This is a genomic window from Streptomyces sp. NPDC088794, from assembly GCF_044750545.1.
In the GTDB taxonomy this organism is placed as follows: Bacteria; Actinomycetota; Actinomycetes; order Streptomycetales; family Streptomycetaceae; genus Streptomyces.
Window position 1 is genome coordinate 57,672 of sequence record NZ_JBIVKB010000005.1, and the last position, 57,226, is coordinate 114,897.

Annotated in this window: 46 protein-coding genes (1 of these 46 running past the window's edge); 16 read left to right on the plus strand and 30 right to left on the minus strand. The window is 71.5% G+C overall.

From position 1 onward, the window contains the following. The 3 genes from ACIP6U_RS15725 to ACIP6U_RS15735 form a co-directional block, all read right to left on the minus strand. Positions 1 to 1,724 carry the beginning of a beta-ketoacyl synthase N-terminal-like domain-containing protein gene (locus ACIP6U_RS15725; RefSeq protein ID WP_401717149.1) on the minus strand. The gene continues 2,845 nt to the left of window position 1, outside the view, so 1,724 of the gene's 4,569 nt are visible here — the first part of the coding sequence; the start codon lies at positions 1,722 to 1,724; its stop codon lies off the left edge, out of view. A 1-nt stretch (position 1,725) separates the two neighbouring features. After that, a complete protein-coding gene (locus ACIP6U_RS15730) occupies positions 1,726 to 8,931 on the minus strand; it encodes an SDR family NAD(P)-dependent oxidoreductase (RefSeq protein ID WP_401717151.1) in 7,206 nt (2,401 codons plus the stop codon). A 472-nt stretch (positions 8,932 to 9,403) separates the two neighbouring features. After that, positions 9,404 to 10,756 (minus strand): hypothetical protein, encoded by a 1,353-nt coding sequence (locus ACIP6U_RS15735; RefSeq protein WP_401718507.1) that lies wholly within the window; start codon positions 10,754 to 10,756, stop codon positions 9,404 to 9,406. 137 nt (positions 10,757 to 10,893) lie between these two features. Here ACIP6U_RS15735 and ACIP6U_RS15740 point away from each other — a divergent pair, with 137 nt between their 5' ends. Then, positions 10,894 to 12,138 carry a molybdopterin-dependent oxidoreductase gene (locus ACIP6U_RS15740; protein WP_401717154.1) on the plus strand — a complete coding sequence of 415 codons (1,245 nt, stop codon included), beginning with the start codon at positions 10,894 to 10,896 and terminating at the stop codon, positions 12,136 to 12,138. Then, a complete protein-coding gene (locus ACIP6U_RS15745) occupies positions 12,105 to 12,665 on the plus strand; it encodes a hypothetical protein (protein WP_401717156.1) in 561 nt (186 codons plus the stop codon). The genes ACIP6U_RS15740 and ACIP6U_RS15745 overlap by 34 nt, the downstream gene beginning before the upstream one ends. On the opposite strand, the gene ACIP6U_RS15750 is transcribed toward ACIP6U_RS15745, so the two are convergent. Genes ACIP6U_RS15750 through ACIP6U_RS15760 form a run of 3 tightly spaced genes read right to left on the minus strand, consistent with a single transcriptional unit; the run spans position 12,599 to position 14,609 of the window. Then, complete coding sequence (locus ACIP6U_RS15750) at positions 12,599 to 13,303, minus strand: class I SAM-dependent methyltransferase (RefSeq protein ID WP_401717159.1); 705 nt, start codon at positions 13,301 to 13,303, stop codon at positions 12,599 to 12,601. The genes ACIP6U_RS15745 and ACIP6U_RS15750 overlap by 67 nt on opposite strands. Positions 13,304 to 13,308: 5 nt before the next feature. Continuing rightward, a complete protein-coding gene (locus ACIP6U_RS15755) occupies positions 13,309 to 13,926 on the minus strand; it encodes a DUF2064 domain-containing protein (protein ID WP_401717162.1) in 618 nt (205 codons plus the stop codon). After that, positions 13,923 to 14,609 (minus strand): glycosyltransferase family 2 protein, encoded by a 687-nt coding sequence (locus ACIP6U_RS15760; protein ID WP_401718510.1) that lies wholly within the window; start codon positions 14,607 to 14,609, stop codon positions 13,923 to 13,925. Before ACIP6U_RS15760 ends, ACIP6U_RS15755 begins: the two co-directional genes overlap by 4 nt. 147 nt (positions 14,610 to 14,756) lie before the next feature. Here ACIP6U_RS15760 and ACIP6U_RS15765 point away from each other — a divergent pair, with 147 nt between their 5' ends. Both ACIP6U_RS15765 and ACIP6U_RS15770 read left to right on the plus strand, forming a co-directional pair. Then, positions 14,757 to 15,593 (plus strand): response regulator transcription factor, encoded by an 837-nt coding sequence (locus ACIP6U_RS15765; RefSeq protein ID WP_401717165.1) that lies wholly within the window; start codon positions 14,757 to 14,759, stop codon positions 15,591 to 15,593. 3 nt (positions 15,594 to 15,596) lie between these two features. Continuing rightward, positions 15,597 to 16,715, plus strand: coding sequence for a sensor histidine kinase (locus ACIP6U_RS15770; RefSeq protein WP_401717168.1), 1,119 nt, complete (start codon positions 15,597 to 15,599; stop codon positions 16,713 to 16,715). A gap of 30 nt (positions 16,716 to 16,745) precedes the next feature. Here ACIP6U_RS15770 and ACIP6U_RS15775 read toward each other — a convergent pair whose 3' ends face one another. The 3 genes from ACIP6U_RS15775 to ACIP6U_RS15785 are packed head-to-tail and all read right to left on the minus strand — an operon-like array spanning position 16,746 to position 19,937. Beyond that, entirely contained in the window at positions 16,746 to 17,738 is a 993-nt protein-coding gene (locus ACIP6U_RS15775; RefSeq protein WP_401717169.1) for an NAD-dependent epimerase/dehydratase family protein, read from the minus strand. Between the two features lie 52 nt (positions 17,739 to 17,790). Next, positions 17,791 to 19,251: a sensor histidine kinase gene (locus tag ACIP6U_RS15780; RefSeq protein ID WP_401717172.1), complete on the minus strand. Its 1,461-nt coding sequence runs from the start codon at positions 19,249 to 19,251 to the stop codon at positions 17,791 to 17,793. Further along, on the minus strand, positions 19,248 to 19,937 hold the full coding sequence (locus tag ACIP6U_RS15785) for a response regulator transcription factor (RefSeq protein WP_401717175.1): 690 nt from the start codon (positions 19,935 to 19,937) through the stop codon (positions 19,248 to 19,250). Before ACIP6U_RS15785 ends, ACIP6U_RS15780 begins: the two co-directional genes overlap by 4 nt. Before the next feature lie 154 nt (positions 19,938 to 20,091). On the opposite strand from ACIP6U_RS15785, the gene ACIP6U_RS15790 reads away from it, so the two are divergent. The 3 genes from ACIP6U_RS15790 to ACIP6U_RS15800 are packed head-to-tail and all read left to right on the plus strand — an operon-like array spanning position 20,092 to position 22,902. After that, positions 20,092 to 21,429 (plus strand): ferric reductase-like transmembrane domain-containing protein, encoded by a 1,338-nt coding sequence (locus ACIP6U_RS15790; protein ID WP_401717178.1) that lies wholly within the window; start codon positions 20,092 to 20,094, stop codon positions 21,427 to 21,429. A gap of 20 nt (positions 21,430 to 21,449) precedes the next feature. Beyond that, positions 21,450 to 22,148 (plus strand): FMN-binding protein, encoded by a 699-nt coding sequence (locus ACIP6U_RS15795; protein WP_401717181.1) that lies wholly within the window; start codon positions 21,450 to 21,452, stop codon positions 22,146 to 22,148. Position 22,149: 1 nt separating this feature from the next. After that, the gene (locus ACIP6U_RS15800) at positions 22,150 to 22,902 is read left to right on the plus strand and encodes an FAD:protein FMN transferase (RefSeq protein WP_401717183.1); all 753 of its coding nucleotides are present in this window, start codon (positions 22,150 to 22,152) and stop codon (positions 22,900 to 22,902) included. A gap of 72 nt (positions 22,903 to 22,974) precedes the next feature. On the opposite strand, the gene ACIP6U_RS15805 is transcribed toward ACIP6U_RS15800, so the two are convergent. Further along, positions 22,975 to 25,056 carry an ArnT family glycosyltransferase gene (locus ACIP6U_RS15805; protein WP_401717186.1) on the minus strand — a complete coding sequence of 694 codons (2,082 nt, stop codon included), beginning with the start codon at positions 25,054 to 25,056 and terminating at the stop codon, positions 22,975 to 22,977. Next, positions 25,053 to 25,922 carry a glycosyltransferase gene (locus tag ACIP6U_RS15810; protein WP_401717189.1) on the minus strand — a complete coding sequence of 290 codons (870 nt, stop codon included), beginning with the start codon at positions 25,920 to 25,922 and terminating at the stop codon, positions 25,053 to 25,055. Before ACIP6U_RS15810 ends, ACIP6U_RS15805 begins: the two co-directional genes overlap by 4 nt. Positions 25,923 to 26,201: 279 nt before the next feature. Between ACIP6U_RS15810 and ACIP6U_RS15815 the strand changes: the two genes are divergently transcribed. From ACIP6U_RS15815 to ACIP6U_RS15825, 3 genes are read left to right on the plus strand one after another with little or no spacing between them, the layout of a single operon-like run. After that, on the plus strand, positions 26,202 to 27,332 hold the full coding sequence (locus tag ACIP6U_RS15815; protein WP_401717192.1) for an ABC transporter ATP-binding protein: 1,131 nt from the start codon (positions 26,202 to 26,204) through the stop codon (positions 27,330 to 27,332). Beyond that, positions 27,329 to 28,045 carry an ABC transporter permease gene (locus tag ACIP6U_RS15820; protein ID WP_401717194.1) on the plus strand — a complete coding sequence of 239 codons (717 nt, stop codon included), beginning with the start codon at positions 27,329 to 27,331 and terminating at the stop codon, positions 28,043 to 28,045. Before ACIP6U_RS15815 ends, ACIP6U_RS15820 begins: the two co-directional genes overlap by 4 nt. Beyond that, positions 28,042 to 28,710: an ABC transporter permease gene (locus ACIP6U_RS15825; protein ID WP_401717197.1), complete on the plus strand. Its 669-nt coding sequence runs from the start codon at positions 28,042 to 28,044 to the stop codon at positions 28,708 to 28,710. The genes ACIP6U_RS15820 and ACIP6U_RS15825 overlap by 4 nt, the downstream gene beginning before the upstream one ends. 62 nt (positions 28,711 to 28,772) lie before the next feature. Here ACIP6U_RS15825 and ACIP6U_RS15830 read toward each other — a convergent pair whose 3' ends face one another. The 4 genes from ACIP6U_RS15830 to ACIP6U_RS15845 are packed head-to-tail and all read right to left on the minus strand — an operon-like array spanning position 28,773 to position 33,068. Further along, positions 28,773 to 29,375, minus strand: a complete 603-nt coding sequence (locus ACIP6U_RS15830; RefSeq protein WP_401717199.1) for a GTP-binding protein — start codon at positions 29,373 to 29,375, stop codon at positions 28,773 to 28,775. Continuing rightward, entirely contained in the window at positions 29,362 to 29,805 is a 444-nt protein-coding gene (locus ACIP6U_RS15835; RefSeq protein ID WP_401717200.1) for a DUF742 domain-containing protein, read from the minus strand. The genes ACIP6U_RS15830 and ACIP6U_RS15835 overlap by 14 nt, the downstream gene beginning before the upstream one ends. 39 nt (positions 29,806 to 29,844) lie before the next feature. Continuing rightward, complete coding sequence (locus tag ACIP6U_RS15840) at positions 29,845 to 30,321, minus strand: roadblock/LC7 domain-containing protein (RefSeq protein ID WP_123996961.1); 477 nt, start codon at positions 30,319 to 30,321, stop codon at positions 29,845 to 29,847. Then, positions 30,318 to 33,068, minus strand: a complete 2,751-nt coding sequence (locus ACIP6U_RS15845; protein ID WP_401717203.1) for an ATP-binding protein — start codon at positions 33,066 to 33,068, stop codon at positions 30,318 to 30,320. The genes ACIP6U_RS15840 and ACIP6U_RS15845 overlap by 4 nt, the downstream gene beginning before the upstream one ends. A gap of 382 nt (positions 33,069 to 33,450) precedes the next feature. Between ACIP6U_RS15845 and ACIP6U_RS15850 the strand changes: the two genes are divergently transcribed. Next, complete coding sequence (locus ACIP6U_RS15850) at positions 33,451 to 34,407, plus strand: ABC transporter substrate-binding protein (protein WP_401717206.1); 957 nt, start codon at positions 33,451 to 33,453, stop codon at positions 34,405 to 34,407. A 135-nt stretch (positions 34,408 to 34,542) separates the two neighbouring features. Here ACIP6U_RS15850 and ACIP6U_RS15855 read toward each other — a convergent pair whose 3' ends face one another. The 6 genes from ACIP6U_RS15855 to ACIP6U_RS15880 form a co-directional block, all read right to left on the minus strand. Beyond that, on the minus strand, positions 34,543 to 35,943 hold the full coding sequence (locus ACIP6U_RS15855; RefSeq protein WP_401717209.1) for a glycoside hydrolase family 43 protein: 1,401 nt from the start codon (positions 35,941 to 35,943) through the stop codon (positions 34,543 to 34,545). Positions 35,944 to 36,123: 180 nt separating this feature from the next. Beyond that, entirely contained in the window at positions 36,124 to 37,074 is a 951-nt protein-coding gene (locus ACIP6U_RS15860; protein WP_401717211.1) for an ROK family protein, read from the minus strand. Continuing rightward, positions 37,071 to 38,750, minus strand: coding sequence for a dipeptide ABC transporter ATP-binding protein (locus ACIP6U_RS15865; protein WP_401717212.1), 1,680 nt, complete (start codon positions 38,748 to 38,750; stop codon positions 37,071 to 37,073). Before ACIP6U_RS15865 ends, ACIP6U_RS15860 begins: the two co-directional genes overlap by 4 nt. Continuing rightward, complete coding sequence (locus tag ACIP6U_RS15870) at positions 38,747 to 39,628, minus strand: ABC transporter permease (RefSeq protein ID WP_401717215.1); 882 nt, start codon at positions 39,626 to 39,628, stop codon at positions 38,747 to 38,749. Before ACIP6U_RS15870 ends, ACIP6U_RS15865 begins: the two co-directional genes overlap by 4 nt. Beyond that, the gene (locus tag ACIP6U_RS15875) at positions 39,625 to 40,584 is read right to left on the minus strand and encodes an ABC transporter permease (RefSeq protein ID WP_401717218.1); all 960 of its coding nucleotides are present in this window, start codon (positions 40,582 to 40,584) and stop codon (positions 39,625 to 39,627) included. Before ACIP6U_RS15875 ends, ACIP6U_RS15870 begins: the two co-directional genes overlap by 4 nt. A gap of 3 nt (positions 40,585 to 40,587) precedes the next feature. Next, positions 40,588 to 42,345 (minus strand): peptide ABC transporter substrate-binding protein, encoded by a 1,758-nt coding sequence (locus tag ACIP6U_RS15880; RefSeq protein WP_401717220.1) that lies wholly within the window; start codon positions 42,343 to 42,345, stop codon positions 40,588 to 40,590. 182 nt (positions 42,346 to 42,527) lie between these two features. Between ACIP6U_RS15880 and ACIP6U_RS15885 the strand changes: the two genes are divergently transcribed. After that, a complete protein-coding gene (locus ACIP6U_RS15885) occupies positions 42,528 to 43,727 on the plus strand; it encodes an ROK family protein (RefSeq protein WP_401717222.1) in 1,200 nt (399 codons plus the stop codon). Between the two features lie 74 nt (positions 43,728 to 43,801). Continuing rightward, a complete protein-coding gene (locus tag ACIP6U_RS15890; RefSeq protein WP_401717225.1) occupies positions 43,802 to 45,310 on the plus strand; it encodes a M81 family metallopeptidase in 1,509 nt (502 codons plus the stop codon). Here the strand turns inward: ACIP6U_RS15890 and ACIP6U_RS15895 are convergent. The 8 genes from ACIP6U_RS15895 to ACIP6U_RS15930 all read right to left on the minus strand — a co-directional run bounded on the left by ACIP6U_RS15895 (position 45,291) and on the right by ACIP6U_RS15930 (position 52,555). Next, positions 45,291 to 45,902 (minus strand): GTP-binding protein, encoded by a 612-nt coding sequence (locus ACIP6U_RS15895; protein ID WP_401717227.1) that lies wholly within the window; start codon positions 45,900 to 45,902, stop codon positions 45,291 to 45,293. The two genes, ACIP6U_RS15890 and ACIP6U_RS15895, sit on opposite strands and share 20 nt — an antisense overlap. Beyond that, on the minus strand, positions 45,889 to 46,245 hold the full coding sequence (locus tag ACIP6U_RS15900) for a DUF742 domain-containing protein (protein ID WP_401717230.1): 357 nt from the start codon (positions 46,243 to 46,245) through the stop codon (positions 45,889 to 45,891). Before ACIP6U_RS15900 ends, ACIP6U_RS15895 begins: the two co-directional genes overlap by 14 nt. Before the next feature lies 1 nt (position 46,246). Next, positions 46,247 to 46,678, minus strand: coding sequence for a roadblock/LC7 domain-containing protein (locus tag ACIP6U_RS15905; RefSeq protein WP_401717231.1), 432 nt, complete (start codon positions 46,676 to 46,678; stop codon positions 46,247 to 46,249). A 14-nt stretch (positions 46,679 to 46,692) separates the two neighbouring features. Then, positions 46,693 to 49,089, minus strand: coding sequence for a nitrate- and nitrite sensing domain-containing protein (locus ACIP6U_RS15910; protein WP_401717234.1), 2,397 nt, complete (start codon positions 49,087 to 49,089; stop codon positions 46,693 to 46,695). Between the two features lie 131 nt (positions 49,090 to 49,220). Then, a complete protein-coding gene (locus ACIP6U_RS15915; RefSeq protein ID WP_401717237.1) occupies positions 49,221 to 50,222 on the minus strand; it encodes a substrate-binding domain-containing protein in 1,002 nt (333 codons plus the stop codon). A 226-nt stretch (positions 50,223 to 50,448) separates the two neighbouring features. After that, on the minus strand, positions 50,449 to 51,267 hold the full coding sequence (locus ACIP6U_RS15920) for an SAM-dependent methyltransferase (RefSeq protein WP_401717240.1): 819 nt from the start codon (positions 51,265 to 51,267) through the stop codon (positions 50,449 to 50,451). Between the two features lie 203 nt (positions 51,268 to 51,470). Continuing rightward, positions 51,471 to 51,887 (minus strand): DUF6114 domain-containing protein, encoded by a 417-nt coding sequence (locus ACIP6U_RS15925; RefSeq protein WP_401717243.1) that lies wholly within the window; start codon positions 51,885 to 51,887, stop codon positions 51,471 to 51,473. Between the two features lie 14 nt (positions 51,888 to 51,901). After that, on the minus strand, positions 51,902 to 52,555 hold the full coding sequence (locus ACIP6U_RS15930) for a DUF6230 family protein (protein WP_401717246.1): 654 nt from the start codon (positions 52,553 to 52,555) through the stop codon (positions 51,902 to 51,904). 651 nt (positions 52,556 to 53,206) lie between these two features. Here ACIP6U_RS15930 and ACIP6U_RS15935 point away from each other — a divergent pair. Further along, positions 53,207 to 53,863 (plus strand): Tat pathway signal sequence domain protein, encoded by a 657-nt coding sequence (locus tag ACIP6U_RS15935; RefSeq protein ID WP_401717248.1) that lies wholly within the window; start codon positions 53,207 to 53,209, stop codon positions 53,861 to 53,863. Positions 53,864 to 53,896: 33 nt separating this feature from the next. On the opposite strand, the gene ACIP6U_RS15940 is transcribed toward ACIP6U_RS15935, so the two are convergent. Continuing rightward, positions 53,897 to 54,829, minus strand: a complete 933-nt coding sequence (locus tag ACIP6U_RS15940) for a lytic polysaccharide monooxygenase (RefSeq protein WP_401717251.1) — start codon at positions 54,827 to 54,829, stop codon at positions 53,897 to 53,899. Positions 54,830 to 55,250: 421 nt separating this feature from the next. Here ACIP6U_RS15940 and ACIP6U_RS15945 point away from each other — a divergent pair, with 421 nt between their 5' ends. Both ACIP6U_RS15945 and ACIP6U_RS15950 read left to right on the plus strand, forming a co-directional pair. Continuing rightward, the gene (locus ACIP6U_RS15945) at positions 55,251 to 55,898 is read left to right on the plus strand and encodes a ScbR family autoregulator-binding transcription factor (RefSeq protein ID WP_401717253.1); all 648 of its coding nucleotides are present in this window, start codon (positions 55,251 to 55,253) and stop codon (positions 55,896 to 55,898) included. 22 nt (positions 55,899 to 55,920) lie between these two features. Continuing rightward, on the plus strand, positions 55,921 to 57,099 hold the full coding sequence (locus ACIP6U_RS15950; RefSeq protein ID WP_401717255.1) for a damage-control phosphatase ARMT1 family protein: 1,179 nt from the start codon (positions 55,921 to 55,923) through the stop codon (positions 57,097 to 57,099). Positions 57,100 to 57,226 lie beyond the last annotated feature (127 nt).

Consider the following 57,226-nt stretch of genomic DNA (forward strand, 5'->3'; position numbering starts at 1 on the left):
TGCCAGGCCCGCCCCTTCGCGACCGCCCGCCGGGCCAGCGCGAGCCGCTTCGCGGTCGGGTCGACGATGCCGAGCCGCGCGCCGCCCACCGCGGCTGAGGGGCGCGTGGTGTCGAGGGCCGCGGCCAGTACGGCGCTGTCGTCGGTGTCGAGCAGAGCGGCGAGGTCCTCGGGGGTGTCGGCGGCGAGTGCGAGGACGCGCTCGGGTTCGGCGACGGTCACGTGACCCGCCTGACCGGCCTGTCCCGCTTGACCCGCCTGTCCCGGCCGCCCCGGATCAAGGGCGGTCACCGACCCCGCCGCCTCCCGAAGCCGTACCGCACCCGGCGCCTCCTCCAGCACCACGTGCGCGTTGATCCCCCCGAACCCGAACGCGTTCACCGCCGCCCGTCGCACCGGCCGCTCGGCCGACGTCTCCCAGGGAGTCGCCTTCTCCAGTGGGCGGAAGCGTGTGGCCGCGAGTGCGGGGTGCGGGTCGTCGCAGTGGAGGGTCGGGAGGAGCATGCCGTGGTGGACGGCGAGGGCCGCCTTGACCAGGCCCGCGACACCGGCGGCGGGCATGGTGTGGCCGATCATCGACTTCACGGAGCCGATCACCGCATCACCGTCACCCTGGCCGAACACCTCTGCCAGGGTGGCCAGTTCGGCTCCGTCACCGGCGGGTGTCGCCGTGCCGTGGGCCTCCAGGAGGCCGATCGAACCGGGCTCGGCGGGATCGAGAGCGGCCGCCCGCCACGCCTGGCGCACCGCGTGGGTCTGGCCGGCCGAGTCGGGGTTGAAGAGGCTCGCCGCGCGGCCGTCACTCGCGACACCCGTGCCCCGGATCACGGCGTAGATCCGGTCGCCGTCGCGTTCGGCGTCGGCGAGGCGCTTGAGGACGACCACGCCCGTGCCCTCGCCGATCAGGATGCCGTCGGCACCCCGGTGGAAGGGCCGGATGCGCTGGCTCGGGGAGAGCGCGCGGAGCTGGGAGAAGACGCTCCAGAGCGTGATGTCGTGGCAGTGGTGGACGCCTCCGGCCAGCATCACGTCACAGCGCCCGGAGTCCAGTTCGGTCACCGCCTGGTCGACGGCGACCAGCGAGGAGGCGCAGGCCGCGTCCACCGTGTACGCGGGGCCGCGCAGGTCGAGCCGGTTGGCGACCCGGGAGGCGGCCAGGTTGGGCACCAGGCCGATGGCCGACTCGGGGCTGTCCGGGCCGAGCCGCTCGGTGAACGCCGTCCGCACCCGGTCGAGCTGACCGGGTGTCAGGTCGGGCAGCAGCTCGCCCAGCGTGCGGACGAGTTGTCCCGCCGTCCGCACCCGCTGGTCGAGCCGGACCAGGCCGGGGGTCAGATAGCCGCCCCGGCCCAGGATGATCCCGACGCGGTCGCGGTCGGGCAGCCGGTCCTCGCCACCCGCGTCGGCGACGGCCTGCGCCGCCACCTTCAGGGCGATCAGCTGGTCCGGCTCGGTCCCGGCCACCGAGTTCGGCATGATCCCGAACCGGGTGACCTCGACCTCCGCCAGCGTGTCCACGAACCCGCCGCGCCGGCAGTACACCTGGTCGGCGACGGCCGGACCGCCGGCGGAGCCCGGCCGGTAGTACGCCTCCGCGTCCCACCGGCCGTCCGGCACGTCCGTGATGGCGTCGGTGCCGTCCAGCAGATTGCGCCAGTAGGCGTCCAGGTCCGGGGCGCCCGGCAGCAGCACCGACATCCCCACGATGGCCACGGGGCCGGTCATGTCACCAGCCCGACGCGGTGTAGACGACGGACCGGACCGACTCCTCGCCCCAGGCGAGTTCGCGCAGCAGTGCCGCGGTGCCCTCCTCCGGGTCGATCAGGCCGATCCCACGCCGGGCGTACTCACGGCCCAACTCCGGTGTCACCATGCCGTGATGACCGCCCGTGGGCGCCCACGGCCCCCAGTGCACGGTCAGCGCGCGCCGCCCGGTGCGGGCCGCCCAGGCGGCGCCGAGGCTCTCCAGCGCGTCGTTGGCGGCGGCGTAGTCGACCTGCCCGCGGTTGCCGAGCACGGCCGAGATGCTGCCGAACAGCACGGCGAAAGCAGGCCCGTTGGGGAGTTCGGCCAGCGCCGACAGCAGCGTCTCGGCGCCCTCCGTCTTGGTGCCGTAGACCCGCTGGAAGGACTCGGCGGTCTTCTCCGCGATCAGCCGGTCCTCGATCACCCCGGCCGCGTAGACGACCCCGTCGAGGCGGCCGTGCTCGGCGTGGATCTCCTTCACCGCCTGGAGGGCGCCGTCGGGTTCCCGGAAGTCGACGGAGTGGTAGCGCGCCGGGCTGCCGAGCGCGGCCAGTTCCGCCAGGGTGGCGGTGATCTCCCGCTGGGCCAGCAGGAGTTCGGCGGCGCGGTTGATGTCGGCGGGCGAGCGGCCGCCCTGGGCGGCGAGGGCGGCGCGCAGTTCGGCGGGGGTGCGGGCGGCGGCGGTCGCCGGGTCCTCGGGGCCGGCCGGGGCGGGCGTACGGCCGAGCAGTTCGATACGGCACCGGGAGGCCGCGGCGAGCGCGGCGGCGAACTTCGCGGTGATGCCCCGCGCGCCGCCGACCAGCAGCACCACCGAGTCACGGTCGAGTCCGAGCGCGGCGGCCTCGGCGGCGCCGTCACCGGCCGGTCCGGCCCCGTTGGTGGCGAGTGCCCCGAGCGGTACCTCGGTCAGCTCCAGGCCGTGCCGCCCGGACGCGCCGCGCACCACCACGGGAACGTCGTCGTCGGCTGTCAACTCGCCGATGACCCCGTCGGCCACGGCAGTTGGCGTGAGGTCGTCGACGTCGACGACCCTCGCGCGGATCTCCGGGTACTCACGGGCGACCGTACGGAACAGCCCGTGCAGACCCGCCGAGCGGAGGTGCGACCCGGCGGGACGCACCGCCAGCAGGTGGCGCGGCGCGCGCCGCAGGACCGCCTGGAGGACGGTGAACGCGTCGGGCAGCACCGGGGGCCGGGCGCCGGCGAGCGGGTCGAGGAACAGTACGCCGTCCACGGCCCCGTCGGCCTCGGTCAGCAGGTGGTCGGCGGTGAGCGGGGTCACCTCGGCGCCGTGCGCGGCGAGCCGGGCGGCGACCTCACGGGCCACGGCCGCGGTGTCGTCGTCACCGAGGAGGACGAAGCGCTTTCCGGACAGGGCGGTTTCCCCTTGCGGGGTGGGGGAGTTGGTGTCGACGGAGCTGCCCTGGCCGTCGGCGACGCTTCCGTGGCCGGGGAGGAGAACGGGCCGGAGCACGAAGCGCCGGGGAGCCACGCCACCGACCTCCGGGGTGTCGGGCGCGGCCGGAGCGGCGGGGGCGCCAGGTGTGTCCTGGGTCGCCCCCGGCTGTTCGGGCGCCGGCGCCGTGGGCCCGGTCAGGCGGGCCGCCAGCCAGTCCGTCACCGCGCCCGCCGTACGGGCCTTCGCCAGGTCCTCCAGTTCGGAGTCGTCCAGCGCGGTCACGTCCATCCCGGCGCCGATGCCCAGCCGCTTCGCCAACTCGCCCGCTATCTCGGCCCGTTTGATCGAGTCGATGCTGAGGTCGGCCTCCAGGTCGAGGTCGGGCTCGATCATGTCGACGGGGTAGCCGGTCCGTTCGCTGATGATCTCCAGGACGACAGCAAGGACTTCGGCCTCGCCGAGAGCCTCGGCGGCGGGCGCGGATTCCTGGGCGGCCACAGGGAGTTGGGGCGGAGGCACGTCCTGCGGTACGGCGGCGACGGCTGCCGGTACCGGTGCGGTGGCCGTCCCCGGGACCCACTGCACGGGTGGGGCCGCGGGCGCGGGCACCCACTGTCCGGGGGCCGTCGCGCCGAAGTACGTCAGCAGGACGTCCCGTTGCGCGGCCACCATCTCCCGGCTGGTGCGCAGGAATTCGGCGATCAGCTCGTCCCGGTTGACCGGGGCGGGGCCCGGCTGGTTCGTCGTCACGGTCGTCTCCACAACGCGTCGAGCCGGTGCGAGCGCACCGGGAAGGGTGTCTCCTGCGGCCGTTCGGACCAACTGGCCGTCGACCGTCCAGCCGGGGCGCCGGGGCGCGGTCGCCTTGGTCGCGTCGACGGCGTCCCGCCCCTGGAACAGCCATCCGGTGCGCACCGGCACGCCGGCGACGGCCAGTTGGGCCAGCGCGTCGAGCCAGCCGCGCAGCCCGCTGCCGGTGCGCGGCTCGCACGCGACGACCCGGTGCGGACGGTCCCCGAGGATCTGGCCGACCAGCCGGGTCAGCACCGTCCCGGGCCCCGCCTCCACGAAGATCCGCGCCCCGGCCTCGTACATCGCCTCGATCTGCGCGACGAAGCGGACCGGTGAGCCGATTTGGGCGGCGAGTTCGGCGCGGATCGCGTCGGCGTCACCGGCGTAAGGGGCGGCGGTGCGGTTGGACCAGACCGGGAACTCCGGTGGCTGCACAGGCCGTTCGGCAAGCGCCTCGGCGAACCCCTCGCCCGCGTCCGCGACCAGGGGGCTGTGGAAGGCGCAGGCGACGGGGATGCGTTTGGCGCCGAGACCGGTCTCGCGCAGCAGTCGTACGGCGGTGGTGACCGCGTCCGTCGGGCCCGAAACCACCGTCTGGCGGGGCGAGTTGTGGTTGGCGAGGACGACCGACTCGGGGGCACCGGTCGCCCGCAGAGCCGCCGCGACCTCCTCGGCGCCGGCGGCGACCGCGGCCATCGTGCCCGGGTCGTCCCCGCCGGTGGCCGCGAGGATCGCCGCCGCGCGCTCGGCGCTCAGTTCCAGCAGCGCCTCCGGTTCGATCACGCCGGCCGCGCACAGGGCGGCCAGCTCGCCGTAGCTGTGCCCGGCCGCCATGTCGGGCCGCACGCCCGCCGCCCCGAGCAGGGCGTACGCGGCGAGCGAGGTGATGCCGAGGGCCGGTTGGGCGACCCGCGTGTCGGTCAGATCGGCCTGCGCGCGGTCGCGCGCGGTGTCGTCGAACGCGGTGGGCGGATAGAGCGCGGTGGCGTGGTCGCGCCCGAGCTGGAGGTAGTACTGGAGCTCGGGAAAGGCGATGAAGACGTCCGCGAGCATCCCGGGCCGCTGGCTGCCCTGCCCGGGGAAGAGGAAGGCGACCTTGCCGGCACCTGCGGTGGGCGGAACAGGGACGGGCGGGGGCGGACCAGAGGGCGAGGAGGTGCTCGCGGGGTGCGTGCCGTCGACCGCGCGGTGCGGGGCGCCCGCGAGGCGGGGCGTGTGCGTGGTGGACGGAAGTGCGTCCGTCGTGCCCGGCCCCACGGGCGTGGCCGCGGGCCGCGCCTCCGACGCGCGGACCGCGTCGGCCGACCGACTCCCTCCCTCGCCCGTGGGCCCCGGCCTTCCGGTGTCCGTCGCCTGCGTCCCGCCGTCCGCCAGATGGATCCCGGCCCCCGGATCGTGCTCCCCGGCCAGCGCCCGCCGCAGCCGCGTCACCAGACCCTCGACGTCCGTCGCGACCACCGCCACCTGGACAGGCTCATGGCGTGCGTCCGACCTGCGGGACGCGGCGAGCGCGAGATCCCGTAGCCGCCAGGGCAGGCGGCCGTCGGTGCCGGAGGACTCCGCCGTCTTCAGGAGGGTCTCCATGCCCCGCCGGGCCGCCGCCTGGTCCGTGCCCCGGAAGGTGAACAGCTCGGCCGGCCAGGCGTCGAGACCGTGGGCGGGCGGTACGGCGTCGGCGTGGGCCTCGATCACGGCGTGGAAGTTGGTGCCGCCGAAGCCGAACGCGCTCAGGCCCGCGATGCGTTCGCCGGCCGGCACCGCCCAGGGGCGGGCCTCGGTGTGGAAGACGAAGGGGCTCTCGCCCTCCCGCCAGGCCGCGTTGGGCCGCCGTACGTGCAGGGTGGGCGGCTTGACCCCGGTGTACAGGGACAGCACGGTCTTGATCAGCCCCGCCAGACCGGCGGCGCACTTGGTGTGCCCGATCTGCGACTTGACCGAGCCGAGCGCACAACTGCCGGGCACGGCACCGGACTCGGTGAACACCTCGCTGAGGATGGTGAGTTCGGTACGGTCGCCGACCACCGTGCCGGTGCCGTGCGCCTCGACGAGACCGACCTCGGAGGGCGATACCCCCGCGTTGCGGTACGCCCGCCGCAGTGCGGCCCGCTGCCCCTCAGGGCGCGGCGCGGTCAGGCCCAGTGAGCGGCCGTCGCTGGAGCTGCCGACTCCCTTGACCACGCCGTAGATCCGGTCACCGTCGCGCTCGGCGTCGGACAGCCGCTTCAGGACGACGCACGCGACGCCCTCGCCGAGCGCGATGCCGTCGGCCGAACTGTCGAAGGCCCGGGAGCGTCCGGTGGGCGAGAGGGCGTGCACGGACGAGAAGAGCACGTAGTCGTTGATGCCGTTGTGCAGGTCGGCGCCGCCGCACAGCACGACGTCGCTGGAGCCGCCCACGAGTTCCTTGCAGGCGACGTCCAACGCGGCCAGCGAGGACGCGCAGGCCGCGTCCACGGTGTAGTTGGCGCCGCCGAGGTCGAGCCGGTTGGCGATCCGGCCGGAGACGACGTTGGCGAGCATGCCGGGGAAGGAGTCCTCGGTGAGGTCCGGCAGCTGCTCGGCCAGGCCGTCGGGGACCTTGCCGTAGTACGAGGGCAGGACGGCCCGCAGGGTGGTGGCGTTGGAGAGGTCGCTGCCGGCCTCCGCGCCGAACACCACCGAGGTACGGGCACGGTCGAACTCCCGTCCCCGCTCGCCGTATCCGGCGTCCTCAAGCGCCCGCCGGGCCGCTTCGAGGGCCAGCAGCTGCACCGGCTCGATGTTGCCGAGAGAGGTCGGCGGGATGCCGTAGCGCAGTGGGTCGAAGGGGATCTGGGGCAGGAAGCCGCCCCACTTGGACGGGGTGACGCCCGTGCCGTCCTCGGACCAGTGCACGGCGGGGTCCCAACGGGCGGCCGGCACCTCGCCGACGGCGTCATGGCCGCCCAGGACGTTGGCCCAGAAGGAGGCGAGGTCCGGTGCCCCCGGGAACATGCAGGCCATGCCGACGACAGCGATGTCGAGCGGCTCGGGTACGGCCTCCTCACCCAAGTCCCCGTCCTCGTCGAGGAGTTCACGGGACCGCCCGGCGTAGAACTCGGCGGCGCCCGCCGTCACCGAGCGGTGCAGCGCGCCGACGGTCGTGGTCGCCGAGCGCAGCACGGCCACCTCGCCGGCCATGAACATCCCCTCGGCGAGCTGGCGTTCCTCGTCGACGGCGGCCAGCTCCCCACCGGCATCCCGCTCCACGCCCTTGCTGGCGATGCGCAGACGACCGACGTTGAGCCGCTCCAGCTCCTCCCACATCCGCCGGTCGGGAACGCCCCGCGCACGCAGTTCGTCCCCCAACTCCCGGAAACCGTCACTGAACGGGCTCCGGACGCAGCGGGTGGCATGGCCGGGCGCGGTCTCCAGGAGGGCGGTGCCGGTGGCCCGTACGACCTGTTCCTGGAACAGGGGCTGGATCGCCCCGCACTCCACCGCCTCCTCCGTGAACAGATAGGCGGTGCCCATGAGGACGCCGACGGCCGCGCCGCGGGCCGTCAGCGGGGCGGCGAGCGCGGCCACCATCGCGGCCGACCGCTCGTCGTGCACACCACCCGCGAAGAACACCTCCAGGCCCTCGGCCTTGGGAAAGTCCTCCAGTACGGCGAGTTGGGCCTCCCAGAGCGGAAAGCTGTTGCGGGGCCCGACATGGCCGCCGCACTCCGAGCCCTCGAAGACGAACCGGCGGACGCCCGCCTCCAGGAACTGCCGCAGCAGCCCCGGCGAGGGCACGTGCAGGAAGGTGCGGATCCCGACGCCCTCCAGCGCCTCGGCCTGCGAGGGCCGGCCGCCGGCGATGATCGCGTGTGTGGGCCGGAGTCGGCGTACCGCTTCGAGCTGGGCGTTCCTGGTCTCCTCGGGTGCGAAGCCGAGCACTCCGACGCCCCAGGGCCGTCCCGCCACGGCGTCCCGGGTCTGGGTGAGCACCGCGTGCGTCTGCTCGCCGGTCGCCAACGCCAGCGCGATGAACGGCAGTCCGCCCCCGTCGGCGACCGCCGCGGCGAACCCCGCCTGGTCGCTGACCCGGGTCATCGGCCCCTGGGCGATGGGTAGTTCGGTGCCGAGAGCCTGGCTCATGGGGGAGTCGGGACGCAGCGCCCGAGCCGGCGCGTCGTCCCGCACGGCGTCCCGCACGGCGGCGGTCAGTCCGCGGACCACCCCGCCGACGTCACCCCACCGCTCGGCGAACCGGGCCGCGAGAAAGCCGTCCTGACCCACAGGCAGGAGTTGGGTGCGCGGATCCTGGGCGCCGAGGGAGCGGGCCACCTCGGCCGGGTCCTCGGTCCGCACCTTGGGAGTGTCAGGGCCTCGGCGGTGCAGCACCCGATGCCCTGCCACGACCGTCGTCTCGGAGCCGTCCATCGAGCGCAGCGCCGCCGCTGCCGCCTCGGGCAGCCCGGACTCGGCCAGCAGCGCGAGCTGGCTGTCGAGCACGACCCCGGCCGCCCCGCCGGCCACCGCCGCGGCGGCCGTACGCGGACCGATGCCCCCGCAGGCCCAGACCGGGACGTCCACGCCGGGTGCGGCCAGCAGTTGCTGGAGAAGCACGAACGTGCTCAACTCGCCGACCCGCCCGCCGCTTTCACTGCCGCGGGCGATCAGCCCGTGCGCGCCGCAGCGGACCGCGTCGAGGGCCTGGTCGAGGTCGGTGACCTCGACCAGGACACGATGAGCCCCGGCGAGATCCGCGACCCGCAGTGGCGCGTCGGCGGCCAGGACCACGGTGGTCGGGCCGTCCGCGAGCTCACCGGACCGGATCCGGCAGCCGGCCCCGAGGCGCACCCCGTAGGTACCGGGCGCCCAGCGGCGCAAGCGCGCCAGGGCCTCTCTCGTTCTTCGGTCACCGGGTCCGAGATCCAGTACGCCTAGACCGCCGGCGTGGCTGACGGCCGCGGCGAGTCGGGCGTCCGGGTCACGCAGCGGGGTGATTCCAATGATCAAGTCTTCGGCGCGCAGGGCAGACGTCATGATTCTCCGAATGAACGGCGAAACTGCACGGTGGGGGGATACGGCCTACGAGCGGCGAACCGGTGCGAAAGGGCACACCGTTATGCGTGGAAAGTCGTGTGGATAACTAGTGAAAAGCTAGCCCCATGGTTACCCGCGGGTCAACATCGCCTACGCGGTCGATCGGCCCTCCGCCATGATCCAGCCAGTTACACCAGCTCATCCCAAACTTCCGAAAATCCGGCCATTCCGCGACCAAGTCCCTCCGGGGCGCGCTCGCATTCACTTGTGTCACATGCCTCCGAAACGTGACGGACAGGGAGGCGGAGCCCACGTAAATACTTCGTGACGCGGTCCGCGTGGGAACTGTGCGCGGAATTGTGCGTCACCGAATTCCGTCCATCCGCAGTCAAAAGCCGCTGTTGTAGTTTCAGTCGACAGTCACCGGAATGGGAGCGCTTTCTTCGCGGCCGCGTTCTTCCCGCCGCGTTGTTCACCAACCCGTCAGCAACAGGTGATTGACGAGCAGCGCGAGCACGGCCTGGGCGGTGAGCCAGGCGCGTGGGGCGGACAGGAACGCGCAGGCCGGCAGAAGCCACATCGCGAACGGCAGCCAGATGCGTTCCGTCTCCGCCTTGCTCATGCCGGACAGGTCCGCGACGAGGAGGGCGAGCAGAGTGGCGGCGACGAGGAGCGCGAGGCGGCCGGTGGACGTCCGGTCGGATCGCCGCAGGGCCGCACCTGCCCGGCGCAGGCCGGCCGCCGTCGCCGGGCCCACGATGATCGCCGTGCAGGCCAGGTTCGCCCACACCCAGTAGCCGTACGGGCGGACGCCGCCCGCGCCTTGGTAGTAACGGGTGACCAACAGGCGGTACGAATCCCACCAGTTGAAGCCCAGCGCGGTGAACACGGCCGGTACGACGGCGAGTCCGGCCAGGGCGAAGGGGAGCGGGCGGGCGCGGGCGCGGCCCAGGACGAGTACGGCCGCGGCGATCAGGGCGAAGAGGGTGAGGCCGTACGAGAGGTAGGCGGTCAGCCCGAAGAGCAGACCGGACGCGAGGCCGGTCCACCGCGGCCGGTGTCCCGTGACCGCGAGTGCGAGCAGCGCGAGTGCCCAGGCGGCGACGGCCGCGAAGTAGCCGTCCGCCGAGGTGCCCACCCACACCGCGGCCGGCGCCAGCAGCAGGAAAGGGGCCGCGCGCCGGGCCGACTCCTCGTCCGCCAGGGCGCGTACGGCGACCAGGACCGCGACCGCCGCGGTGGTGCCGACGGTGATGACGAAGGCGCCGGCCCAGCCACCGCCGCCCATTCCGATCCGGTCCAGCAGCACGAAGGTGAGGGTGGCGCCCGGGGGGTGCCCGGCGACATGCGCGGGCCAGTTGGCGGGCGAGTCGATCAGGATGTGGTGGGTGAAGTCCCGCAGGGCGTACGGGATGTCGTGGAAGCGGCCGACGGAGCGCAGGTACTCGTTCCTCGTGGTCAGCTGCTCGGCGACACCCCGGTACCAGCCGTCCACCAGGGCCAGGGACCACGTCCACGCCGATCCCGCCGCCCAGACCGCGAGGAGCAGCGGGCGCCAGCGGAGCCGGGCGGCGAGCGCCGGGCCGTACGCGACGACGCAGGCCGCGACGACGATCGCGGCCGGCGTGCCCGGGCCCACGTGCGGATGCCAATCGGCGAGCAGGGGCGGCCAGTTGACGCGGAGCGAGCCGTCGCGGTGCTGGACCGCCCGGCCGACGAGGACGGCGGCGAGGACGAGGAGGGCGGCGGCAAGGGCCGCGCAGAGATCGCGACGGAGATCACCGCGAGCGGCACGGGCGAGGGGCCGGCGAAGGGCACGGGGCAGGTCGGGGAGAAGGTCGCGGTGCACGCGGCAACGCTAGGCCGCCGTGGCCCGTCCGAGGCGCTGACGTGGGCGGACGTCAGACTTTCGTCATGATTCGCAGACCCTCTCAAGGGTGGTCGCGGACCTACCGTCGGGGCATGCCACGCACTCCCTTCTCGCCCGCGTTCTGGCGCAGCCCGTTGCGCGGGCCCTGGTTCACCTCGCTGCTCGGCCTCGTCCTGCTCGGCGGGATCACGGTGCTGTTCGTGACGGGACTGCTGTCGTACGCCGCCTACAACCCGGACCTGTCGTCGGTGAACGACAAGACCCCGGGCAAGGGGCTGCTCGGCTTCTACCTGTTCGCCTGGCCGACCGACCCGCACTGGCTGTACCGGCTCACCCAGGGCGTCCACGTCACCCTCGGGATCGCCTTGATCCCCGTCCTGCTGGCCAAGCTGTGGTCGGTCGTGCCCAAGCTGTTCACCCTGCCGCCGGCCCGGTCCCTGGCCCACGCGCTGGAGCGGCTCTCGCTGCTGCTCCTGGTCGGCGGCGGTCTGTTCGAGTTCGTCACCGGCGTGCTGAACGTCCAGCTCGACTACGTCTTCCCCGGCTCCTTCTACACCCTGCACTTCTACGGCGCCTGGGTGTTCTTCGCCGCGTTCGTCGCGCACGCCGTGCTGAAGACACCGGTGGCCCTGCGGAATCTGCGCGTGCTGCGGGGACGGTCCGGCGCGCACGAACCGCCGGGCGACAGCGACGAGTTGACCTCCCCGAACCCGGGCCCCACCACCGTGTCCCGGCGGGGAGCGGTCGGCCTGGTCGGGGGCGGTTCGCTGCTGCTGTTCGGTACGACGGTGGGGCGGAGCTTCGACGGGCTGCGCTGGAGCGCCGTCCTCGCCCCGCACGGCGGCGCCGAACCCGGGAGCGGACCCGGCGCCTTCCAGATCAACAAGACCGCCGCGTACGCCGGGATCAGGGCGGCCGACACGAGCGAGGAGGCCTGGCGCCTGGTCGTGACGGGGCGCGGCGGCACCGTCCGGCTCAGCCGGGCCGAACTGCTCCGACTGCCTCTGAACAGCGCCGCGTTGCCCATCGCCTGCGTCGAGGGCTGGGCCACCTCCGACCAACGGTGGCGCGGAGTACGGCTGCGGGATCTCGCCGCCCTCGTCGGACACGACGAGCCGACCGACGTCTTCGTCGAGTCGCTTCAGATGCACGGCTCGTTCCGCCGGGCGGCCCTGCGCGCCAACCAGGTCGCCGACCCCCGCTCCCTGCTCGCCCTCTTCGTCAACGGAGCGGAACTCACCCCCGACCACGGCCACCCGGCGCGAATCATCGTGCCCGCCGCGCCTGGAGTGCTCAACACCAAGTGGGTGGCCCGACTGACATTCGGAGACCTGTGATGAGACTGACCCTCGGCCGCCGGCGACCCGCGCTGCGCCCCCGGTTCCGGCTCGGCGGCCCGCTCCGCCCCCGCTTCGAACTCGGCAGCCCGTTCCAACTCCTGCTGCTCGCCTGCTCGTTCGCGCTCGCCGCCTACGCGGGGGTGCGACTGCTCGACCGTGACTGGTTCGACGTGGCGCTGTGGATCGTCGGCGCCGCCCTGCTCCACGACCTGGTGCTGCTCCCGCTGTACGCGGCGGCGGACCGCCTGCTCGTGCGGGCGGCGGGCCGACGGCCGGGCGCGGTGATGTACGTCCGGGTGCCCGCCGTCCTGTCCGGGCTGCTCCTGCTGGTGTGGTTCCCGCTGATCGGCGGCGAGGTGGCGGGGCGTTACACCGCCGCCACCGGCCTGTCCGCCGACGGCTTCGCGACCCGCTGGCTGCTGCTGACGGCGGCGCTGTTCGGCGGCTCGGCCCTGCTCTACGTCCTGCTGTACGCGGTGCGGCTGCGCAGGGCGACGAAGGAACGGCCGTCGGCCGACCACTGATCGACGGCACGCCAGCCCGCGCGCTCCCCGAGGCGCAGCAGGGCCGGCGTGCCGAGCCGGGCCCATGGGAAGGCGGTGCCGACGGTCCCGCGGGCGTCGGTGACACGTACGTGGATCTGCTCGTCGACGTCCAGCCCCGCCACCGTCTCGGCGATCAACAGGCCGCCGGGGGCCAGGAGTTGGGCGGTCCGGTCGAGCAGGGCGCGCGGGTCGCCGCCGATGCCGACGTTCCCGTCGATCAGCAGCGCGGTGCCCCAACGGCCCTCACCGGGCAGCGGTTCGAAGACCGACCGGTGCAGGGCCTGTCCGCCGAGGGCGACCGTGCGGGCCACGGCCGCCTCGCTCACGTCGATGCCGAGCACCCGCCGGCCTCGTACGGCCAGAGCCGCGACCAGTCGCCCCGGCCCGCAGCCGACGTCGAGCACTGTGCCCTCGCAGCGCCGCAGCACCCCCAGATCCACCGTGTCGGCGTCCGCGCACCACCGCTCGACCTCCAACGGCAGCAGCCATCCGTCGGCCCGCCGCAGGAAGAGCGGCCCCCGGCCGCTGCGCAGGGCGTCGGAGTACGGATCGGCGGACCAGGGCCGTCCCTCGACCGAGCCGCTCTGTCGGGTGACCCGCTCGGCCACCCTCGTCACGCCGCTCACCGAACCCCCGTTCCGCTCAGCTCGGTCCATCGCGCGGCGAATCGACTCCCGGCCGCCGCCCTTGCGACGACCTCCGCGTCGTACGCCGTGTCCACATCGCGGAGGCACGGCAGCTCCCGTACCCGCAGGCCCGCCAGCCGGGCCCGTTGGGCGGCGCCGGTGTGCGGGGTCGACATGGGGACGCCGAGGAGGAGCGCGGGGTCGGGGGCGGCCAGGCCCAGGGACCAGAAGCCGCCGTCCTCGGCGGGACCGAAGTACGCGTCGCAGTCGGCGAAGTCGACGGTGAGGAGGTCCGGGGTGACCTGGGGGGTGTCCATGCCGACGAGGAGGGCCGGGCCGGTGCAGCCGGCGAAGGCCGCCGCGAGCCGGACGTCGAGACCGCCCGCGCACTGCGGCACCACCTCGAAGCCGGGCGGCAGCCAGGGCCCGGGCGCGCCGTCGAGGACCAGGACCCGGCGGTCGGCCGGGGTGCGCGCCACCGTGTCCAGGGTGTCCGCGAGCGCCGCCTCGGCGAGGGCCGCGGCCTCCGCCGGCGTGAACGGCGGGGTCAGTCGCGTCTTGACCCGGCCGGGCCGGGGTTCCTTGGCGATGACGAGGAGCGTGGTCGCGGTCATCGCAGGGCTCCCTGGTCGGCGGGGCGTTCGGCCAGTACGCGGTTCATGTCCCGTACCGCCTGCCAGGTCCCGCGCCAGGTCCCGGTCACCTTCGAGGCACCGAGGCGCGGACGGTACGGGACGTCGTACTCGGCGATCCGCCAGCCCGCCTCGGCGGCGCGCACGACCATCTGGAGCGGGTAGCCGCTGCGGCGGTCCGTGAGGCCGAGGCCGAGGAGGGATGCGCGGCGGGCGGCACGCAGCGGGCCGAGGTCGTGCAGGCGCAGACCGGTACGGCGGCGCAGCAGACGGGCGAGGGCGAGGTTGCCGGCCCGGGCGTGCGGCGGCCAGCTGCCGCGGCCCTGCGGTCGGCGCCGGCCCAGCACCAGGTCCGCCTCGCCGGACCGGATCCGGTCCACGAAGGGCACCAGGTCGGCCGGGTCGAGGGACGCGTCGCAGTCGCAGAAGCAGACGATGTCCGCCGTGGCGGCCAGCAGGCCCGCGTGGCAGGCGGCGCCGAAACCGCGCCGCTCCTCGCGCACGACGGTCGCGCCGAGCGCGCGGGCGAGCTCGGCCGAACCGTCCGTGGAGCCGTTGTCCACGACGAGGGCGCGCCAGCCGGCCGGCACCCGCGCCAGGACTTCGGGCAGCGCCTCGGCCTCGTCGAGACACGGGAGCACGACGTCGACGCCGGCGGGCGCCATGGCCGGGAAGGGAGAGGGAGTGGGGGTGGTCGTCACGGTCTCACCCTACGAACGGAAGGTTCGCATTTCGGACTTCGGATTCTTACGAAACGCGGACGTCAGAGGCCTGCGACGGCATCGGAGCGGGCCGGGTGCGAGGCTGGCGGCATGGAGCAGCAACAGCCTTACGCACCGGACGGGGCGAGGGTCCTCGTCGTGGACGACGACCCCACCGTCGCCGAGGTCGTCTCCGGATACCTCGACCGGGCCGGATACGTGGTCGACCGGGCCGGTGACGGCCCCGACGCGCTGGCCCGGGCCGCCGCGCACTGGCCGGATCTCGTCGTCCTCGACCTGATGCTCCCGGGCATGGACGGCCTGGAGGTGTGCCGGCGGATGCGGGGACAGGGACCCGTGCCGGTCATCATGCTCACCGCGCGCGGCGACGAGGACGACCGCATCCTCGGCCTGGAGGTCGGCGCCGACGACTACGTCACCAAGCCCTTCAGCCCCCGCGAACTGGTGCTGCGCGTCGAGTCCGTCCTGCGCCGCGCCCGGCCCGTGTCGGCGCCGCGCGGCCCGCTGCGCGCGGCCGGTCTGTCGCTCGACCCGGCGGCCCGCCGCGCCCTCAAGGACGGTGCCGAACTCGCCCTCACCATCCGCGAGTTCGACCTCCTCGCCTTCTTCCTGCGGCATCCCGGGCACGTCTACAGCCGGGAGGACCTGATGCGGGAGGTGTGGGGGTGGGACTTCGGCGACCTGTCGACCGTGACGGTCCATGTCCGGCGCCTGCGCGGCAAGGTCGAGGACGATCCGGCCCGGCCACGCCTGATCCAGACGGTGTGGGGGGTCGGCTATCGGTTCGACGCGGCGGGACAGGACGCGGCGGCGCACGATGGCGCAGGTCAGGACGCGGCGGCGCACGATGGCGCAGGTCAGGACGCGCCGGGGCAGGACGGCTCCGGGCCGGACGCCCCCGGAGACGGTTCCGGACAGGAGGCCTGAGTCATGCGTGACACCATGCTCATCGCCCTCTTCGCCTTTCTCGGCGCGGCCGCGGCCGGGCTCCTCGGGGCCGGCGTGCTGCTGCTGATCCGGCGGCGCTCGGTCGTCGCGCACCTCGCCGTGGTGGCCGCCGTCGCCGTCGCCGCGATGCTCGCGGGGACGCTGGCCGTCGCGCAGGCGATGTTCCTGTCCAGCCATGACCTGAGCGTCGTCACGACGGTCGTCGCCATGGCCACCGTGGTCTCCCTGGCCACCGCCCTGCTTCTCGGCCGCTGGGTCGTCGGCCGCAGCCGCGCCCTCGCGCTCGCCGCCCGCTCCTTCGGTGACGGCGGCGACTTCACCACCCCCGAAGGCGCGGCGACCGCCGAACTCGCCGACCTCAGCCGGGAGTTGGAGAGCACCAGCACCCGACTCGCCGAGTCCCGGGAACGCGAGCGCGCCCTGGAGTCCTCCCGGCGCGAGCTGGTCGCCTGGATCTCCCACGACCTGCGCACCCCGCTGGCCGGACTGCGCGCGATGTCCGAGGCCCTGGAGGACGGCGTCGCCGACGACCCCGACCGCTACCTCCGCCAGATCCGCACCGAGGTCGAACGCCTCAACGACATGGTCGGCGACCTCTTCGAACTCTCCCGCATCCACGCGGGGGCGCTGGCGCTGAGCCCCAGCCGGATCTCCCTGTTCGACCTCGTCGGCGACGCGCTGGCCGGCGCGGACGCGCTGGCCAGCGAGCACGGCGTACGGCTGATCGGGGGCCGGGTCGAGCCCGTGCCGGTGGAGGTGGACGGCAAGGAGATGAGCCGGGTGCTGGGCAACCTGCTCATCAACGCGATCCGGCGCACCCCGGCCGACGGCACAGTCGCGGTGGCCGCCGAACGCTCTCCGGAAGGCGTGGTGCTGTCCGTCACGGACGGCTGCGGAGGCATCCCGGAGGAGGACCTCCCGCGCGTCTTCGACACGGGCTGGCGCGGCACCCACGCCCGAACTCCCCCCGCCGGAGCGGGCCTTGGCCTCGCCATCGTCCGGGGCATCGTCGAGGCCCACCAGGGCCGGGCCACCGTACGCAACATCCCCGGCGGATGCCGCTTCGAGGTGACGCTGCCGGTTGCGGTGTCCGAGGCGTGAGCCGCCCGTCCCACCCCACGCCTACTACGTCTACTCCGCCGCGGCGAACTCCCGCATCCCCTCCTCGAACCCCACCCCCGCCTTCCACCCCAACTCCGTGCGCAGCAGCGTCGAGTCGGCCACGATGTGCCGTACGTCGCCGAGCCGGTACTCCCCGGTGACCGCCGGCTCCGGGCCGCCGTGCGCGGCGGCCAGCGCGCGGGCCATCTCGCCGACCGTGTGCGGCTCGCCGCTGCCGGTGTTGTAGACCGTCAGCGCGCCCTCGGTCGAACTCGCCTCCAGCGCGGCCACGTTGGCCGCCGCCACATCCCGTACATGCACGAAGTCCCTTAGCTGGCGCCCGTCTTCGAAGACCCGCGGTGCCTCACCGCGGGCCAGCGACGAGCGGAAGAAGGAGGCGACACCCGCGTACGGGGTGTCGCGGGGCATGCCGGGGCCGTACACGTTGTGGTAGCGCAGCGACACCGCCGAGGCACCGGGGGTGGCCCGGGCCCACGCCGCCGCCAGGTGCTCCTGGGTCAGCTTGGTCGTCGCGTACACGTTCCGCGGGTCGACCGGGGCGTCCTCCGCGACCAGCCCGCGCGACAGCTCCGCCCCGCACACCGGACAGGACGGTTCGAAGCGGCCGGCGTCGAGGTCGGCGACCGCGCGCGGGCCCGGCCGGACCACGCCGTGCGCGGGGCAGACGTACCGCCCCTCGCCGTACACGACCATCGACCCGGCGAGCACCAGGCGTCGCACGCCCGACTCGGCCATGGCGGTGAGCAGCACGGCGGTGCCGAGATCGTTGCGGGAGACGTACTGTGCGGCGTCCGCGAAACCGGCGCCGAGGCCGACCATCGCCGCCTGGTGGCAGACCGCGTCGACGCCGGACAGGGCGCGGCGGACGGCGTCCGGGTCCCGTACGTCGCAGGCGGGGTCGGCGCGGTCGTCGTACACGACGGGCTCGTGCCCGTGTGCCTCCAGTGCCCGCACGACATGGGACCCGATGAACCCGGCACCGCCGGTGACCAGTACACGCATGCGTCCACGCTAGGGCGGCGACCCGGCTCGGCGAGGGCTCACACCCCGCACGTCACGGGTCCGTAAGACCTGCCGTACCGCTGAGCGGGAGCCGTACGGTGAACACCGTCCCGCCCGGCCCTCCGCCTACCTCGATCGTCCCGCCGTGCGCCCGGATCAGCGCGTTCGCGACCGAAAGGCCCAGGCCGCTGCCGCCCCGGTCGCGGCTGCGGGCCTTGTCCACGCGGTAGAAGCGGTCGAAGACGCGCTCCCGGTCGGCGGCCGGGATGCCGGGGCCCGCGTCCGTGACCCGGACCACCGCGCCGGAGCCCTCGGCCGCGACCGAGATCGAGACGGGGGTGCCGACGGGGGTGTGGACGGCCGCGTTGGTGAGGAGGTTGTCCAGGACCTGGCGGACGCGCTGCGGGTCCAGGCGCAGCCGGAGCGACTCGGGGCCCTTCTCGACCGTCAGCGGATGGTCGGCGTGGCTCGCGCGGAACGCGTCCGACGCCTCCTCGGCCAGCTCCACCAGATCCGCGTCCCGCATCCGCAGCGGCGCCTCCACCTCCGCCGCGTCGAGGCGGGCGAGCAGCAGCAGGTCGTCGAGGAGCACGCCCATCCTGGCGGCCTCGGCGCGCAGCCGGGCCAGGTGCTTGTCCCGCTCCTCGGGCGCGTTGGCGGCGGCGTACTGGAAGAGGTCCGCGTAACCCCGTACCGACATGAGCGGGGTACGCAGCTCGTGCGAGGCGTCCGCGACGAACCGGCGCAGCCGCTGTTCCGCCTCCGCGCGGACCGCGAGGGAGTCGTCGATGTGCTCCAGCATCGTGTTGAAGGCGGTGCGCAGCTCCTCGACCTCCGGGCCGCCGCCCCGCTCGTCCGCGCGCAGCGGCAGCCGCGCCGCCGACTCGGTCAGGTCGTGCGAGGCGATGCCGTGCGCGGTGTGCGCCATGTCGCTCAGTGGTTGCAGACCGCGCCGCAGCAGCCGGCGGCCGAACACCACCAGGGCCAGCAGCGCGGCTCCGAAGGCGACCACCTGGATGACGACCAGGTGCTGGACCGTGTCGTCGATGTTGTCCATCGGCGCCCCGCTGACCAGCACCACCCCGGGCTCGACCTCGCAGGCACGCAGCCGGTACTCGCCCTCGCCCGTGATGTTCCGGGTGCGCAGCAGCTCCGACCTGGCGGAGGCCTGGTCCTTGGCCAGGGCGGTCAGGTCCTTTATGTCCGTGGGCAGGTCCGAGCTGTCCTCGGGCTTGCGCAGCACCGGGTTGCCGTCCTTGACGTCGTACACCGCGTAGTACCAGCGGTAGTACTTCTTGCCCTCCAGGGAACCCTTCGCCGCGATGTTCTTCGACTGGGCGGTCTGCGCGAGGCCGAGCTGGTCGTCGAGCTGGGCCGACAGATAGTCCCGCATGTACATCGTCAGGGCGGTGCCCACGACGGCGAACGCCACCAGGGCCAGCACCCCGAGGCCCAGCGCCAGGCGGGTGCCCAGCCGCAGCCTCCGGTACGTCCGACTCAGCCTCCCGATCACTCGGCGACCAGCCTGATCACGTATCCGAAGCCCCGCACGGTATGGATCAGCGGCTCGCCCGTGTCGTCGAGCTTGCGGCGCAGCCGGCTGACGACCAGCTCGACCACGTTCGAGCGACCACCGAAGCCGTACTCCCACACATGGTCGAGGATCTGCGCCTTGGTCATCACGGTCGGCGACTTGCGCATCAGGAAGCGCAGCACCTCGTACTCGGTCGGGGTCAGCGTGAGCAGCTTGTCGCCGCGCCGCACCTCACGGGTGTCCTCGTCCATCGTCAGGTCCGCGACCTGGAGGACCGACCGCTGGAACCCGGGCCCGGCGCTGCGCCGCAGCACGGTCCGCAGCCGGGCCATCAGCTCCTCCACCGCGAACGGCTTGACCAGGTAGTCGTCACCGCCCCGGGTCAGCCCGGCCACCCGGTCGGCGACCGCGTCCCGCGCGGTCAGGAACACCACCGGCACCATCGTCCCCGAACCGCGCAGCCGGTCGAGCACGCCGAAGCCGTCCAGGTCCGGCAGCATCAGGTCGAGCACCACGATGTCCGGATGGAACTCGGCGGCCCGCCGCAACGCCTCCTCACCGGAGTTCGCGGTGACCGCCTCCCAGCCCTCGTAACGGGCGACCGTCGCGACGAGGTCGGCGATCGGCGGGTCGTCGTCCACGACGAGGAGTCGTACTTTTTCCACCCGCACATAGTGCGCCACCCAGGCTGGAATGCCACGGCCGGTGTCCTCGGGCGACCGTATCGATAAGCACTTGAAAGTTGTCCGACAGCAAAACGACAGGCCTGGCCAGCCAAGCTTTCGGATATCCAGGTCCCGATCTAGGAGCTGCCGTCCCGTGACGACCGTCCAATCGCCCCCCGCGCCCCCCACGGCGATACGGCCCAGGGTGGTGGCGCGCACGAGCCTGTACGCCGTGCTGGCCGCGAACGTGGCCGTGGTCGCCTACTTCTTCGCCCAGGCGGGTTTCGCCTCCAACGCGCTGATCGTGATCGGCCGGGCGGCCGGCCTCTACGGCGCCCTCCTCATGGCCTTCCAGCTGGTCCTCGTGGCCCGGCTGCCCTGGCTCGACCGCCGCATCGGCATGGACCGGCTGACCTCCTGGCACCGCTGGACCGGCTTCGGCATCCTGTGGACGCTGCTGGCGCACGTCGTCTTCATCACCTTCGGCTACGCGGACGGCACCGGCGTCGGCCCGGTCAGCGAGATCATCGACCTGGCCGAGACCACCGAGGGCGTCTTCCGCGCCGTCGTCGCCTTCGGCATCATCCTCGTGGTCGGCGCGGTCTCCGCCCGCTACGCCCGCCGCCGCCTCGCCTACGAGACCTGGCACTTCATCCACCTCTACACCTATGTGGCCGTGGTGCTCGCCTTCACCCACCAGGTCGCGGTCGGTACGACCTTCACGTCCTCGTCCGCCGCGACGGCGTACTGGTACGGGGTCTGGGGCGTCGCCCTCGGCTCGGTGGCCCTGGGCCGGGTGGTCCTGCCGCTGTGGCGCAACACCCGCCACCAGTTCCGCGTCGCCGCGGTCGTGCCCGAGTCCCACAACGTCGTCTCGATCACCATCACCGGCAAGGACCTCGACAAACTGCCCGCGCAGGCCGGCCAGTTCTTCCTGTGGCGCTTCCTGACCAGGGACCGCTGGTGGCAGGCCAACCCCTTCTCCCTCTCCGCCGCCCCCGACGGCCGCAGCCTGCGCCTCACCGCCAAGGCGGCCGGCGAGGGCAGCGCCGCCCTGCGCCACCTGAAGGTCGGCACCCGCGTCTTCGCCGAGGGCCCCTACGGCGCCTTCACCACCCTGCACCGCACCAAGGCGGAGTCGCTGCTCATCGCCGGCGGCGTCGGCGTCACCCCGATCCGGGCCCTGCTGGAGGACCTGGAGGGCCACGCCGTGGTCATCTACCGCGTCGCCTCCGACCAGGACGCCGTCCTCTACGACGAGTTGCGCGACCTGGCCCTGGCCAAGGGCGCCGAACTCCACCTGGTCACCGGACCGCCCGTGCCCGACAAGCTGGCCCCGCGCGAACTCGCCCGGCTGGTCCCGGACATCGGCGACCGGGACGTCTTCCTGTGCGGACCGCCCCCGATGATGAACGCGGTGCTGCGCAGCCTCGGCGACCTGGGCGTGCCCAAGCAGCAGATCCACTTCGAGCGCTTCAGCCTGGCCGGTTGAGAGAGACTGAGAGAGCCATCGTGAAGCGAGCCATACCCGTCGTCGTCCTGAGCATCGCCGGTCTCGTCCCGGTCTGGCGCTACGAGCCGTCCCTCGGCACGACGACCACCGAGGCCAGTACGCCCGCCTCGACGCCGTCCTCTTCTTCGGGCACCTCGTCCGGCACGGTCGTCAAGGGCACGCTGGTGAACACCGAGAAGGGGCCCGTACAGGTCCAGGTGACCTTCGACGGCGACAAGATCACCGCCGTGAAGATGCTCCAGCAGCCGAACCACCCCCAAACGACGGCCGCCGTGCCGCAGTTGGTCTCGGAGACGCTGGAAGCCCAGAGCGCGGACATCGACACGGTGTCCGGCGCGACGATCACCAGCGGTGCCTACAAGGAGTCCCTCCAGGCGGCGATCGACGCGAACGGCGAGGCGTCGGCCACCTCTCCTTCTCCCACTCAGTCACCCACGTCGGAGACCGTGACCGGTTCGACCGTGAACACCGAGAAGGGTCCCGTGCAGGTCCAGGTGACCCTTGAGGGCGACAAGATCACCGCCGTGAAGATGCTCCAGCAGCCGAACCACCCGCAGACCACGGCCGCCGTCCCGCAGTTGGTCTCGCAGACGCTGGAGAAGCAGAGCGCGGACATCGACACGGTGTCCGGCGCGACCATCACCAGCGACGGCTACAAGGAGTCCCTCCAGGCCGCCCTCGACGCGAAGGCCGCCTGAGATGCGCCGAGTCGAACACGTCATGGGCTTCCCGGTGTCGCTGCGCGTCGACCAAGTGGGTGATGGCGAGGGTGACTTCGAGGCCACCGCCGACGCCGTCTTCGCCTGGCTGCGTGAAGTCGACGCCCGCTTCAGCCCGTTCAAGGCGGACAGCGAGGTCTCCCGCTACGACCGGGGCGAGCTGGAACGCCATGAACTCAGCGCCGACCTGACCGAGATCCTCGCCCTGTGCGAGCACTACCGGCTCGCCACGGGCGGTGCCTTCGACGTCCGCCTGCCCGGCCGCGCTCTCGACCCCTGCGCGGTGGTCAAGGGCTGGTCGGTGCAGCGGGCGGCGGAGCTGCTGACGTCCGCCGGCGCCCGGAGGTTCTGCCTCAACGCCGGGGGAGACGTGGTGACTTCGGGTGGTCCGTGGCGGGTCGGCGTACGGCACCCCGAACACGCCGACCGGCTCTGCACCGTCCTGGAGCTCACCGACGGCGCGGTCGCCACCTCCGCCCGCTACGAGCGCGGCGACCACATCATCGACGGCCGCACCGGACGCCCGGCGACCGGCCTGCTCAGCCTGACCGTCGTCGCCGCCTCCCTCACGGAGGCCGACTCGGTCGCCACGGCGGCCTTCGCCATGGGCACCGAGGGCATCGACTGGGCCGCCTCGCTTGCCGGTTGCGAGGTGTTCGCGGTCGCCGCCGATCGGAGCGTCCTGCGCACGCCCGGTTTTCCGAGCGTGGCGAAACAGCCTGCGGTGGCTTGAGCGGACGTACCACATGAAGGCGGGCCACCGGTTCTTCACCGGCGGCCCGCCTTCATGTGTCTGCCCGAGGCGTCAGCTGACGTCGGAGGCGTCCAGGCGGTACAGCCCGCTGTAGTCGCTCACCGCCGTGCCGTGCTTCTTGACCCACGTGGAGATCTCGGAGTTCGTGCCCTGACCGCCGTCACTGCTGACGACGATGTAGTGCAACTTGCCGGACTTCACCAGGCTCTTGAGCTTGGCCAGGGTCATCGCGTTGTCGGAACCGGACCAGCCGCCCATGGAGATCACCGGCTGACCGGACTCCAGGATGATCGAGGAAGCGGTCTGGTCGGTGGCCACCGCGACCAGCCAAGTGGCGCCGTCCTGGTGCTTCTTGAGGTACGTGATCTCGGCGGAGGAGACCTGGGAGCCGCCGCCCGTGCCGCCGCTGCCGGATGTGCTCGTCGACTCCGTACCGGACTCCGCCTTGGACGACGACCCGTTGCTCGAAGACCCGCTGCCCGACGGAGGCGTCCCCAGGGACTGCCCGCCCGAGCCGCTCTTGCTGCTCGAACTGCCGCCGCCCGGACCGCCGTTGCCGCTGGGTCGCCGGCCGCCGCCCATGCCACCGCCGCCCATCCCGCCACCGGTGCTCGGACCGGCCGTCGGGTTCGTGCCGTTGGTACTGGAGGTCGCCGCCGAGACCGAGTACGCGGCGGGCCCGGCGAGCAGCGCCACGACCGCCGCCAGTGCCGCGATCCCCGTAAGCCGCTGCCGCCTGGTGAACCGCCCGACCAGCAGGCCGATCACCGCGGCCGTACCGGCGACCCCGGCCACGACCTCCGCGACCGTGTAGAGCGTCCCGGAGCCGGAGACCCGCTGGAGCAGGATGATCGCCCAGACCGAGCTCGCCGCGATCGCGGCCGGCAGGACCCAGCCCCACTTCGCGGCCGAGCCGTCCTTGAAGGCCCGGTACAGCATGACCCCGCCGGCGCCGGCCAGTGCCGCGATCCCGGGTGCCATGGCCGTGACGTAGTAGGGGTGGAACGTGCCCTCGGCGAGGGCGAAGGTCAGGTAGTGCAGGACGAACCAGCCGCCCCACAGCATCAGGGCCGCCCGCTTGGCGTCCGTGCGGGGTGCCCGGCCGCGCAGCACCAGGCCGCCGATGAGGGCGATCGCCGCGAACGGGATCAGCCAGGAGATCTGTCCGCCCATGATGCTGTTGAACAGGCGGTAGAGGCCCGCGTCGCCGCCGAAGCTCGCGCCGTTGCCCTGCGAGCCGACCGACGAACTCGCCCCGAAGATCCGGCCGAAGCCGTTGTAGCCGATGACCAGGTCCCAGACGGTGTTGTCGGTCGAGCCGCCGATGTAGGGGCGGGAGGAGGCCGGGATCAGGTCGACGACCACCATCCACCAGGCGCTGGAGACGACCAACGCCACCGTGCCGACGGCGAGGTTGCGGATGCGGCGGCCCAGGGAGACGCGCGTGGCCCACAGATAGACAAGGAAGAACGCGGGCAGGACGACGTACGCCTGCATCATCTTCGTGTTGAACGCGAAGCCGATCGCGACCCCGGACCAGATCAGGGGCATCAGCTTGCCTGTGCGTACTGCCTTCATCAGCGCGGCCGCGCCCAGCAGCATCAGGAGGACGAGGATCGGGTCGGGGTTGGTGTCTCGGTTGATGGCGACCGTGATGGGCGTGAGGGCGAGCACGAGGGCGGAGATGGTGCCCGCCACGACGCCGAAGTCACGCTTGATCATGCGGTGGAGCAGGGCGACCGAGCCCGTGCCGACCGCGACCATCGGCAGCATCAACTGCCAGGTGCCGTAACCGAATACGCGGGCGGACAGGCCCATCACCCACAGGGCGAACGGCGGCTTGTCGACCGTGATGAAACTGCCGGAGTCCAGCGCGCCGAAGAAGAACGCCTTCCAGCTCTTGGTGCCGGAGTAGACGGCCGCGTCGTAGAAGGTGTTGCCGGTGATGGAGGAGAGGTTCCAGGCGTACAGGGCCGTGGCCAGAATCAGGATCGCCCACAGGGCGGGGCGGGCCCAGCGCGGGTCCTCGGGGGCGCCGGTGAACAGCCTTCTGATCCGGGGGACGGGCGGCGCTCCGGCGCGGTGGCGGCCCTCCTGGGCCGGGGGCGCGGGGGGCGGGGCGAGGGTCGTCATGACGCGTACTCCAGGTGCTCCGAGCGGGAAGTGGCGTGCGCCCCGGTGGGCGGCACTGCAAGGGACTCGCGGGCGGCCGGCACGTGGGGAGTGCTGGTCCGCCGGGGTACGTCGGTGACCCGGGTGCGGCCGGTCACGGTGGCGCGCAGCATCCGGCGCACGCCCCTGAGGTCGTCGAGGGCGGTGGCGACGATGTCCACGCGGCTGTCGGGGTCGTCGACCCAGTCGACCGGCACCTCGTGGATGCGCAGCCGGTTGCGCTGGGCCAGGACCAGCAGCTCGGTGTCGAAGAACCAGGCGGTGTCCTCGATGTGCGGGGCGAGCGCGCGGAACACGTCGGCGCGCACCGCCTTGAACCCGCACTGAGCGTCCGAGAACCGCGCCGCGAGACCGAGCTTGAGGAGGAGGTTGTACGAGCGGGACACGAACTCCCGTTTCGGGCCGCGCACCACGTCCGACTGCCGGTGCAGCCGGCTGCCGATCGCGAGGTCGCTGTGCCCGGACAGCAGCGGGGCGACCAGCGGAAGGAAGCCCTCCAGACCGGTGGAGAGGTCGACGTCCATGTAGGCGACGACGTCCGCCGTCGACTCGCTCCACACGTGCTGCAGCGCCCGGCCCCGGCCCTTGGCCGCCAGTCGTACGGCGTGCACGTGCGGCAGCGACTCGGTGAGCGAGGTCGCCACCCGCCAGGTGCCGTCTGTGCTCGCGTTGTCCGCGATCGTGATCCGGAACGGGAACGGGAAGGACTCTTCGAGGTGCGCGTGCAGGGTGCCGACACTGTCGGCGAGGACGTGCGCCTCGTTGTGGACCGGCACCACCACCTCGACCGACCGGCGTCGGACGCCGACCGCGTTCGTTTCGTTCATGTCAGCGACCATCAGGGCGCTGTCTGGGGGATCCCTGAGCGGCCTCTGAGCGGAGAGTGAGAATCAGGGAACTCACAGGTAGGACACAGCGCGGTGACCACGGACCCCAAGAATCCGGCCCCGCCGCGAGGGTGCCGACCCTTTTCGTAACGGGCGGATGAATCTCGTCCGCTCCAGGCGATACACCAAAACCCGGACGGTTTAGACTCTCCCGGCAACGGCCTGTGACCGTTGGCCAAAGCGGGCATTTTCTGCCAGTCCCGAAGGGTATTCGGCGTTTTGATACGGATAGATTCAGTCACCAAGCGGTACCCGGACGGCACGGTGGCGGTCGATCGCCTCTCCTTGGAGATACCCGACCGCTCGATCACCGTCCTCGTCGGACCTTCGGGCTGCGGCAAGACCACGACCCTGCGCATGATCAACCGGATGATCGAGCCGACCGAGGGCACCATCCTCATCGACGGCAAAGACGTCATGAAGCAGCCGGTCAACACCCTGCGCCGGTCGATGGGTTACGTGATCCAGAACGCGGGGCTCTTCCAGCACCGCACGATCATCGACAACATAGCGACCGTGCCCCGGCTGCTGGGCTGGAGCAAGGACAAGGCCCGGGAGCGGGCCCGGGAGCTGATGGGCCGGGTCGGCCTCGACGGCTCGCTCGCCAAGCGCTACCCCTATCAGCTCTCCGGCGGTCAGCAGCAGCGCGTCGGCGTGGCCCGGGCGCTCGCCGCGGACCCGCCGGTGCTCCTCATGGACGAGCCGTTCTCGGCCGTCGACCCCGTGGTCCGCAAGGGCCTTCAGGACGAACTCCTGCGCATCCAGGAGGAGTTGGGCAAGACCATCGTCTTCGTCACGCACGACATCGACGAGGCCGTCAAGATCGGCACGATGGTCGCCGTGATGCGCACCGGCGGCAAGCTCGCCCAGTTCGCCCCGCCCGCCGAGCTGCTGTCCAGCCCCGCCGACCCGTTCGTCGAGGACTTCCTCGGCGCGGACCGCGGCATCCGCCGGCTCTCCTTCTTCTCCTCCGCCGGCCTGGACCTGCTGACCACGCCGATCGTGGCCGTCGACGCCACCGCCGAGCAGATCGCCGCCCGCACCACCCCGGACGCGCCCTACCTCCTCGTCACCGACCTGGACGGCAAGCCGCTCGGCTGGAGCGAGCCGGGCGCCCTGGCCGCGGGCCGGATCGACCCCGCGCGGCTGGTGTCGCACGGCCGGCCCTTCGTGCACGGCACGGAGTCGCTGCGCGCCGCGCTCGACGGCGCGGTGCTCTCGCCGACCGGCTGGGCCGTCGCGGTCGACACCGAGGGCCGGGTGGCCGGCGTCGTCTCGCAGCAGACCATCGGCGAGGCCATCCGCGCCGCCCACGCCGAGGGCCGCGCCGACGCGAAGGTCGCCGGATGAACGGTTTCTTCGACATACCCAGCGACCTCCAGAACACCTACTGGGGCCTGGTCGGACTGCATCTGCGCGAGGCCCTGATCCCGGTCCTGGCCGGCCTGGTCGTCGCGCTGCCGATCGCCCAGCTGTGTGTGCGGCTGCGCTGGCTGTACCCGCCGGTGCTGTGGATCACGACCATCCTCTACGCGATCCCCTCGCTGGCCTTCTTCGTCGTCCTCATCGACTACACCGGCCAGACCGAGACCACGGTGATGATCCCGCTGGCCGTCTACAGCCTGGTCGTGTTCGTGCCGGCCATCGTCGACGGCGTCCGCTCGGTGCCGCAGGAGACCCTCGACGCCGCCACCGCCATGGGCCTGGGGCCGATCCGCCGCTACGTCCAGGTGCAGCTGCCGATCGCCGCGCCCGCGATCATCGCGGGGCTGCGGGTGGCGACCGTGTCCAGCATCTCGCTGGTCAGCGTCGGCATGCTGATCGGCAACCAGGGCGGCCTCGGCAACCTGCTCAACGACGGCATGATCTACCACCAGCCGCGCCTGATCTGGCTGTCCGTGATCGGTACGGCCGTCCTCGCGATCCTCGCGGACGCCGTCCTGGTCGTCATCCGGCTGGTCATCACGCCCTGGATGCCGCGCGGCGGGCGCAGGACACGCCCCGTCGACGAACCGGCCCGGCCCGAACCGGCCGCGCCCGCCCTGGAGGACGCGGTCCGGTGAACGTACTGCACTACATCAACCAGTTCTTCAGCGACAGCGCCCACTGGCACGGCTACGACGGCATCCCCACCCGGCTGCGCGAGCACATCCAGTACTCGCTGACCGCCCTCGCCATCGCCGCTGCCATCGGCCTGCCCATCGGCCTGTTCACCGGCCACACCGGACGCGGCGGCAACTCCCTGGCGCTCATCGCCACCGCCGCCCGCGCCCTGCCCAGCTTCGGTCTGCTGGTGCTGATGTTCGTGCTGCTGGGCCTCGGTCATCTGCCCGTGATGATCCCGCTGGTCGTCCTCGCCGTCCCGCCGATCCTGGTGACGACGTACGAGGCGATGCGGTCCGTGGACCCGTCCCCGGTGGACGCGGCACGCGGCATGGGCATGGCGGAGCCGCGGATCCTCTTCCAGGTCGAACTCCCGGTCGCGCTCCCGCTGATCCTCAGCGGACTGCGCTCGGCGGCCATCCAGATCGTCTCGACGGCCACCATCGCCGCCTACGTCAGCCTCGGCGGCCTCGGCCGCTACATCGTCGACGGCCTCTACCAGCGCAACTACGAGAAGGTCGTCGGCGGCGCCACCCTGGTCGCTGTTCTCGCCCTGATCACGCTCGGACTGTTCTGGGCGATCAACCGGTTCACGGTCTCCGCGGGCGTACGCCGCGGCGCCTGACGGCACACGAGAGCGGGCCCGGAGCGGACAGTACGTCCGCTCCGGGCCCGCTCCTCGTGCGGCTACGCCTGCGAGCGTGCCAGCGCCAGTTCCAGTACGACGAGCAGCGCGTCGCGGACCGAGCCGCGCTCACGGGCGTCGAAGACCACCACCGGGACGGGCCCGGCGACGTCGAGCGCCCAGCGGACCTCCTCCAGCGTGTGCTCGGTCTTCCCGTCGAAGGCGTTGACGGCGACCGCGAACGGGATCTGCCGGTGCTCGAAGTAGTCGACGGCCGCGTAGCAGTCGTCGAGGCGGCGGGTGTCGACGATGACGAGCCCGCCGACCGCGCCCTCCACGATGTCGTCCCACATGAACCCGAACCGCTCCTGCCCGGGCGTGCCGAACAGGTACAGCTTCAGGGTCGGGTCGATGGTGAGACAGCCGAAGTCCATGGCCACCGTGGTGGTGGTCTTGCGCGGGGTGTGGCTGAGGTCGTCCACCCCCGCGGCGACCTCGGTGATGGCGGCCTCGGTGGTCAGCGGCTCGATCTCGGAGATCGAGCCGACGGCGGTGGTCTTGCCCACGCCGAAACCGCCGGCGATCACCATCTTCACCGGGAGCGGCGGGCGTACGGCGGCCACCGGAGCGGCCGTGCCGCGCGTGGCCGGTTCAGTCGGTGTCACGGACTGCCCCTCGGGAGTCGGGTATGGCGCGCAGGGCGTCGATCACCCTGCGCAGGACGGTGGCGTCATGGGTGACGCCGGAGTCGGGAACGTGCACCGCCAGCTGACCGGCGGCACGCAGGTCCTCGGCGAGGACCCGGACGACGTTGAGGTGCAGCCGCAGCCGGGCCGCCAGTTCCGCGATGGACTGGGGCACCCGGCAGGCGGCGACGATGTCGTGCTGCTCGAAGGAGAGCGAGTCGAGCACCGCGAGCCCCTCGGCGGTGGCCACCACCTGGGTCTCCACGGGCACCGGCCGGCCGACCGCCGCGGTGGGCGCCACCCGCCCCGCGGTGACCAGGAACGGCCGTACGGCGGAGGCGGGTCCGACCGGGGCCTGGCCCGGGCGCTGCGTACCGTCCTCGCCGGCCGGTGCACGGCCGTCCGTCATGAGTTGTCGTCCTCCTCTTCGGACCGGTCGGCGACCGGGTCAGCGCTTCGACGGGACGCCGACGGTGTTCTTCAGTTCGAGCACGAGCTGGGGGCTGAGCGCGGCCCCGGCCCGGTTGGCGAACAGCGTCATCTCGTAGGCGATGTTGCCGAGCTTGGCCTCCTTGTCGGCGACCACGCCGAGCACGGCGCCGCTGCCGATCGCGGAGACGATGACGTGACCGCCCTCCAGGTCGATGATGACCTTGTTCAGACCGCCCAGACCGTAGTTGCCGGAGGCTCCGGCGGCCAGGCTGGTGATGCCCGAGACGATGGCCGCCAGCCGCTCGGAGTGAGCCCGCTCGCGCAGCTCCGACACGGCGATCAACAGCCCGTCGGAGGAGACCGCGATGGCGTCCACGACGCCCGCGGTCTCGGTGGCGAATCGGTTGAGCAGCCAGTTGAAGTCTGCTGCGGCGGCCTGCAGGTCGGTCGGCGTGGTGCTTCCCGTCGGAGTGTCACCTGTCGACGTACTCACTGCTCCGCTCCTTCCGGGAGATGGTTCTGGTCTTGCGGATCGGGGGTCGTGCGTACGCCGGTCCCGGCGGAGGAGCTGTCGCGGTTGGCCCGCTCCACCGCCGCCTCGAACTCGTCGAGCGAGTCACGGACGGCGTCCGCGTCGGCGGGCCGGGGGGCCTGCCGTGCCGACTGCTGGGCGTCGGCGGTCGTGTGCAGCGTCGCGCCGCGAACACGGCGGCGCAACGGGCGCGTCGCGCCGTCCTCGGCGGACACCGTTGTCGGCGCCGGGGGAGTCTCGGTACGGGCTTTGGGTATGAACGGGGCTTCGGGCTCCGCCGCTTCCCGTTTGGGGACGCGGCGGGGGAGCGGGTCCGGTCGCCCGTCGGCCGGAGCGTGATCCGACAATCCGGTGTCCTCCTCGACGCCGGTTGGCTGCCGCCGGCCTGACACGTGATCGACGGCCGAGTCGTCCTGAACGGCCCAGCTGGGAGTGGTGGCCGACGCCGACGCGGTGCCGTTGCGGCCGGCCACGGAGCCGTCCCGCTCGGCCGTGCCACCGACGCCGCTGCCGGGCCCGACCGCGTCCCACGCGGCCCGCACGGGGGTGGCCGCCGTCGAGTCCCGCTCGGGCAGGCCGACGCTGGTCGAGGAGTCGTGGGTGACGGCGTCGGTGGAACCCACCGGGTCACTGTCACGTCCGGCCCACGTGTCCTGCGCGGCCCGGCGGTCGGCCGACGGCGCGTCCTTCCCCGCCGAACCGCCGGAGGCCATCGCTCCGACGGGGCTCATCGTCAGCAGCAGCGACGAGGGGACCGTCACCTCGGCCGTGACACCGCCGCCCGGGGTGCGGGAGAGGGTGACGTCGACCTCCCAGCGGCGGGCCAGGGTGCCGACCACGAACAGGCCGAGCACCTTCGTCGGTACGAGGTCCAGGCGCTCGCGGCGGATCAGCCGGGCGTTCTCCTCGGCGATCCGCTCGCTGCTCATGCCCAGACCGTGGTCCGCGATGACGATCGAGGCGCCCGAGCCGTCCTCGACGGAGGCGTCCCGCACGGCCACCTCGACCGGGCTGCCGGCCGGCGAGAACGACACCGCGTTCTCCAGCAGCTCGGCCACCATCAGCGTGAGGTCGCCGATGATGTCCGGCTCCACCATGATCTCGGTGCGGGCCTGGAGCCGTACGCGCTGGAAGCCCTCGATCTGGCCGAGCGCGGCGCGTACGACGTTGGTGAGCTCGGTGGGTCCGGAGTCCAGGACCGTCTCGCGGATGCCGGCCAGCAGCATCAGGGAGTCGGCGTTGCGGCGCAGACGCACGGCGATGTGGTCGATGGAGTAGAGGCGTTCGAGCAGCGCGGGATCCGTCTCGCCGCGCTCCACCGCGTCGATCAGGGCCAGCTGGCGGGTGGTGAGGTTGCTGACCCGGCGGCCGACGTTGCCGAACATCTCGGCCACGTTGCGGCGGCTGAGCACCTGACGCTCCAGGAGGGCGATCGACGTGGTCTGCACCCGGTTGAACACCTCGGCCAGCGTGCCGATCTCGTCGTTCGCCGTCACCGGCATCTCGCGCAGCATCGGCGGCCCGGAGTCCTCGGTGTCGTCGTCGGCCACCCGGGCCAGCTCGCGCCCGGCCACCTCGGCGACCTCCTGCGCGGCCCCGGTCAGGGCCATCACCGGACGGACCACCGAGCGGCGTACCACCACGGAGAAGGCGATCCACAGGACGAAGCCGATCAGACCGGCGCCGAGCAGCAGCGCGGCACGCAGCGAGGCGTCGCCGGAGGCGTCGTCGGCCCGGTCGGCGATGTCACCGATGAGCGAGGCGGTGATCTTCAGCCGGGTCGCCGACTGGTCGCGGTAGTCGGGGTAGTCGGCCAGCGCGGCCGACAGCGCCCTGCCGATCTGCGCCGGCGACTGGGCCGACAGTCCGCTCGGGTCGATCTGCAGCTCGGCGTAGTGCTGGGTGATCGTCGCCTGCGCGGAGTTGTGCTCGATGCCGTTCAGCCGGTCGGTCTGTTCCTCCGAGGCGAACCGCGCGAAGCGCTCCGCCTGGTGGCTGTAGAGCTCGTAGGCGCCGACCGCGTTGATGAACTCGATCAGCGCGTTGGTGTCGCCGGTGCGCGCGGAGAACACGCTGGTCTCGAAGGAGCTGTGGGCGGCGTCGGCACGCAGCAGCGAGTCCAGCAGGTTGCCGGTGAAGGTCGCGGCGAGCGACTCGTTGCGGTCCAGGCCCAGGCCGTCGATCAGGCCCTTGGAGGCGTTGGTGTACGCCGGGTCGATGTTGTCGGCGGGCAGATAGCCCTGCTCGATCGTCTCGCGCAGGCTGGTGAGGCCCTCGACCTCGCGCAGCGCCTGTGCCTCGGTGCTCGGCAGCTGGTCGCCGAAGGCGTCGCGCACCTTCTCGACCTGCTGGCTCACCGCCTGCTGCGCGGTCCGGTAGCCGGCCAGCGAGGGCTTGGCGCCCCCGTCCACGGCCTCGAACCGCACGGAGAGCAGGATGGCCTGCTGATGCTCGGCCTCCACCCGGTCCACCAGCGTGGCGACCTGGGCGCTGTTGCGCACCAGCCGCGCCGCGTCGGACGCGGAGGTGGACTGGCCCACCTGGTCGACGACGAGATAGGTGAGCAGGACGGCCACCACGGCCAGCGGAATGCCGACCAGGAGGTTGAGTTTGCGCCTGAACGGCCACCGGTCGGCGAAGCCCCGAATACCGCCCTTCGACGGCGGCGGGGCCTGCCGGGCGGGCGCGTCCACTTCGGTCGTGGACACCGGTCCTCCTTCGTGCATGTTCTCGTCGGACGCGTCGATGCGCGTGACCGATTCTGATCGATGGGCCGGACCCCGGAAATGGTGCCGAAGACACCGAAGCGGCCCCCGCACACCGCTGTGACCGACGCCAACTGCCGTGAGACTACCGCCTCTTTGAACGATCAAGCGCGTCGCCCTACGTCAAGAATCCGTTACAAAGAGCCTCCGGTTCCTCACCTGTCCGTTCGCCGTTCCTTCACAGACGATCACGCATTGAGGCGTAAGCGATCACGCATTGAGTCCAATCGGTGACCAGGCTGCTCTTGACTGGGTGAGAACAGGCTGGATTGGATCAGTTGCAGCGCTCGCTTCACACCAATCCCCAGAGTCCGGAACGGGAATCGTGACTTCCAACGCCCCACGCAGCAGGTCCTTCAGGATTCATCCCGCGGCCGCCGTAGCGCTCGCCGCCACCACGGCCCTGCTGGCGGGATGTTCCTCCTCTTCCGACGACAACTCCGACCCCCTGGCCGGGGACAAGTCGGACGGCAAGACCGTCGTCGTCGGATCCAACAACTTCGCCGAGAGCATCCTGATCGCCGACATCTACGGCGAGGCGCTCAAGGCGAAGGGCATCAAGGTCACCTACAAGCCGAACATCGGCAGCCGTGAGACCACCTACGGCCTGCTGAAGAACGGCTCCATCACCGTGCTGCCCGAGTACAACGGCGCGCTGCTGGCCTACCTCGACCCGAAGGCCACCCCGAAGACGGTGGAGGCCACCACGGCCGCCATCGACGCCAAGCTGGACACCAAGCTGACGCTGCTCGACCCGGCCTCGGCGCAGGACAAGGACTCGGTCACGGTCAACGCGGCGACCGCGAAGAAGTACAACCTGACCGCCGAGTCCAGCATCGCGGACCTCAAGGACATCGCGAAGGACCTGTCGATCGGTGCCTCGCCGGAGTTCCAGACCCGCCAGCAGGGCCTGGTCGGCCTGAAGTCGGTGTACGGCCTGGAGTTCAAGTCCTTCAAGGCGCTGGACGCGGGCGGCCCGCTGACCCAGGCGGCGCTGAAGAAGAACACCGTGCAGGCGGCGGACCTCTTCACCACGGACCCGACCATCGTCAAGGAGAAGCACGTCGTCCTCCAGGACCCGGAGAACCTCTTCGGCTTCGAGAACGTGCAGCCCCTGATCTACAAGAGCGGTCTGTCCTCGGACGGCGTCGCCGCGCTGAACGCGGTCTCGGCCAAGCTCGACACCAAGGCCCTGCTCGACCTGGACTCGCAGGTCCAGCTCGACAACAAGGACCCGCTGGACGTCGCGAAGGCCTGGCTGAAGACGGTCGGCCTGGGCTGACCCCCGGACCTCTGAAGCGGGCGTCCCTCTCCGGACCTTTCCGGGAGGGGCGCCCGCTTTCGTCGTGCCCGCCGCTCAGCGGCCCATGTCTGCGTACCCGACGTCTCCGTACCCGACGTCTCCGTACCCGACGTCTCAGTAGCCGACGTAGAAGGTCGCGTCCTGCTGCTCGGTCGACGTCGAGACCGGGTCGATGCGCAGGACGTAGTTGGAGTGCCGGATGTAGCGGGTCGGGTTGTTGTACGAGCGGAACGAGGCCCAGCTCGCGTCGGCGAGGCCCGCCGTGCGGTAGAAGGTCGCGTCACCCGCGAACGTCGACGTGCCGTCGTTGACGTCGAGTTGGAGCGCGTAGTTGTAGTGCCGCAGATACCGCGTCGGGTAGTTGACCGACTGGAAGGACACCCCCGCGCTGTCGGCGAGACCGGGGACCAGCTTCCACTGCGCGTCGGTGTACGGGTCGAAGGCGTACTCGTCTATCCGGCCGATGTAGTTGCTGTGCCGGACGTACCGGGCCGGGTAGTTGTAGGACTTCAGCCGGTTCCAGGCGGGCGTGCCCCACTTGGCGACCAGGTTGTTGTACTGGGCCGTGGTGATCGGCTGGATGCCGCAGTGCTTGGAGTTCAGCGGCTGGGTGTACGTCTTCTGGTCGAGCGCGGTCCAGGTGCCGGCGGCCAGGCTGCTGGTCTGCCAGGCGTAGAAGACGCCGTTGGGCGACCAGGTGTCTCCCCACAGGTACCAAGTCGAGCCGGACGTGAGGGACTTGACCAGAGTCGGGGCCTCGGTGCCGTTGTGCGAGACGGCGGTGCTGAACTCCGTGAAGCTGCCCGGGTCCAGTGAGGTGGAACGGGCGCCGACCAGGGTCGAGTTCTTCTTGAAGTACAGGTAGTTGTAGCCGCCCACGCCGACGGCCATGTCCCCGTCGATGACGTCGTAGCCGGGGTCGAAGAAGACCTGCGGGGAGCCGGCGGTCACGAAGTCGGTGGTGTAGTTCGCCATGATCACGTTGTGGCCACTGGAGTTGACCGCGGAGTAGATGACCGCGTACTGGCCGCGCCCCGCGTCCCAGAACGCCTCGGGCGCCCAGGCGTGGGTGTCCAGATCGTGCACCTTCATGCGCCGGTAACCGGTGAAGGTACGCAGGTCGGTGGAGTCCCAGACGTGGAGGTACTGGCTGACGTACGTCCAGTCGGTGCCGTTGAGGTCGGTGGCGAGGACCACGAAGGTGCCGTCCTGCTTGCGCAGGATGAAGGGGTCGCGCAGGCCGAGCGAGCCGGCGGTCGGCGTGGCCACGGGGGCGTTCTGGTTGAGCGGGGTCCATTGCAGGCCGTCGGTGCTGACGGCGAGATGCAGGCCGTAGTTGGCGGCGAGCATGTCCGGGGACTCGGTGAAGTAGGCCATCACGTACGCCGAGTCGGCGGCGTGGGCGGTGCCGGCGCCGAGCGTGAGAGCGCCGGTGGCGGCGAGCGGCACGGTCGCGGTCATGCCGAGGAACAGGCGGCGGGAGGGGTGGGGACCGGGGTTCGGGCTGGCGTTCATCTGGCTCTCCTGGGGGCGTGCGGGGGGTGCCCAAGTGTCGGTATATCGAACGAGGTTCGGTAAACCGATCAGAAGGTAGGGATGTGACACGTGAGCGTCAATCACCCGGTCACGCTTGGCCGGATTCGATCGATGATCCACAAGCGCGCCACAGGCGGGACATGGGTACGCCGGCGGGGCCTAGGCCCGCGCCCGCTCCTCCGCTGCCCCCACCGCACCCAGCTCCGCCCACGCCCGAGCCGCCGCCCCGACCGCCACCGCGTCACCGCCGAGAGCGGCGGGCAGCACCCGCAAGGAACGTCCGCTGACGGGTGGCTCGACGGTGAGCGTCCGGCGTATCGCGGGCTCGAGGAGCGACCACGACCGGCTGACGCCCCCGCCGATCACGCACGTCGTCACATCCAGCAGACCGGCCGTGACCAGCAGCGCCCTGGCCACACCGGCGCCCGCCGCCGCGTAGACGGCGAGGGCTTCCGCCTCGCCCCGGGCCGCCGCGTCGGCGACCTCGTGGGCGGTCAGGTCCCGGCCGGTGCGCTCGCCGTACCGCGCGGCGATCGAGCGGCCCGACGCCAGCGTCTCCAGATGGCCGCGCCCGCCGCAGGTGCACGGCAGCTCGCCGAAGCCGGGCACGTGCCCGATCTCGCCGGCCGCCCCGTGCGGGCCCTCGTACAGGGCGTCATCCAGCCACAGCGCCCCACCGACCCCGGTGCCCAAGGTCATGCCGAGCACATACGGTTCGCCCGCGACCGCGCCGGCCGCCGCCTCCCCGCGCAGGAACGCGTTGACGTCGTTGTCGAGGAACGCCGGTACACCCAGGGCCCGTTCGACCGTCGCCGTCACCTCGAACCCGGCCCAGTCCCGGAAGGAGTCGCTGGCCACCAGGATCCGCCCGGCCCGCACGTCCACCAGACCTGCCGCCCCGACCCCGACTCCGGCCAGCCGCCCGGGAGTCCGCTCGAGCAGCAGCCGTACGGCGTCCAGCGCGGCGCCGACCATCGCCGTCCCGCCCCGGTCCGCGGGGGTGGGCACCTCCAGGCGGTCGCCGATGCCGAAGTCCTCGGCGCACAGCACGACGTGGGTGGTCGTGCCGCCGATGTCGACGCCCGCGACCACCTCGGGGGAGCGCGTCACGCGGTGACCCCCGTACGCAGGGCCGCCCGGCGGCGGCGCTGCACGACCGGGTCCGGCACGGGCACGGCCGCGATGAGCCGGCGGGTGTACTCCGTCTCCGGACGCAGCAGCGTGGTCATGGTCGGCCCCTGTTCCTCGACGCGTCCGGCCCGCATGACCACGACCCGCTGGGCGAACTGCTGGACCACCGCGAGGTCGTGCGACACGAACAGACACGCGAACCCGAGCTCGCCCTGCAACTCCGCGATCACCTCAAGCACCGTCCGCTGCACACTCACGTCCAGCGCACTGGTCGGCTCGTCCGCGACCAGCAGCCGCGGTTCGAGCACCAACGCCCGTGCGAGGCTGACCCGTTGCCGCTGACCGCCGGACAGCTCACGGGGCCCGCGCCCGGCCAACTCCCGCGGCAACCGCACCCGTTCCAGCACCTCCGCGACCCGCGTCCGCCGCTCGGCCGCCGACAGACCCCGGCGATGCATCCGCAGCGGCTCGGCCACGCACTCCCCGACACTCATCCGGGCGTCCAGCGAGGCCACCGGATCCTGGAGCACCACACCGACCCCGGACAGCAGGGCCCGCCGCGCCCGCCCCCGGGTCCGGCCGAGCTCCCGCCCGAACAGCGAGACCGCCCCGCCGCTCGGCGCGACCAGCCCCAACGCGACCCTAGCCGCCGTCGACTTGCCGGACCCGGACTCGCCCACCAGTCCGACCGTCTCACCGGGCCGCACCGTGAGCGACACGTCCTGAAGGGCCTGCACGGCCCCCGGCCCACGTCCGAACCGCACGGAGACGTCCCTGAGTTCGACCACGGCTTCCCCCTCCGGGCCCGGCGGTGGGGGTGCCGGTGCCTTCACCGCCGGCGCCTCCACCGCCAGCCGGGGAACAGCCTCCAACAGCCGCTGGGTGTACTCGTGTTCCGGGTGCAACAGCACCTGCTCCACCGACCCGGACTCCACGACCTCACCGTTCAGCATCACCGCGACCCGGTCGGCGAAGTCGGCGACCACGCCCATGTTGTGCGTCACCAGCAGCACACCCGTATCGGAGTCGGCCGCCAACGCCCGGAGCAGATCCAGGATCTCGGCCTGCACGGTGACGTCGAGGGCGGTCGTCGGCTCGTCCGCGATCAGCAGGCCCGGCGAGTTGGCGATCGCCATCGCGATCACGACCCGCTGCCGCTGCCCGCCCGACAGCTGGAACGGAAACGCCGACGCCCGCCGCTCCGGCTCGGGAATGCCGACCCTGCGCAGGAGTTCGACGGCCTCACGGGCGGCCTCGGCACGCGAGACGGCCCGGTGATTGCGTACGACTTCGGCGATCTGCGCACCGACCCGGGTCAGCGGGTCGAGCGCGGTGGCCGGCTCTTGGAACACCATCGACGCGGTACGGCCCCGCAGTCGCGAGAGTTCGGCCTCGCCGGCCCCGACGACCTCCGTGCCGTCGACCGAAACCCGCCCCGACGCACGGGCGTTGGACGGCAGCAGACCCATCGCCGCGAGCGCCACCGTCGACTTCCCGGACCCGGACTCGCCGACCAACGCCAGCGTCTCGCCGGGCCGCACGTGCAACGACACCTCGCGCACGGCGTGCACCTCACCGGTGTCGGTGCTGAAGGTGACCCCCAGATCCTCGACCTCCAGGATGTTCGCCACCTTCGTCCCCTCTGTTTCCGTCACCCTCGGCCCCTCACGTCGAAGGCGTCGCGCAGCCCGTCGCCGATCGCGTTGAACGCGCACACGACGAGGATGATCGCGAGACCCGGCGGAACGATCAGCCACCAGCGCCCGGAGTACGCCGCCGTCAGCCCGGCGGACAACATGCCGCCCCAGTCGGTCTTCGGCGGCTGGACCCCAAGCCCGAGATACGAGACGTAGGCGACGAGCAGGATCGCGTCGGCGACCTGGAAGGTGGCCGCGACGACGATCGTCGACACCGAGTTCGGCAGGATGTGCCGCCGGATGGCCCGCCCGTGCGTACCGCCGGTCGCGCGCAGCGTCAGCACGTAGTCCCGGCTCTTGAGCGTGAGCGTCTCGGCCCGCACGAGCCGGGACGGCACCAGCCAGGACACCAACCCGAGCACGACGATCAGGCCCAGCGTGTCCGGGGTCGTGATCGCCGAGACGACCAACAGGATGAACAACGCGGGGATGGCGATCCCGGCATCCACGATCCGCATCATCACCGCGTCCAGCCAACCGCCGGCATACCCCGCGGTGGCGCCCCACAGGGTCCCGATGACGGTGGCCAGGATCCCGGCCGCCAGCCCGACGAGCATCGAGACCTTCCCGCCGTACATCAACCGCCCGAGCTCGTCGTGTCCGACGGCATCGGTACCGAGCCAATGGGAGCCGCTGGGCCCGAGGTTGACCTGGGTGAGGTCGGTGTGGGTCTGGTCGGTGGAGTACAGCAGCGGTCCGACGAAGCAGAAGAGAAGGAAGAGGACGACCACGGCGAGTCCGGCGACGGCCAGCTTGTTGCGCGTGAACCGTCGTAGCGACAGGCGGTAGTTGGCCACCGGCTCCGTCGTGGGCGTGGTCTGGAGGACGGCTGTCATGCCTGGCCCGCCTTCACTCGGGGATCGACGATCCGTTGGACGACATCCGCGAGCAGCGTTCCGACGACCGTCGCCACCGAGATCACCAGCACGCACCCCAACAGCACCGGATAGTCGGACGACTGAGCCGCACTCCAGAACAGCAGCCCCATCCCCGGGTAGTTGAAGAGCTGCTCCACCACCAGCGCACCGCCGAACAGCACCGGCACGTAGTACCCGAGCATCGCGATCACCGGCGTCAGCGAGTTCCGGAAGACATGCCGGAAGAGAATCGCCCCCTGCCGGGCCCCACCGGCCCGCGCCGTACGGACGTAGTCCTCGGAGAGGTTCTCCAGCGTCGACGCCCGCATGTACCGACTGAACACGGCCACCATGGACGCGGCCCCCGTGACGACCGGCAGCACGAGCCCCACCGGATCCGCGAACACGTCCGCCAGCGTGTCCCCTTGGGGCGCCTGGGAGGGGAACCAGTGCAGGGTCTGCGTGAAGACCAGCACCAGGATCAGCCCCAGGAAGTACACGGGCGTCGAGTACGCGACGAAGCTCAAGGTCGTGATCACGTAGTCGGCCGGCTTGTTGCGCCGCACGGCCTGCCACATGCCGAGCGGAATCGCGAGCAGCAGCCCGGCGAGGGCCGACAACACCGTCAACACCAGCGTCTTCGGCAGCCGTTGCTCGATGAGCTTGGAGACCGCCTCGTTGAGCGTGTACGACGTGCCGAGGTCACCGTGGAGCAGGGTGCCGAGATAGTGGACGTACTGGACGGGCAACGAGCGGTCCAGTTCCTGTTCGTGGTTGAACGACGCGATCTGCTGGGCCGTCGCCTGCGGCCCGAGGATCCCGCGTGCGGGACCCCCGGGCAGCGCGTGCAGCAGGCAGAAGACCACGACCGTGACGATGAGGATCACCACGAGGGACTGGAGCACCCGCCGGGCCAGGTAGCCGAGAGTCTCCATGCCTCAGCTGGTCCAGTTCCACTGCGCAGGATGGAAGTTGGCGAGCGAGTCCTGCGAGAAGCCGCCCAGCCCCTTCTTCATCACCGAGATCTGGTAGTCGGGCTCCGGCAGCCAGATCACCGGCAGGTCCTTGGCGAGAGCCGCGCTGTACTCCTGGACGGCCTGGTTCGAACTCGACGTCGTGGACGCGGAGATGAGCTGGTCGACGCCCGTGTCGGAGTAGTTGCCGAAGTTCGAGCCGCCCTTGGTCTGGAAGAGCGAGTCGCCGGTCGGGAAGGCGTTGAAGTACCAACTGCCCATCGTGCCGAAGAAGGACAGCTGCCACTTGCAGATCGACTGGCTCGCCGTGCACTGCGGGGTCTGCGAGAGCACCGAGTTGACGGGCGCGGTCTTGATGGAGAACTTGATGCCGGTCTTCGCGAGCGAGGACTGGATCGCGCTCATCATGTTGTCGGTCACCGTCGAACCGGACTGCGACAGCACCTGCATCTGGAACTTGGTGCCCTTGGCCACCCCTTCACCGCACTGCGAGGCGCCGGTCCCCGGGCTGGTGCAGGTCATGACCCCGCCCTGCGAGGTCCAACCATGGCTGGTCAGCAGGGACTTGGCGGCCGAGGTCGAGAACGGGTACGGGTTGTTCTTCTGCGTCGGCGACAGGAAGTCGGACGTCTGGGCCTGCGGGATCGGTCCGTAGCCGGGGACCGCCGTCCCGTTGAAGACGACTTTCGCCAACGTCGTCTGGTCGATGGACCGCTGGACGGCCTGGCGGGCGTACAGCTGCTTGAACACCGCGCCCATCGAAGGGTTGTTGAAGTTGTACGGCATGTACGTGATCGCCCAGCCGGACCACGGCTTCACCTCGTAGCCCTGGGCGGTGAAGCTGTCCTTCTGGTCGAGGTCGGTCGCCTCGATGTAGCCGTAGTCCACGGTCCCCGACCGCAGCGCGTTCTTCTCGGCGTCCGCCGTGGTGAAGGGGAGCAGGTTCACCGTGGGGATGCCGGGCTTCTCGCCGCCGTCGTACTTCTTGTTTGCGGTGAGCACGACCTTGCCGGCCGTCGAGAAGGACTTGATGTCGTAGGGGCCGCTGGTCGTCTTCCACAGGGCGTTGGAGGCGTAACCGCCGATGTTCTTGGCCGCGTTGTTGAGGTACGTCCAGTCCTGCTTGGCGTCCCCGGGCTTGTCCCAGACGTGTTTGGGGAGCGGGTTGATGGAGTTCAGCTCGTTGGCCAGCATCCACTGCGGGTTGTAGGCCTTGTCGAAGGTGATCGTGAAGTGGCGGGCGTCCACGGTCTTGAAGGACGTCCAGTTGTCCGGCGCCTTGCCCGGGTTGTAGCCCGCCCACTCGGACTTGTTCGCCTTGATGAGGTCGAACCAGAACTTCACGTCGGCGGAGGTGATCGGCTTGCCGTCGCTCCAGTGCCGGTCGCCGAGCGTGATCGTGACGCTCTTGTTGTCGGCGGCGAAGTCGGCGGCCGTGGCCACCGAGCCCTTCTTGTTCCAGCCGATGGTGCCGGTGGAGCCGTCGTAGGCGATGAGCGGTTCCCACAGCGTGTTCGCGATGGAGATGTTGTTGGTGTTGAGGTGCGCGGCCGTGCCGATCGGCAGGATCCAGTTCGGCGTGAAGTTCGCGGGCAGCGCGTAGTTGATCGAGTCGTGCGACCCGGAGGACGACGTACCGCTCGACCCGGAACAGCCCGCGAGCAGCAGCGTGCCCGCGCTGAGGGCGGCTCCGGTGAGGAGTCTCGTGCGAGCAGGGGACATGGCTCTCCTCGAAGGCGAAAGGTCTGAGGGGCGGAGTGAGCCCAGTGAACGACTCGTGGGGACGAAGAAACAGGCGTGCCGCTGTAAAAAGCCTGTTACTGCTGTTCTGAAAAAACCCTGAAGGGTGCCCGTGAGGCTTACTCTCGACGCCCCGGCCGTCGAGATCGGAAGTTACTTCGCTCATGGTTGAAAAAAGCCCTCCGCCCCGGCGTCACGCAGCGGGCTTCTCCTCACTGGCCGAGCGCGTCCTCGAACTCCTCGCCTCCGGACAGGCGGCGACCCGCACGGAGTTGGCCGGTCTGCTCGGCGCCGCGCCCTCGACGATCTCGTTCACGGTGGGCCAGCTGCTCGACCACGGACTGGTCGCGGAGGAGGGCACGGTGGCCTCCGCCGGCGGGCGCCCGCGCAAGGTGCTGCGGCTCGGCGGCAGCGACGGCTTCGCGGTGGCGGCCGAACTCGGCGGCAGGCACGCGCACGTCGGTGTGGTGCTGCCGGGCGGCGGGATCACCGACGTCTCCACCGTGCCGTTCCCGACGGCGGACGGGCCGGAGGCGGCACTGCCGGGTCTCGCCGAGACGCTGGAGGCGCTCGCGGACAAGCACGGCCGGTCGCTGCTGCGGGGCGTCGGTCTCTCCCTGCCGGGCCCGGTCGACGTCGAGCAGGGCGTCGTCACGCTCCCGTCCCGGATGCCCGGCTGGAACCGCTTCCCCGTCCGGGCCTGGCTCGACGACCGCTTCGGCGTCCCCGCGGCCATCGAGAACGACGCCAACTGCATGGCCGTCGGTGAGCACACCGTCCAGCCCGCCGGACGCCGGCAGTCGATCATGGTCAAGACCGGCACCGCGATCGGCGCGGGCGTCATCGCCGACGGCCGCCTCTACCGGGGCGCCACCGGCGCGGCCGGCGAGATCACCCACGTCCGGGTCGAGGCCGCCCACGACATCCCCTGCTCCTGCGGGAACACCGGCTGCCTGGAGACGGTCGCCTCGGGCGCGGCCCTGGTCCGCATCCTGCGCGAGCGGGGCCTGCCGGTCACCTCCACCGAGGACGTCGTACGCCTCGCCTCCGACGCCGACCCCGAGGCGACCCGAGCGGTCCGCCAGGCCGGCCGCTACCTCGGCCAGGTACTCGCCGCCAACGTCAACTTCTTCAACCCCGACGCCGTGTACCTCGGCGGCATCCTCTCCACCCTGGAGCCGTTCGTGGCGGCAGTCCGCAGCCAACTCTACGAAGGCTGCCACCCGTTGGTGACGGAACACCTGGTGATCGACCGAGCAAGCCTGGGCGCGGACGCGGGCCTGATGGGCGCGGGCCAGTTCGCCCTGCAACGGGCCCTGACCCAGGCTCTGCAGAAGGTCACAGATCAATCCGCGATGCGATGACCCACCCAGGGGCGCGGGGAACTGCGCGACCAGCCACGACGAACCAGCAGTCAACACACGACCTGGAGCCCCCATTGCCATCTTCTCTTCCCGTAATCGCCATCGCAGGACTAGGCATCGAATCCTCAACCTTCTCCCCAGCCCGCACCGAGGCCCCCGCCTTCCACCCACAGCGAGGCCAGGACGTCCTCACCCGTTACCCCTTCCTGAACCCGGGTACCGAACTCCGTACCGCCGCCGAGTGGCGCGGAGCCCTCGTCGGCAAGGCCCTCCCCGGCGGCACGGTGACGGCGACGGCGTACGCCGACCTGACGACCGAACTCATCGCTCGCCTAAGGGAGTTGGGCCCGCTCGACGGCCTCTGGTACGACATCCACGGCGCCATGACGGTCGAGGGCGTGGACGACGCCGAGGCCGAACTCCTCGCCCGGATACGGGAGGTGATCGGCCCGGACGTCCTCGTCTCCACCTCCATGGACCTGCACGGCAACGTCTCCCGCGAACTCGTCCACGGCAGCGACCTGATCACCTGCTACCGCATGGCCCCGCACGAGGACGCCATGGACACCAAGGAACGCGCCGCCCGTAACCTCGTCGACCTCCTGGCGAGCGGCGCGCCCCGGCCGGTCAAGGCCTGGGTGCCGGTACCGGTGTTGCTGGCCGGCGAGCAGACCTCGACCCGGATCGAGCCCGCGAAGAGCGTGTACGCGGCGGTCGAGGACGTGGAGGCGGCCGAGGGCGTGACGGACGCGGCGATCTGGGTCGGCTACGCCTGGGCGGACGAGCCGCGCAACCGGGCGGCGGTCGTGGTCACCGGACCGGACGAGGACGCCGTTTCGGCGGGCGCCGAACGCCTGGCACGCGGCTTCTGGGAGGCGCGGCACGACTTCGCGTTCGTCGCCCCCACCGGCACCCTGGACGAGTGTCTCGACGCGGCCCTCGCCTCCGCCGCCCGCCCCTACTTCGTCAGCGACACGGGCGACAACCCGACGGCGGGCGGCGCGGGAGACGTCACGTGGGGCCTCCAACACCTGCTGTCCCGACCGGAGTTCAAGGACGACACCGGCCCGGTGGCGATCTACGCCTCCCTGCCGGGACCCGCCGCCGTCGACGCGGCCGTGCGGGCCGGCATCGGGGCGACGGTCACGGTCACCGCGGGCGCGGAGGTCGACGACCGTCACGCGGGGCCCCTCACCCTCACCGGCGTGGTGCACGCGATCCGGCACGGTGACCGGGACGCCGGGACGGAGGTGGTGCTGAAGGTCGGCAGCGTGCACGTGATCCTGACCCGCCTGCGCAAGCCGTACCACCACGAACACGACTTCACCGACCTGGATCTGAGTCCTCGTCAGGCGGACCTCGTGGTCGTCAAGATCGGCTACCTGGAGCCCGAACTCTTCACGATGGCCGCGGACTGGAAGATGGCCCTCACCCCGGGCGGCGTCGACCAGGACCTGACCCGCCTGGGCCACCACCGCATCCGCCGCCCGATGTTTCCCTTCGACCCGGAGATGCCCGCCCCCGACCTCACGGCCCGGATCATCGCGCCGTCCGATCAGCCCCTCACGGGCCCTGACGAGTGAGCCGGCCGGGCCCGTCGGAACCCGACGCGGTGGCGATCAACTGGTCGATCAGCGCGATCAACACGTCCCGGCACGAGCCGCGTTCACGTGCGTCGCACAGCAGTACCTGCACATGGTCCGGCAGGGCCAGGGAGTCGCGGATCTCCTCGGCCGGGTAGGGGTGGCTGCCGTGGAAGCCGTTGACGCCGACGACGAAGGGGATGCGCCGGCGTTCGAAGAAGTCGATGGCGGCGAAGCTGGACTCGGGGCGGCGGACGTCGATCAGGACGACCGCGCCGAGGGCGCCGATGGCCAGGTCGTTCCACATGAACCAGAAGCGCTGCTGGCCCGGGGTGCCGAACAGGTACAGGACCAGTTCCTGGCTGATGGTGATGCGGCCGAAGTCGAGCGCCACCGTGGTGGCCGTCTTCTCCTCGATGCCGTCGAGGTCGTCGATGTGCAGGCCCGCCGAGGTCAGCGATTCCTCGGTGCGCAGCGGGACGATCTCGCTGACCGAGCCGACCATGGTGGTCTTGCCGACGCCGAACCCCCCGGCGATCAGGATCTTGACCGTGTCGGGTGCCGTCCGGGTGGTGACGTCAGAGCCGGCCAAGGCCGTCCCTCACTTTCTGCAGCAGGTCCAGATCCGGGGTCCGGGAGACGGGGTGCGGCGGGCGGGCGGTGATCCAGCCCTCCTCCAGCAGATCGCAGAGCATGATGACGACCACGCTCACCGGCAGGTCGAGCAGGGCCGCGAGCTCCGCGACCGCGATCGGCTCGACGCACCGGCGCAGGATGCGCTGGTGCTCGGGCTGTGACCGGGTGGCCCAGGTCGGCGGCGGGTCCACCGCGGTCACGGTCGTGATGAGGGTGAAGTCGGCGCGGCTGGGCGAGGTCCGCCCGCCGGTCAGCGTGAACGGCCGTACCAGCCGGCCCGCCGTGTCGCCTCCGCTCACCTCACGCGCCGGTGTCGACGGTGGGCCCGATGCCCGCCCGCGGGGCCGCGCTGAGGTGCTCGCCGATCTTCTTCACCAGCATGTTCATCTGGTACGCCACCACACCGACGTCCGCGCCCTGGCTGGTGAGCACGACCAGGTGGGCGCCCGGCCCGGCCGCGGTCAGGATCAGATAGCTGTGCGCCATCTCGATCAGCGCCTGCCGCACCGGGCCGCCGCGGAAGTCCATGGAGACGCCCTTGCTCAGGCTCATCAGCCCCGACGCGGTCGCCGCGAGGCGTTCGGCGTCGTCGCGCAGGAACCCGGTCGACTTGCTGACCACCAGCCCGTCCTCGGAGAGGACCACGGCGTGGTTCACCTCGGCGACCCGGTCCACCAGTCCGGTCAGCAGCTGGTCCAGTTGAGTGTGCGTGGCGGGAATGGGGCGTGTCATGGCGGTGTCCTTCGTCAGCTGTCGGCGGCGGGCGGAGTCGAGGTGACAGGGGTGCCGCCTGCCGGAACATGGGCACCCGGTGCCGGCGGTGGGGACGGTTCCTCCCGGTCGTACCGCTCCTCGGTGTCGTCGTCACGTGCCTGGAGCGTGCCGCGCTGGAAACCGGCGAGCGAGGACGCGGCGCGATCGGCGGTGAACTCGTCGCCGTCGACGTCCTCTTCGGCGGGCGCGGCCTCCTCGCGCAGCTCGGCGGCCAGACTGGTCTGCGGGACCCGGCGGGGGAGCGGCGTCAGCCCCTCGGCGCGGACGGCGGCCGACGGCGCACCACGTGCCGGAGCGGGACGCGGCTCCCGTACGCCCTCCGAGGGGCTCTCCTCGGCATGGCTGTGGCTCTCCTCCCGCGCGTCCGCCCGCTCCGGCGCCTCCCGCGGGGCGGGCACGCCCGGTACGTCGGACGTGCCGGGTACAGCTGGGTCCTCGGGTACTTCCTGTACGACGATGTCGTGCGGGAGCAGCACGATCGCCGTCGTGCCGCCGTACGGCGAGGGGCGCAGGGTGACCTGGATGCCGTGCTGGGTCGCGAGCCGGGCGATGACGAACATGCCCAGGCGCAGGTCGTCGGCGAGCGCCACCACGTCGAACTGCGGGGGCTGCCCCAACTGGGCGTTGATGGAGGCGTATTCCTCCTCCGACATGCCCAGGCCCCGGTCCTCGACCTCGACGGCCAGGCCCCTGGCGACCAGGGCGGCGCGGACGCCGACCGGGGCCGGTGCGGGCGAGTACACGGTCGCGTTGTCGATCAGCTCGGCCAGCAGGTGGATCACGTCGGCCACCGCGGGCGGCGCCAGGTACACGTCCTCGTCGGTGTGCACCTCCACCCGCTGGTACTCGGCGACCTCGCCGACGGCACTGCGCAGGATGTCGATCAGCGCGACCGGCTCCCGCCAGCTGCGCCGCGGTTGCTCACCGCTGATGATGACCAGGTTCTCCTCGTACCGGCGCAACTGGCTGGCCGTGGAGTCCAGTTCGTACAGGCCCTTGAGGACCGCGGGGTCGTTGTGCCGGCGCTCCAGCGTGTCCAGCTTGGTGAGCTGGAGGTTGACCAGGTTCTGGCTCTGCCGGGCGATGCCCAGGATGACCTTCTGGAACCCGCGCCGGGTGTCGGCGAGTTCGACGGCCGTGTGCACCGCCGTGCGCTGCGCCTTGTTGAACGCCCGTGCCACCTGGCCGAGTTCGTCGTCGCCGTAGTCCAGCGGCGGGGTCGCGAGGTCCGCGTCGACCGTCTCGCCCCGGTCCAGGCGGGCCACCACGTCCGGCAGCCGCTCCTCGGCCAGGCTCAGGGTCGCCTCCCGCAGACCGCGCAGCCGGCGGGAGAGCGAGCGGGTGATCCGCCAGGACATGATCACGCACAGCAGCAGCGCGACCAGGCCGCCCAGGCTCAGCGAGGCGGCGGTGATCAGCAGGCTGTCCGCCTTGTCGGAGCTGCGGTCGAGCAGCCCGGTCGTCTGACGCTGGATCAGCTTGCCGTACTCGTCGCCGACCTCGATCAGCGCGGCCCGCCACTGCTTCGCCTCGTTCGGCAGCGCCACGTTCCCGTCGGCGCCCTTGGGCCGGGCCGCGAGCACCCGGTCCTCGATGCTCTGGAGGGTCCGCCAGGCGGGGCTCTGCAGGATCTTCTCGGTCTCCGTCTTCGTGCTGCCGCGCAGCGAGGGGACGATCTGGTCCGAGACCAGCCACCGGCGGGTGTCGACGACCTTGGTGAACGCGGTCCAGGACGCGGCGTCGAAGTGCCCGGTCGGGAAGGCCAGGGTGAGCTGCGCGTCCTCCTGGGAGACCATCTCCGCCGCGTGCTCCAGCGCGACCAGCGGTCCGGCCTGCGAGGTGAGGTCGCCGTCGTCGACCTGGGAGAGCTCCTGGAAGGCGTGGATCTGGTCGTCGATGATCGAGCTGTACTGGTCGAGGGACTGCTCGGCGGTGATGTCCGTCGGCTTGTCGACCTGACCGCGGTAGTACTCCAGGCTGCCCACCGAGCCGAGGACCGAGTAGAGGCGGTCCGAGATGCGCGAGGGCGCGTTCTGGATCGCGTCGGACTGGCGGACCAGCTTGGCGACCGCCCGGTCGGTCTCCGCGCGCTGCTTGTCGAGCGCCTCCCGGGAGCCCTCCGGCGCACCCGCCAGCCACACGGCCGACAGACTGCGCTCCCGTTGCAGCGCGAGCGTCGCGTCGGTGCCCATCGCGCCGGTGGACCGGCTCAGGTCCGTCTGTCCGCGCAGCCGCAACCCCTCGGCGAACATCTGGGTCGTCGTCACGCCCCACACGGCGGCGAGCGTGACGCTCGGCACCAGGGCCAGAAGGATCAGGGAGAGACGTATGGAGCCGAGACGGCGCCGGGCACCTGTCCGTGGAGACATCGTCGTCCTAGGCGATCAGCGGGGCGGGAACGGGAAAGGGGACAAGGGGTGTTCAGGATGCTATCCGCACAAGTGACCGCACGTGGCGCAGGTCACCGAATCGGAGCCGACAACCGGAAGGGATGTGTCCGTCAGCGGGTGCCGGCGGCCGCGAGCTTCGCCACCGAGGCCACGTTGGTCTTGGTCACGAACGCCGGGCCGGTCAGTACGGGGGACACCCCGCCGCCGCTGACGTTGCCGTTGGTCTTGTACAGCCACAGCGAGTCCACCGCCAGATAGCCCTGCAGATACGGTTGTTGATCCACCGCGAACTGTACGGCGCCGCTCTGCACGGCCTTGACCAGGTCACTGTTGAGATCGAAGGTCGCGACATGGGCCCTGCTGCCCGCCGACTTCACGGACTTGACCGCGGTGAGCGCGAACTGCGCGCCGTTGGCGATGACTTCGTCGATCGTCGAGTCCTGCCGCAGCCGGGCCGTGATCATGGCCTCGGTCGCGTCGAAGTCGGTGCCCTCGACGTAGAGCATGTCCGTCTGGCCGGCGAAGGTCTTCTTCACTCCGGCGCAACGCGCCTCCAGCGCGACGTTGCCGCGCTCGTGGATGACGCACAGGGCGTGCTTGGCCTTGAGGTCGTCCAGTTTGTCGCCGACCGCCCGGCCGGCCACGCTCTCGTCCTGGCCGAAGTACTCCAGCAGCCCCACCGACTGCCAGGCGTCGATACCGGAGTTGAGGCCGACCACGGGGATGCCCGCCGCCTTCGCCTGGGCCACCGCGCCCGTCATGGCCTGCGGCTTGGCGAGGGTCAGCGCGATGCCGTCGACCTTGTCGCGCACCGCGTCCCGCACCAGTTCGGCCTGGCCCGTCGGGTCCGGGTCGCTGGCGTACGTCAGTTGGACGCCGTCCTTCGCGGCGGCGGTCTCCGCTCCCTTGCGCACCAGGTCCCAGAAGGCGTCGCCCTTGCCGCCGTGCGTGACCAGGGCGACCTTGAGCCCGGCACCCGCCTTGCCGGCGGAGTCCAGGCCGGCGTCCGACCCGCCCCCGGAGGAGCAGCCGGCCACGAGCAGCCCGACCACGGCCGCCAGAGCGGCGGCGCGGGAGAGTCTGTGGGACGCGGGGGGTGGGGGAGTGTTCATGAGGGTGCGGCACCTCGCTGTGCGCAGAGCTGGAGGAACGGCGAGAAGGAGCCTTCCGGGCGGCGCTCGCTGCGCGGTACGCCGACCGGGTGACTCTCGCTCGCCGGAGCCAATCGTGTGTGAGCACCGGTAGTCAAGTGAGCAGCCACTTGGAGTGAGTTGTCGACGCCCCATCGTGATGATGTTCCGGCCGGCGGGACAAGGTGGGTTCCAGGTGGCGGGACCATCAGGGCTTACGGGCCACGGCCCCGTACATCGCGATGTCCTTGTCGCGGATCCCGCCGTCGTCCGTGCCGTCGGGGTGCCACTTGTGGACCTGGACGATGCCCGGATCGACGAGTTCGAGCCCTGTGAAGAACTCGTTCGCTTCGGTGAAGGTGCGCAGCCGCATCGGCATGTCGCGGGCCGCGTACTCGCGGGCGACCCGGCCGACCTCGGCGGGCGCGAACTCGGCCGTGCCGATGGACATCGCGAGGTAACTGCCGGACGGGAGCGGTTCCATGAGACGGCGGACGATGCCTACGGCGTCGTGCTCGTCGAGGAGGAAGTGGACGATCGCGACGACGGTGAGGGCGACCGGCTCGGTCAGGTCGAGGGTGTCGCGGAAGGCGGGCGAGTCCAGGACGGCCGCCGGGTCGCGCATGTCCGCCTCGATGTACGCCGTGCGGCCCTCGGGGGTGCCGGCGAGCAGGTCCCGGGAGAGTTCCAGGACCAGCGGGTCGTTGTCGACGTAGACGACCCGCGACGACGGGGCCGCCGCCTGGGCGATCTCGTGGATGTTCGGCGAGGTGGGCAGGCCGGTGCCGATGTCGAGGAACTGGCGCACGCCTGCCTCCTGGGCCAGCCAGCGCACGGCGCGGTTCAGCCAGTCGCGGTTGGCGCGCATGTGGATCGGCAGGGCGGGCCACTCCCGGCACATGGCGTCGGCCGCCTCCCGGTCCGGCGGGTAGTGGTCCTTGCCGCCGAGGATGTAGTCGTAGATCCGCGCGGCGTGCGCGGTCCCGGTATCGATGCGGCCGGGCGGCGGGGCACTGTCGTCGGGCACGGCGTTCGCTCCTCTCGTCGGGGGCGGTTCTCTCGGGTACTTCGTCAACTCCCGCACATCGCAAACCACTTGAGCCTCGCCGGGCACGCGTCGGACGGGCTCGACGGGCATGCCTGAGGGGCCCTCGGCGGGGAGGGCCCGTGGAATCGCGCGACCGGCGGGCCCACGGACGTGGACCCGCAGTCGGGGAAGCGGTCGAGGGGTTACAGCTGAACGGCCGCCTTCGCCGCCCGTGCCTCTTTCCTGCGGCGCCGACGGCTGACCCGGGGTTCCTGGTCCGGGAGCCAGCCGAAGATCATGCTGGCGCCGACGACCCCGAGGAGCAGGCCGACGAAGAAGCCGCCCAGGTTCGAGGTGACCCAGCTGCCCAGGGCGGCCAGGATGCCGACGATCGAGTAGAACAGGCGCTGGGCGGGGCTGAAGAGCGTCAGCAGGCCGCACAGCACCATCAGGGCGGGCAGCAGATAGCCGGTCATGCCCTGCATGCCGATGTGCATGGCGACCTTGAGCGAGACCTTCTCGGTGACCAGGATCTCGGCGCCGCCCAGCGCGAGCAGCAGCCCGCCCAGGAACGGCCGGGCGGCCCGCCAGTCACGGAAGGCGGACCGCACGTCCTGCATCGAACGGCCCTTCATCAGCAACCCGTGTCGCTGAAGCTGAGCTTCAGGCCCGGCAGCTTGAAGACCCCCGCCGTGGTGGCGTAGTTGGTCTGCCGCAGGTTGTCGATGTGCACCGTGTCGGCCTGCTGGCTGAAGACGCCCTTCTTGCCCTGCACCCCGGCCTTGGTCAGCGTGCTGGCGTCGTTGCCGATCTCGATGTTGTTGAAGGCGGCGTTGCCGGACAGCTCGGTCGAGTCGGTGGTGAGATCGCTCGCGGTGACCTTCGTCGCGCCGGAACCCGCCTTGATGAGCAGGTTGATGCCGCCGAGGTCGACGCTCTGGCAGAGGCTGTCGAGCGTCGCGTTCTTGATCGCGGACGTGATGATCAGGACCTGACCGCCGGTGTCACCCTCGTTCGGGCTGTTCGGGATCATGTTGTCCAGATCGCCGAACTGCTCGAAGCCGGTGCCGTCGAGCGACTTGGCGGTGACCGTGAAGGGCATGCCGGAGATGGAGAACTGCACGCCCAGGGCGCCTTCGGCCGTGAGGATCGCGAGGCCGGCGGTGACCGCGACGGCGGGAACCGCCATCACGGCGGCGCGCCGCATCCGGACCCGGCCGCGTCTGGCGGGTTCGGTCGAGGAACCGCTTTCGGGGTTCTCGGGGGTGTTGTCGGCGGACGAGGCCATTTCTGCTCCCATGTGCATAGTCAGTGCGGGTTGGGCATCACGGCACGTTGTCCTGGCGCGGACAGCGGCTGCGGCGCACGCTCCTCACTGCTCCCGGTGGGCGCAAGGGCTTACTCGTACTCCGCAGTAGCCGTCGAGGAAGTTACCGGGGGTTACATTTTGTGGTCAAGGGAGTTGTGCAAAAAGAGTGTTGGTTATGTGTCATCTGTGCGTCACGGTCATGATGCGTCCCCCGCAAGGTTTTTGAACGAACGTCAACTCCCTTACTGGCTATTGACGTTGACTGACTCGCAGGTCTAGAACTGCCCCTGGCTTCCCTCGGATCCGTGGCGCCGGATCCCGCCACGCGGCACTGCCCGCGTCTCCCGGAACCCTCCTGTCCAGCACGGGCACTTCCCCCCTGGGCCCGTGTCGGACGCTCTCCCCGCCCGGCCCCGCCGACGGCCCTCCCCACGGGTCTTCGGCGGGACACCGGCCGGTCGTCGTCGCCGGTCCGTTGCGTACGGAGAAGGCGTAACGGGCCGGCGTCGACGGACGCCCGTCGGCGTCCGCCCATCCCCCTGATCCCGAGGCAGCTCCCTCGATCTCCGAGGAAGCTCCCTCGGTCCCCCCAACCCCTTGAGCCCCACTCATGGAAAGAGGCACGCCCGCATGCGCACTCGCACCCTCATCACCCTCGTCGGAGCCGTCGCCGCCCTCTCGATCCCGGCGGCCGTCGTGCCCGCCTCGGCGGCCGACACCCCCGTGCTGACCACCGGCTCCCTCGGCGGCACCCCCGTCGCGGTCGGCGACGTGCTGACCGCGCCGCTCGCCAGCGGCACCACCGCCACGCTCTACTCCAGCGCGACCGGCACCAGCGGCATCAAGTGCACCTCGTCGCAGCTCACCGCCACCGTCACCGACAACCCGACGGCGCCCGGCACGGCCACCGAGTCGGCCACCGCGCAGACCTTCGCCACCAGCAGCTGCACCAGCAACGTCCTGGGCGTGCTCGGCGTCAGCAGCATCACGGTCGACAACCTGCCCTACAGCACCACCGTGGCCTCGGACGGCACCCTGACCGTGACCCCGGCCAGCGGCTCCGCCATCCAGACCACGGTCAAGCTGACCACCCTGCTGGGCAGCATCACCTGCGTCTACCAGGCCCCGAGCCTGACCGGCACGACGAGCAACACCGACGCCAGCATCGCCTTCGCCAACCAGGCGTTCACCAAGACGTCGGGCTCGTCGCTCTGCTTCAGCGCCGGCTACTTCACCGCCAAGTACGCCCCGGTCACCTCCAACGGCGCGACCGTCTACGTCAACTGACGGTCCGTCAATGATCCTGCGCCGGCGCTGACTTCAGCGTCGGCGCAGGCGCAGCGCCAGGGCGACGCCGCCGGTGAGCACCAGCACGGCGGCGGCGCCGCCCGCCATCATGGGCGCGGACGGGCTCGAATCGGCGGTGGGCGTGGAGGCGAGCGGGGTGCTGTCGGGCGTCGACGCGGCCGGAGAATCCGCGGCCGTCGGCGTGGGACTCGCCTGCGCGGGACGCTGACTGGCCGTAGGTGAAGGGGACTTGCTCGCGGGCTTCTTCGTGCTCTGCCCGCTGCCTCCGGTCGACGACGTGGCCTTCGTGCCCGTACCGCCGGACTTCGCCGCCGGGAACACCACGTCGGAGCAGGAGTAGTAGGTGTCCGACGTGCTGGTGTTCTGCCAGATCGTGTACAGGACGTGATGTCCCGTCCGGTCCGCCGGGAGCTTCGCGGTGATGCGGTAGGCGCCGTTCGTCAGCGCCGGGTCGGTGACCGCGGCGAAGGGCTGGTCCGGGATCTCGGACCACGTCAGCGGCTTGGCCGGGTCGTAACCGGGCTTGGTCAGATACAGCTTGAAGGTTCCGGTGTGCGGGATGGTCGAGGCGTACTTCATCGTCATCGTCGCGCCGGGCTTCAGCTGCGTCGACGGCCAGTCGGCGCGGGTCAGGTCGAGCCCCTTGTAGGCGGGCAGGTTGCCGCTGCACAGCTTGCCGTCCGGAATCGTCTGCCGGTCCCGCCCGTTGACGTCCGCCACCCGCAGGTTGTCCCACAGGGTGAAGGGCGCGCCGTTCGCGGCGATCGCCGCCCGGCAGGCCGAGGTGCCCGTCGAACCGCCGTCCGGGGAGCAGGCGTACACCCGGCTGACCGGATCCGTCGGGGCGCCGTGCGCCTGCGCGGGTCCGGCCGCCCACAGGGGCAGCAGGAACGGGGTCACGAGGGCTGCCGCGAGTGCGGTGCGGTGTGCGGTCATCCGGGACATCCGGAACGTCTCCTCGGCCGGCGCGGTAACGGGGTACTCCCGTGGAGTACGGGAGAAGGGGGCGGCGCGTTCATCGTGTGACACCGGGCGCGAAGGCGGGTGATACCGGTCGGCGAGGCGAGGGGCGGAAGTCGATCCGCTCAACGGGGACGACGGTCGGGAGCCGATCCACGCCGCATTGAAAACCAACCGGTCGCCTCGTACTCTTGGCGGTCAACGACTTGGGAACCTGTCCGTCCGGTTTGTCGGCGACGAGTACCACGGTGACACGTGTCGCCGAACCCCGGCGGACGAACCGCCCGGCCAGGCCGGCGATCTCGAGGTGCGCAGGTCGGGGCCGCAGTACGGTGAGCTATGGTGTACGGGGAGTGAAGAACAAACGGCATGACCCGTTCTTTCCAGTCCCAGGAGTGTTCAGTCGATGCCGAGGCAGTTACGCGCCGAGCAGACCCGAGCGACGATCATCGCAGCCGCCGCCGACCTGTTCGACCGGCACGGCTATGAATCGACCAGCCTCAGCGACATCGTCGAACACGCCCAAGTCACCAAGGGCGCCCTCTACTTCCACTTCGCCGCGAAGGAAGACCTCGCGCACGCCATCATGGAGCTCCAGTCCAGGGTCTCGCGCGAGGTGGCGAGCGACCTGGAGGGCCGGGGCTACTCGTCCCTCGAAGCCCTGATCCGCTTCACGTTCGGCGTCGCGCGCCTGTCCGTGGAGGACCCCGTCCCGCGCGCCGGACTCCGGCTCGCCACCGGGGTCGTCGCGATGCCGCCGCCCCTCACGCACCCCTTCACCGAGTGGCGCGACCTGGCCGCCCGCAAGCTGCACGGCGCGGTCAAGGAGTCCGACGTCCACCCGGACATCGACATCGAGGCCGTCGCCCACGCCCTCGTCAGCTGGTTCGTCGGCACCCGCGTGGTCGGCCGCTCCCTCGAACCCGTCGCCCGCCAGCCCCGCCGGGTCGCCGAGATGTGGCACGTGATGATCCGCGGCCTGGTCCCGGTCACCCGCCGCGCCCGCTATCTGAGCCTCGCCTCGCGCCTGGAGCGGGAGATCCGCCCCGCCTGACCCGCGCGATACGGTGAGGCGCATGCCCCACACCCCGTCCGCGCCCGTGCTCCTGGCCGACGAACCCGGATCGTTCCCGCACAGCGTGCTCGCCGAGCGCCACCCCGCGATCATCCGGCAGGTGCGAGAGGCCTTCCCGTACGGCCCCGCACAGCACCGCGCGCTCGACGCGCTCCTGGAGAGCTGCACCAAGGGCGTCATCGAACCCCTCCCCGCCGACGCATCCGACCTGGACCGCTGGACGGCCTGGGGGCTGCCCGAGTACGTCGGCCGGTCCTGGTTCGACGTGCCGTGGCTGTGGTCGGAGAGCTGGTTCTACCGCCAACTCCTCGACGCCGTCGGCTACTTCACCCCAGGCCCCTGGCAGGGCATCGACCCGTTCCGCCCCTTCAAGCTGGCCGAGCTGGACGGCCCGGAGACGGACGAGGAACTCGCCGCCCTCGACGACCTCGCGGACCGGCCGGCCGACGAGCGCGGGCGAGCCCTGCTGCACGGCTCGCTCTGGGGCAACCGCGCCGACCTCGGGTTCCGTCTCTCCGACGCGAGCGCGGCCGACGCCGAGGTCGCCCCCGCACTGGTCGCCGACGACAGCGACACCTTCTGGTCGCTGCTCCCGCCCGGCGGCACCGGCACCCTGCACCTGATCGCCGACAACGCGGGCCGCGAACTCATCCCCGACCTCCTGCTCATCGCCCACCTCCTCGAGGAGCGGCGCGTAGGGGGAGCCGTCCTGCACCTCAAGCCGTACCCGTACTACGTCTCCGACGCCACGACCACCGACTTCGTCGACGCCCTGCGCAGGCTGACCGGCGCGAGCGGCGCCGCCGCCGTATACGGCCGCACCCTGTGGTCCGCGACGGCCGACGGCACCCTCACCGTCCGCGCCCACCCCTTCGCCGCCGCGCCCCTGCCGTTCTCGGCACTTCCCGACGACCTGCGCGCCGAACTGGCCGGCGCCGAGCTGACCGTGGTCAAGGGCGACCTCAACTACCGCCGCCTGGTGGGCGATCGCCGCTGGCCGCCGACCACCCCCTTCCCGGACGTCACCGCCTACTTCCCCGGCCCGGTCGCCGCCCTGCGCACCCTCAAGTCCGACGTCATCACCGGCCTGACCGCCGACACGGAGGCCGCGCTGGTGGCGGCCGAAGGTCAGCGCTGGCGGACCGGCGGCACCCACGCGCTGCTCCAGGTGCGCGTCTGACGTCACGTCAGCAGGCCCTGGGGGAACGCGTATGCGACCGAGATGACGTGGTGTGCGGGCTCAGGTCGCAGAATCCGCACGGGCGCGGACGCAGCCTCTAGCGTGGTCGGTTCAGGAACCGGCACCG

What these genes read in the sequence shown, in the direction of transcription:
- ACIP6U_RS15730 (WP_401717151.1), bottom strand. Translation starts at nt 8,931, where the DNA reads ATGACGTCTGCCCTGCGCGCCGAAGACTTGATCATTGGAATCACCCCG.
- ACIP6U_RS15740 (WP_401717154.1), top strand. Translation starts at nt 10,894, where the DNA reads ATGCCACGCACTCCCTTCTCGCCCGCGTTCTGGCGCAGCCCGTTGCGC.
- ACIP6U_RS15755 (WP_401717162.1), bottom strand. Translation starts at nt 13,926, where the DNA reads ATGACCGCGACCACGCTCCTCGTCATCGCCAAGGAACCCCGGCCCGGC.
- ACIP6U_RS15760 (WP_401718510.1), bottom strand. Translation starts at nt 14,609, where the DNA reads ATGGCGCCCGCCGGCGTCGACGTCGTGCTCCCGTGTCTCGACGAGGCC.
- ACIP6U_RS15765 (WP_401717165.1), top strand. Translation starts at nt 14,757, where the DNA reads ATGGAGCAGCAACAGCCTTACGCACCGGACGGGGCGAGGGTCCTCGTC.
- ACIP6U_RS15770 (WP_401717168.1), top strand. Translation starts at nt 15,597, where the DNA reads ATGCGTGACACCATGCTCATCGCCCTCTTCGCCTTTCTCGGCGCGGCC.
- ACIP6U_RS15775 (WP_401717169.1), bottom strand. Translation starts at nt 17,738, where the DNA reads ATGCGTGTACTGGTCACCGGCGGTGCCGGGTTCATCGGGTCCCATGTC.
- ACIP6U_RS15800 (WP_401717183.1), top strand. Translation starts at nt 22,150, where the DNA reads ATGCGCCGAGTCGAACACGTCATGGGCTTCCCGGTGTCGCTGCGCGTC.
- ACIP6U_RS15805 (WP_401717186.1), bottom strand. Translation starts at nt 25,056, where the DNA reads ATGACGACCCTCGCCCCGCCCCCCGCGCCCCCGGCCCAGGAGGGCCGC.
- ACIP6U_RS15810 (WP_401717189.1), bottom strand. Translation starts at nt 25,922, where the DNA reads ATGAACGAAACGAACGCGGTCGGCGTCCGACGCCGGTCGGTCGAGGTG.
- ACIP6U_RS15820 (WP_401717194.1), top strand. Translation starts at nt 27,329, where the DNA reads ATGAACGGTTTCTTCGACATACCCAGCGACCTCCAGAACACCTACTGG.
- ACIP6U_RS15835 (WP_401717200.1), bottom strand. Translation starts at nt 29,805, where the DNA reads ATGACGGACGGCCGTGCACCGGCCGGCGAGGACGGTACGCAGCGCCCG.
- ACIP6U_RS15855 (WP_401717209.1), bottom strand. Translation starts at nt 35,943, where the DNA reads ATGAACGCCAGCCCGAACCCCGGTCCCCACCCCTCCCGCCGCCTGTTC.
- ACIP6U_RS15870 (WP_401717215.1), bottom strand. Translation starts at nt 39,628, where the DNA reads ATGACAGCCGTCCTCCAGACCACGCCCACGACGGAGCCGGTGGCCAAC.
- ACIP6U_RS15875 (WP_401717218.1), bottom strand. Translation starts at nt 40,584, where the DNA reads ATGGAGACTCTCGGCTACCTGGCCCGGCGGGTGCTCCAGTCCCTCGTG.
- ACIP6U_RS15880 (WP_401717220.1), bottom strand. Translation starts at nt 42,345, where the DNA reads ATGTCCCCTGCTCGCACGAGACTCCTCACCGGAGCCGCCCTCAGCGCG.
- ACIP6U_RS15885 (WP_401717222.1), top strand. Translation starts at nt 42,528, where the DNA reads ATGGTTGAAAAAAGCCCTCCGCCCCGGCGTCACGCAGCGGGCTTCTCC.
- ACIP6U_RS15905 (WP_401717231.1), bottom strand. Translation starts at nt 46,678, where the DNA reads ATGACACGCCCCATTCCCGCCACGCACACTCAACTGGACCAGCTGCTG.
- ACIP6U_RS15910 (WP_401717234.1), bottom strand. Translation starts at nt 49,089, where the DNA reads ATGTCTCCACGGACAGGTGCCCGGCGCCGTCTCGGCTCCATACGTCTC.
- ACIP6U_RS15915 (WP_401717237.1), bottom strand. Translation starts at nt 50,222, where the DNA reads ATGAACACTCCCCCACCCCCCGCGTCCCACAGACTCTCCCGCGCCGCC.
- ACIP6U_RS15925 (WP_401717243.1), bottom strand. Translation starts at nt 51,887, where the DNA reads ATGCAGGACGTGCGGTCCGCCTTCCGTGACTGGCGGGCCGCCCGGCCG.
- ACIP6U_RS15930 (WP_401717246.1), bottom strand. Translation starts at nt 52,555, where the DNA reads ATGGCCTCGTCCGCCGACAACACCCCCGAGAACCCCGAAAGCGGTTCC.
- ACIP6U_RS15935 (WP_401717248.1), top strand. Translation starts at nt 53,207, where the DNA reads ATGCGCACTCGCACCCTCATCACCCTCGTCGGAGCCGTCGCCGCCCTC.
- ACIP6U_RS15940 (WP_401717251.1), bottom strand. Translation starts at nt 54,829, where the DNA reads ATGTCCCGGATGACCGCACACCGCACCGCACTCGCGGCAGCCCTCGTG.
- ACIP6U_RS15945 (WP_401717253.1), top strand. Translation starts at nt 55,251, where the DNA reads ATGCCGAGGCAGTTACGCGCCGAGCAGACCCGAGCGACGATCATCGCA.
- ACIP6U_RS15950 (WP_401717255.1), top strand. Translation starts at nt 55,921, where the DNA reads ATGCCCCACACCCCGTCCGCGCCCGTGCTCCTGGCCGACGAACCCGGA.